This window comes from Morganella sp. TYF_1, from assembly GCF_043105645.1.
In the GTDB taxonomy this organism is placed as follows: Bacteria; Pseudomonadota; Gammaproteobacteria; order Enterobacterales; family Enterobacteriaceae; genus Morganella; species Morganella morganii_B.
This window is the reverse complement of record NZ_JBICLU010000015.1, coordinates 1-57,671: the sequence shown is the minus strand read 5'-3', so window position 1 is coordinate 57,671 and position 57,671 is coordinate 1. Positions and strand designations below refer to the sequence as shown.

Here is a 57,671-nt window from a genome sequence, read left to right as displayed (position 1 = left end):
GCCGGTACGGTGCTGAGCCGCCGCTGGCAGCCGGATGTCTCACCGCTGACCTTTACCACCTGGCAGCTTACCGCAGGCGGATTACTGCTGCTGCCGGTCTCTCTGCTGCTTGAACCGGCACTGCCGCCGCTGACGCTGCTCAATATCAGCGGACTGCTCTATCTGGGACTGATTGGCGCAGCCCTGACCTATCTGTTCTGGTTTCGCGGACTGGCGATCCTCGGGCCGAATTCCGTGGCATCACTCGGTTTTCTCAGCCCGCTGACGGCGGTACTGCTGGGCTGGTTTGTGCTGGATCAGCAACTGAGCCTGTTACAGTGTGCAGGGGTTATCGTGGTGATCGGCAGTGTCTGGCTCAGCCAGGTTGCTAACCGGCCCTGATATAAAAAAACCCGTTACCATGGTGAGTAACGGGTTTTCGTCACGGTAATGTCGAATTAAAATAACGGCTACGGTATAGCGTGTTACAACTTAAATCGAGACAACGTTTGCGGCAGACGGGCCTTTCGCACCATCAACGATTTCAAATTCTACTTTCTGGCCTTCTGCCAGTGTTTTGAAACCATCATTCAGAATTGCAGAGAAGTGAACAAACACATCTTTGCTGCCGTCTTCCGGAGTGATAAAACCGAAACCTTTTGCTTCGTTAAACCACTTCACGTTACCTTTGCGCTTTGACATTCAAAAAAACCTTTTTACAAGTGATAGTACTTCATCAGTACCCGGCCAGTCGTTCTCAGACTGTATTGATCCTGCCGGGCAATCTGGTTTGAGACTAAACTACCCGCCGGATAATGACATTGTGAGAGATATTCCGCTGATATACCAGAGGATTTGTCCTGGTTATTTCAACGGTCAGCAAGATTTGCCACCTTTTTATTCAGATAATCCCCTCATGGCGCAACAGCCACTGCTTGATATCCAACCCGCTGCTGTAGCCGCCCATTGAGCCGTCATGTGCAATCACGCGGTGACACGGAATAATCAGACAAATCGGGTTACGCCCGTTTGCCATACCGACCGCGCGGCAGTAATTGGCAGAACCCAGCTTCAGTGCCAGATCTTTATACGACCAGGTGATCGCAAACGGAATGGTTGATAACTGCGCCCACACCCTGGTCTGGAATTCCGTACCGTGCGGATTAAGTTTTACACTGAAATCCTGCCGTTTCCCGGCGAAATACTCATCCAGTTCCTGAATGCACTGTCTGATATGCGGGTTATCACTGTCCGTGTGTTCCGGTGCAGTATCATCAAATCCCAGTTCAGTGATCCCCTGCTCATCCGCGCTGATAATGATAAAACGGCGGGGAAATCCGGTTGGAGCCTTTATATAAGTCGTCGCCATACGTTTGCCCTTTGTGCTGGTTTTGCTATAGCAAAACCTAATTATGATAAAGAGACAAACATCATTTACGTCATTCATCTCACAACAGAGAAAATAACGAGGCAAATAAATTCATGCAAGTCAGTTCACCGGAAAATGATACCCCGGCGGACTGATTTTTGACGAATAATTAGACAGGTGATTATTTCAGCCAGTCGGCGACAGCCTCATAAGTGCCGCGAAAGAGGATACGATCGGCTTTTTTGCTCAGCTGATAGCGGTACATCGGGTCGTAATATTCTTCCAGCAGCGGACACAGCCACGAGAAGTGGGCTTCAGTATTACCGCTGCGCCACTGCTCCGTGAGTGCGCTGTCGAGCAGCGCGGTCAGCTCTGCTGCCCGCTGCGTGCCGAGCCGCCGCCGGATAGCGGACAACCCGTGATGCAGATACTCACTGTATGCCTCACGCCCCTTTTCTTCGCCGTATGCGGCGGTGAAATCATGAGTCATGCGGTCAAAATACTCTTCTTTCAGGCGTTCCAGACGGCGCTCAAACGGATCTTCCACCACCACCAGCGACGCCTGTGCCATTTGTGCCCGCAGTGGCTCCGGCAGGCCGTTGGCACCGATAGCACGGCCTTCATCCTCCAGCACCCAGCGGGCCCCGGCGTCTTCTTTTTTTATCATGGCGGCAGCGAGATGGTTTTCAAATGTCGCCTGGGCAAACTGCGCCTCCAGCGTGCGCCCGAAAGACGATCCGCGGTGATGCGCCAGTCCTTCCAAATCGATACCGTCCGCCTGTTCGCCCACCAGCGTGGTTTTACCGCTGCCGGTGCAGCCGCCGATCAGGATCACCGGACGTGCCACCAGCTCTTCAGTCACCTGAATCACCGCCTGACGCAGTGCTTTGTAACCACCGGTGATCAGCGGGTATTCCGTTCCCGCATCCCGCAGCCACTGCTGCACGATATGCGAACGCTGACCACCCCGGGCACAGCAGAGATAACCCTGCGGATAATCCGCACAGGCCGCCAGCCAGGCCGTCATCCGCTGCTCACGGCGTTCACCGCTGACCAGCTGATGCCCCAGTGCCAGTGCCTTTTCCGGGCCCTGCTGCTTATAACAGGTGCCGACAGCGGCCCGCTCCTCATCATTCATCAGCGGCAGATTGTGTGAGACCGGCATGGCTCCCTGGCTGAATTCAACCGGTGCGCGGACATCAATCAGCGGGGTATCAGAAGCAAGGAGTGTGCGGATAGTTCGGGAAGACGGGGTTAATTCCATAATAAATGTGTGATTTCAGTTCAGATGCCAATAAATTCAGCTGTCTGCAAAAGACAGTTCAGATTTTTTTATTGTACGCCTGCCGGGGACATTTGTCGCTGCGGATTTTCCCCCTCCTCATATTCACCGTACAGACAGTTCATCATGTGTTTACGCATATTCCGATTAATAATAGTGATAATCATTCAAAATACAAAAACACCATATATAGTGTGGTTGATATATTTAATATCTACATATAGTATTCAAAACACAGTTAACCCACGATATCTGCTCATAACGGGCAGTGATAACCACGGGAAACCACCATGACAGTGACTATCTACAGCAAACCCGATTGCGTGCAGTGCAATGCCACTTACCAGATGCTGACACGGAAAAACATTCCGTTCAGTGTCATTGATATCACTCAGGATGAGCAGGCGTATCAGCATGTCCGCACACTGGGATATCAGCAGGTGCCGGTGGTGATCGCCGGTCAGGATCACTGGGCCGGGTTCCGTCCCGACAAACTTGCCGCCCTCTGAACCGCACACACCGGAGGCACCATGACCACACAGGCACTGATTTATTTCTCCACCCGTTCAGAAACCTGTCACCGTTTCACGGAAAAACTGGGGATCCCGGCCACCCGCCTGCCGGAAGATGGTGACCTTACCGCCACACAACCCTTTGTGCTGCTGGTGCCGACCTACGGCGGCGGCCACCGCAGCGGCGCGGTGCCGCGTCCGGTGATCCGCTTCCTTAACCGGCCTGAGAACCGGGCTCTGCTGCGCGGTGTGATCGCCGCCGGAAATACCAACTTTGGCCGCGCTTATGCTATTGCCGGTGACATTATTGCCGCCAAATGTCAGGTGCCGTTTTTATACCGTTTTGAACTGCTCGGCACACAGGCGGATGTCGATAACGTCCGCCGCGGCTTACACCAATTCTGGCAGCAGCAGGCCGCTGAGACCGCCTGCTGAGTGCTGTTAACCTGATTCCGGAATAACACGATGACCACTGAATACACGGATTACCACGCCCTGAATGCCATGCTCAACCTGTATGATGCAGAGGGCCGGATCCAGTTTGATAAAGATGTGACGGCGGCACACCACTACTTCCGCCAGCATGTGAATCAGAACACCGTGTTTTTCCACAATCTGCGGGAAAAGCTCGATTTTCTGATTAATGAAAACTATTACGAAGCTGACGTTATCGCACAATATGATTTTGAATTTATTAAAAATCTGTTCCGGCAGGCGTACAGCAAAAAATTCCGCTTTGCGACCTTCCTCGGTGCCCTGAAATATTACACCGGTTATACCCTGAAAACCTTTGACGGCCAGCGCTATCTGGAGCGGTTTGAAGACCGTGTCTGTATGGTGGCACTGACACTGGCACAGGGAGATACCACACTGGCAGAGCATCTGCTGGAAGAAATCATCAGCGGACGTTTCCAGCCCGCCACCCCGACCTTCCTCAACTGCGGCAAAAAACAGCGCGGTGAGTTTGTCTCCTGCTTCCTGCTGCGTATTGAAGACAATATGGAATCCATCGGCCGCAGTGTGAACTCAGCGCTGCAACTCTCCAAACGCGGCGGCGGTGTGGCATTCCTGCTGACCAACCTGCGTGAATCCGGTGCGCCGATCAAACTGATTGAAAACCAGTCCAGCGGGGTAGTGCCGGTGATGAAGATGCTGGAAGATGCCTTTTCTTACGCCAATCAGCTGGGGGCACGCCAGGGTGCCGGGGCGGTATATCTGCATGCGCACCATCCGGATATCCTCACGTTTCTCGATACCAAGCGGGAAAACGCGGATGAAAAAATCCGTATCAAAACCTTGTCTCTTGGCGTGGTGATCCCGGATATCACCTTTGAACTGGCCAAAAATAACGAGCCGATGTACCTCTTCTCCCCGTACGATGTGGCGCGGATTTACGGCAAACCGATGTCAGAACTGAGCATCACAGAGCACTATGCGGACATGGTGAATAATAAAGCGATCCGCAAACGCAAAATCAATGCCCGTGAGTTTTTCCGTATCCTGGCGGAGATCCAGTTTGAATCCGGTTATCCCTACATTATGTTTGAGGATAATGTGAACCGGGCAAACCCGGTCGCCGGCTACATTAATATGAGCAATCTCTGCTCGGAGATCCTCCAGGTTAACAGTGCCAGCGAATACAACGACGATCTCAGTTACCGCCACACCGGGCGCGATATCAGCTGTAACCTCGGCTCGCTGAATATCGCGAAAATGATGGATTCCCCCGATTTCGCCCGCTCTGTTGAGATAGCTGTGCGCGGGCTGACTTCGGTGTCAGATATGAGTCAGATCCGCAGTGTGCCGTCCATCGATCACGGCAACCGGGGCTCTCATGCTATCGGGCTCGGGCAGATGAACCTGCACGGTTATCTGGCGCGGGAGCATATCCATTATGGTTCAGAAGAAGGTATTGATTTCACCAATATCTATTTCTTAACTATCGCCTATTATGCCCTGAAAGCCTCCAACCAGCTGGCGATTGAGCGGCAGCAGACATTCCGCAATTTTGAGCAGTCTGCCTATGCCAGCGGGGAATATTTCAGTAAATACATCACACAGAAATGGGAACCGGCGACAGAGAAAGTCCGCGCCCTGTTTGCTGATGCAGGCATTACTGTGCCGTCGCAGGCGGACTGGCAGCAGCTGAAAGAGAGTGTGATGGCGCACGGGCTGTACAACCAGAACTTACAGGCAGTCGCGCCAACCGGATCGATTTCCTATATCAATCACGCGACCTCCTCCATTCACCCGATTGTGGCCCGCATTGAGATCCGCAAAGAAGGCAAGCTCGGCCGTGTCTATTACCCGGCCGCCTTTATGACCAACGATAATCTTGAGTATTACCGGGATGCCTATGAAATCGGACCGGAAAAGATTATCGATACTTACGCCGCCGCCACGCAGCATGTTGATCAGGGCTTATCCCTCACCCTCTTTTTCAGTGATGAGGCATCCACCCGTGATATCAACCGCGCACAGATTTATGCCTGGCGCAAAGGGATAAAAACCCTCTATTACGTGCGTCTGCGCCAGTCCGCGCTGGAAGGCACCGAAGTGGCGGGCTGTGTTTCCTGCGCCGTATAAACCGTTTATTTCAGGATATTATCATGACCACATTAAGCCGCATTTCCGCGATTAACTGGAACCGGATTGAGGATGACAAAGACCTTGAGGTCTGGAACCGCCTGACCAGCAATTTTTGGCTGCCGGAAAAAGTGCCGCTCTCCAATGACATTCCGTCGTGGCAGACGCTGACCCCGGCAGAGAAACAGCTGACTATCCGCGTATTCACCGGGCTGACTCTGCTGGATACTATTCAGAACACCGTCGGCGCACCGGCGCTTATCCCGGATGCCCTGACGCCGCATGAAGAAGCGGTGCTCTCTAATATCAGCTTTATGGAGGCGGTACATGCCCGCTCTTACAGCTCGGTTTTCTCCACACTCTGCTCCACACAGGAAATTGATGACGCCTACCGCTGGAGTGAAGAGGAACCGACGCTGCAAAATAAAGCGGCGATTATCCTCAGCTATTACCGCGACCCGCACCCGCTGAAAAAGAAAGTCGCCAGTGTGTTTCTGGAATCCTTCTTATTCTATTCCGGATTTTATTTACCGATGTACTGGTCAAGCCGCGCCAAACTGACAAATACTGCCGATCTGATCCGGCTGATTATCCGGGATGAAGCAGTACACGGCTATTATATCGGTTATAAATTCCAGCGTTCATTACAGAATTATGACGAACAAACCCGCAAGGAAATAAAGGAATTTACGTTCAGTCTGTTATTTGATTTATACGAAAATGAAGTCAGTTATACACGGAAATTATATGACGGTGCCGGATGGTCTGAGGATGTGATTAAATTCCTGCATTACAACGCCAATAAGGCACTGATGAACTTAGGCTATGAAGCGCTGTTTCCGGAGAGTGTGACGGACGTCAGCCCGGCAATATTATCCGCGCTGTCACCGGATGCCAACGAGAATCACGATTTCTTTTCCGGTTCAGGTTCTTCTTATGTGATAGGTAAAGCGGTGAACACAGAAGATGAAGACTGGGATTTTTAAATCAATCATTTCCGTTTAAGTATCATGCTATAAATACCGGTTTTATTAATGCACTGATATTGCAGTATATTTGTATCAGTGCATTTTTCGCTCATAAAACAACCTGAATCATCTATTTTTTCGGGGGTATTTTCCGGATATCAGGATGTTTTTATCGAGTTGTTTTCAAACTTAACCTAAATATTCGTTATTACACCATTGATTACATATCATTATTAATAAATATATCTAATATGGCATGATTTTTTTTCCCTGTTTTCGCGGTGAATCTCACAACTTACTGACGCCGGGATTATCCGGCGAAATATCATCATATTCTCTTTTCAGTCATTCCGGATAAAAAGCGGTTAAAACAAGCGCCTGGTTAACTTTCCGGTGATCTCTCTTTCTTATTTTCCGCAAATTATTCATATATTAATGAAATGGGGTATTTACCGGATGCCGGTGATTTTACACCAAAAATATATCCGTTCTTTTTGATTAATTCTCATAAACAAGGGGTTGTCAGCATTATCTCGTATGCTAGGGTAAATAACGTTTTTTTTCAGGGAGAGGATCCACATTTACCCATTTCACATCCACGTTATTTTGAATGGATATACTGCATGGCAATAAAACTCGAAGTTAAAAATCTCTATAAAATATTCGGTGAGCACCCGAAACAGGCATTTGAATTATTAGAACAAGGCCTGGACAAAGAACATATCTTTGAAAAGACCGGTGCTACCGTCGGCGTACAGGACGCCAATCTGGCCATTGAAGAAGGCGAAATATTCGTCATCATGGGACTGAGCGGTTCAGGGAAATCCACCTTAGTTCGTCTTCTCAATCGCCTGATAGAACCGACCCGCGGCCAGGTACTGATCGACGGCGAAGATATCGCTGTGATTTCCGATCAGGCACTGCGCGAGGTACGGCGCAAAAAAATCAGCATGGTGTTTCAGTCCTTTGCGCTGATGCCACATATGTCGGTGATCGACAATACCGCATTCGGCCTGGAACTGGCCGGGATGAGCAAAGCGGAACGTCATGAACGCGCACTGGATGCACTGAAACAGGTCAACCTGGAGCAGTGGGCAAATTCCTATCCGGATGAGCTGTCCGGCGGGATGCGTCAGCGGATCGGGCTTGCCCGCGCGCTGGCGAATGACCCGGATATCCTGCTGATGGATGAGGCGTTCTCCGCCCTTGACCCGCTGATCCGCACCGAGATGCAGGATGAGCTGCTGAGTCTCCAGGGCGATAAACAGCGCACCATCGTCTTTATTTCCCATGACCTCGACGAGGCTATGCGTATCGGCGACCGTATCGCCATTATGCAGGGCGGCGTGGTGGTACAGGTCGGTACCCCGGATGAGATCCTCAATAATCCGGCGAATGATTATGTCCGTACCTTCTTCCGTGGTGTGGATATCAGTCATGTGTTCAGTGCCAAAGATATTGCCCGCCGCCGTGCGGATGCGCTGCTGCACGTGGCGCCTGGCTTCGGCCCGCGTTCGGCACTGAAAGTTCTCAATGATGATGACCGTGAATACGGTTACCTGATTGAACGCGGACAAAAATTTGCCGGTATTGTTTCTGTTGCCTCACTGGAGGCGGCACTGAAAGCGAAAAAACCTATCACAGACGCCATTCTGAGCGAGCCGCAGGCGGTCAGCGCCGATACGCCGCTCAATGAGCTGCTGACCGTTGTCGCGCAGTCACCGTGTGCTGTTCCGGTGGTCGGCAACAACAACCGCTATGCCGGGGTTATCTCAAAAGGGATGCTGCTGCAGGCTTTAGATAAGGAGACGCCGAATGAGCCGGAATAATCAACAGGATACAGAACTGGATCCGTGGGCGGCGACATCAGAGCCGGATCCTTCATCATCACAGACCGTCCCGGACGCCGCAGACAGCAGTGATCCGTGGGGAAGTGCCGCCGATACCGGCGGTGCGGATGCCGACCCGTGGGGCGGCGCAGCCGACAGCGGCAGTGACTGGCTGGATGCCGCACCGGCGGATACCGGCCCTGCTTTTGACTGGGCTAACCCGTTTGACCACTCGCTGATCCCGTTTGACAGCTGGGTGACCGATGCCATCAACTGGATTGTGCTGCACTTCCGTCCGGTCTTTCAGGGCATCCGTGTACCAATTGATTTTGTGCTCACGACCTTTGAACAGGGACTGACCGCCATTCCGGCGCCGATCGCCATTCTTATCTTTGCCCTGCTCGCCTGGCAGATGAGCGGCAAAGGACTGGGGCTTGCCACGGTGGTATCACTGACCTTTATCGGTGCCATCGGGGCATGGAATGAAGCAATGGTGACTCTGTCACTGGTTCTGACCGCCCTGATGTTCTGTATTATCATCGGGTTACCGACCGGTATTGCCCTGGCACGGCATGAACGCGCCGCGAAATTTATCCGTCCGCTGCTTGATGCCATGCAGACAACACCGGCCTTCGTCTATCTGGTGCCGATTGTCATGCTGTTCGGTATCGGTAACGTGCCGGGCGTGGTGGTGACCATTATCTTCGCCCTGCCGCCGGTGATCCGCCTGACAATCCTCGGGATCCGTCAGGTGCCCGCCGACCTGGTCGAAGCCGCAGAATCCTTTGGTGCCAATCCGCGTCAGATGCTGTTTAAAGTACAGCTGCCGCTGGCAATGCCGACCATCATGGCCGGGATCAACCAGACGCTGATGCTGGCACTGTCCATGGTGGTGATCGCTTCCATGATCGCCGTCGGCGGCCTGGGACAGATGGTATTGCGCGGTATCGGTCGTCTGGATATGGGGCTGGCATCTGTCGGCGGTGCGGGGATTGTCATTCTCGCCATTATTCTTGACCGCCTGACACAATCACTCGGGAAAGATTCCCGCAGCAAAGCCGGCCGCCGCTGGTATCACACCGGCCCTGCCGGGCTTATCACCCGTCCGTTCCGCCGCGCGCCGTAACACACGGCAGGGAGCCTCCGCTCCCGCTCATTATCACCCTGCCGCTGTTATCGCGGCGGCAGGCACAACAAGAGGGAAAACGATGCGTAAGACAGCAATCGCAGCAATCGCCTTATCGGCACTCATTGGTACTCAGGCTTTCGCGGACACCGCACAGCCGGGCAAAGGGGTCAAAGTGCTGCCTGTGCAAAGCACCATTACTGAAGAAACCTTTCAGACCCTTATCGTCAACAAAGCACTGGAAGAACTCGGCTATGACGTGCAGCCGATTCAGGAAGTGGATTACAACGTGGCCTATGCATCAATCGCCAACGGTGATGCCACCTTTATGGCAGTAAGCTGGGTGCCGCTGCACAACGCCCAGTACAAGGCTGCCGGAGGTGACGACAAATTCTACCGCAAAGGGGATTATGTCGTGAACGCCGCTCAGGGGTATCTGATTGATAAGAAAACCGCTGAGAAATACCACATCACCAATATTGAACAGCTGAAAGACCCGAAAATCGCCAAACTGTTTGACAGCAACGGCAACGGTAAAGCGGATCTGACCGGCTGTAACCCGGGCTGGGGCTGTGAGGCCGCGATCAACAACCATCTGAACGCCTATAAGCTGACAGACACGGTTGAGCACAACCAGGGGAACTATGCCGCAATGATGGCAGACACCATCACCCGTTACAAAGAAGGCAAACCGGTGCTTTACTATACCTGGACACCGTACTGGATCAGTGATGTGCTGAAACCGGGACGTGATGTGGTCTGGCTGGAAGTACCGTTCTCCTCCATGCCGGACGGCGAGAAAATTGACACCAAACTGCCGAACGGCAAAAACTACGGCTTCCCGCCGAGCACCATGCATATCGCTGCCAACAAAGCCTGGGCTGAACAAAACCCGGCTGCCGCTGAGCTGTTTGCTGTCATGAAACTGCCGGTCTCGGCTATCAACGCCCAGAACCTGCGCATGCATAACGGCGAAAACTCACAGGCAGATATTGAGCGCCACGCCAATGCCTGGATTAAAGCTAATCAGGCGAAATTCGACGGCTGGATTGAACAGGCGCGCAAAGCCGCTGATAAATAACCGGATCTGAAAAATCCTCCCGGCGGCCATCACCGTATGGCCGCTTTTTTCCCCTCAACGAAACGTGACAAACCTCACAAAACCGATACCCTTTCCGGTCTGCTTTCTATATAGTAACGCTCCGTAGTACCCGTAATCATTTCATACTCAATCAATCTTATAATAATCATGAAAAAGAAGACCATTGATGCGGTTCTGACACCTCAGCTTATCTGCCTGATGGCAATAGCAACCGGGTTGTTAGTCGCCAGTAACTATTATGCGCAGCCTTTACTCGAGACGATTGCCGTGCAATTCGGCGTCACCGCCGGTATGGCCGGATTTATCGTCACCACCGCACAGCTCAGTTATGCTGCCGGTCTGATGTTTCTGGTGCCGCTCGGGGATAAATTCGAGCGCCGCAACCTGATTGTCACCATGACACTGCTGTCCGCTATCGGGCTGGTCATCTCCGCCCTGTCACAGACGCTCTGGCAGTTACTGCTGGGTACCGCACTGGCCGGCATGTTTTCCGTGGTGGCGCAGATTCTTATCCCGCTGGCGGCGACTATCGCCAAACCGCAGCATCGCGGCAAGGCCGTCGGGATCATTATGAGCGGCCTGCTGCTCGGCATCCTGCTGGCACGGACCGTCGCCGGGGTGCTGGCAGAATTCGGCGGCTGGCGGACGGTCTACTGGGCAGCTTCCGGACTGCTGGTTCTGCTGGCACTGATCCTCTATCTGCGCCTGCCGCAATATAAGCAGGTGTCTGAACTGAAATACGGCCAGTTGCTGGCCTCCATTGTGGTGCTGTTTGTGCGCACCCCGGTTCTGCGTGTCCGCGCCGCACTCGGTGCCATTGTGTTTGCCGCGTTCGGCCTGCTCTGGACCTCAATGGCCTTTTTGCTGGCATCGGCTCCGTTTAATTACTCTGAGAGCACTATCGGACTGTTCGGCCTCGCCGGTGCTGCCGGTGCGCTGATGGCGGGTCCTGCCGGGCGTTTTGCTGATAAAGGCAAAGGCCGCCTGACCACCAGCGCCGGTCTGCTGCTCCTGCTGCTCTCATGGATCCCGCTGGCACTGAGCGGCTATTCTGTCGCCGCCTTTGTCGCCGGGGTGGTGGTTCTGGATCTGGCGGTGCAGGCAGTGCATGTCACCAATCAAAGTACCCTCTACCGGATGATGCCGGAGGCACGCAGCCGCCTGACAGCCGGTTATATGACCTGCTATTTCTGCGGTGGCGCATTCGGCTCACTGCTGTCCGGTTATGCCTACAGTCACTACGGCTGGGATGGCGTCTGCTGCAGCGGCGCAGCGGTCAGTGCCCTCGGGCTGGTGATCTGGCTTTCCGGGAAGAAGTATGATGTACCGCTGTCTGATGACGCACCAGCCCGTCAGCAGACATCACACACCTGATTCCTCCGGAAAAAGCACCCCGGGGTGTTTTTTCCACTCAAAAATCGAACAAATATCGCATAATAATCTACCACTTGTAGATTATCCCTTCATAAAAAGTTACAAATAACACTGTTAATCAAAGAAAATAATTTTTGACCACGTAAAATAGATACCACAGCGATAATCACTGCCATAACGGCAATGCCGATCATTTGATATTCTTCATTATCATGGTTCACTAATAAAAATTGACGTAATTTATGAAGCGAAAATTACGCATAATCAGAGTCAGCCACCCGGTAATGAAAATGTAAGTCATTTGCTAAATAATAAGTGATATTTGTGACTAACATTCATAAAATTTATGAATCAGTTGGCATTATCAAAAGAAATGTAGTGATATTAACCTGCTATAATTGTTAAATTAATCTTTTGACCGGCCATTTCGCGGGTCATAGCCGGGTTAACATACCAACAGAAACTAATAAGGTATCTCAATAATGGAAAGTTCATTTACACCGACAGAAGAGTTGCTTAACAGCCGGATCTCACAACAAAAGAGTCTGGGTGCGGATCTGCCGTATCAGGAAATTTTGCTGACCCGGCTTTCAATGCACGTTCAGAGTAAATTATTAGAAAAACGTAACAATATGCTGAAATCTCAGGGCATCAACGAAACATTGTTCATGGCACTGATGATTCTGGATACTAAAGAATCGCACAGCATTCAGCCTTCGGAACTCAGTGCCGCGCTCGGCTCTTCCCGCACCAATGCTACCCGTATTGCGGATGAACTCGAGAAAAACGGCTGGATTGAGCGCAAAGAGAGCCACAATGACCGCCGCTGTCTGCATCTGCACCTGACAGAAAAAGGCGCTGATTTTCTGCATGACCTTCTGCCGCCTCAGCATGATTCATTGCGTCATATCTGGTCAGCACTGGACAATGATGAACAGAAAAATCTGGAGAAACTGATGCGTAAACTGCTTATTCAGCTCGATAAGGGCGACAACTAAATAACCTTTTATTGTTTAAGGTTAATGAATAAGAGCTTTTCTCAATAAGCAGGTGTAAAAAAACCTTTTCTGTTGGCCCGGATCCTTTATCCTTCACAGGCTGACATTTCTGCCATCAATTGATGCGCTGACCATCCCGGCTTGCGGTTGTCGTTTATCACAGCAACGACAATAGCAAGCCTGTCTTTGTTGCGGTTATGTCATGCAACACCTTAAAAAAAGAACAATTTAAAAAAAGAATAATATCCGGAGATAACTGATGAGTGTCAGTGAGGAAACCCGGGCTGCCCAGCCCCCTGTCCGTAACAAAAAACGACAACGCCGTAATGCGCTGATGTTACTGACGTTACTGTTTGTATTACTGGGTGCGGCTTACACCGTCTACTGGTTTATGGTACTCCGCCACCATGAATCAACCGATAATGCCTATGTCACCGGTAACCAGGTGATTGTGATGTCACAGGTATCCGGCAGTGTAACGACGGTCAGTGTGGATAATACTGATTATGTGACCGCCGGAACGCTGCTGGTTCAGCTGGATAAACGGGATGCCGGTCTGGCGCTGGAAAAAGCACAGGTCGCGCTGGCAAACAGTGTCCGTCAGACACATCAGCAGATGATCAACAGCCGTCAGTTGCTGGCCGGTATCGACGTCCGCCGTTCAGAACTGACCCGCCTGCAGAATGACCTGCGCCGCCGTGAAGTGCTGGGCGCACAGAATGTGATCGGTAAAGAAGAACTTCAGCATGCCCGCGAAGCCGTGGTGAGCGCCAAAGCGCAGCTGGATGTCGCCACCGAGCAGTTTAATGCCAATAAAGCCGTGATCCTGGATACCCCGCTGAGCGAACAGCCGGCAGTGAAACAGGCCGCCACCGAAGTGCGCAACGCCTGGCTGGCCCTGGCGCGGACCGATATCCGCAGCCCGGTGGACGGTTATGTCTCCCGGCGCAGTGTACAGGTCGGTGCGCAAATTACCCCTGCCACGCCGCTGATGGCCGTGGTTCCCGCCACCGGCATGTGGATTGACGCCAACTTTAAAGAAACTCAGCTCAGCGCCATGCGTATCGGACAGCCAGCCAAAGTGATCACTGATTTCTACGGCGACAACGTGGTCTTCACCGGTACCGTTACCGGGCTGGATATGGGCACCGGCAGCGCCTTCTCCCTGCTGCCTGCGCAGAATGCCAGCGGTAACTGGATTAAGGTCGTACAGCGCCTGCCGGTGCGTATCGCACTGGATCCGGCACAACTGGAACAATACCCGCTGCGTATCGGCCTTTCCGGTGATGTCACGGTGGACACGCAGAATACTGACGGCCCGGTGCTGTCGAAAAGCGTACGCACCGATCCGGCCTATCATACCAGTGCCCTGAGCATTGATATGCAACCGGCGGATCAGATGATCGCTGAGATTATCAGCCGCAATGCCGGTCAGTAAGGGGTCAGAGTTATGCAGGCGCCACTGACCGGAGCAAGACTGGCCTGGATGACGATCGCCCTGTCACTGGCGACTTTCATGCAGGTGCTTGACTCCACTATCGCCAACGTGGCGATCCCGACAATCGCCGGTAACCTGGGTTCCTCTAACTCTCAGGGAACCTGGGTGATTACCTCATTCGGGGTGGCGAATGCCATCTCCATCCCGATCACCGGCTGGCTGGCCAAACGGGTCGGCGAAGTCCGTCTGTTTATGTGGTCAACAGCGCTGTTTGCCATCTCCTCCTGGTTATGCGGTATTTCCAACAGCCTCGGCATGCTGATTTTCTTCCGCGTGATCCAGGGTCTGGTGGCCGGACCGCTGATCCCGTTGTCACAGAGTCTGCTGCTCAATAACTATCCGCCGGCGAAACGTACCATGGCACTGGCACTCTGGTCAGTCACTATTGTTATCGCCCCGATCTGCGGGCCGATCCTCGGCGGTTATATCAGTGACAACTATCACTGGGGCTGGATTTTCTTTATCAACGTGCCGTTCGGGATTGTGATCATGATGCTGACCGCAAAAACCCTCGAAGGCCGGGAAACCAAAACGGAAATCCGCCCGATTGATACTGTCGGGCTGATCCTGCTGATCGTGGGGGTCGGCTGTTTACAGATCATGCTCGACCAGGGCAAGGAGCTGGACTGGTTTAACTCGACGGAGATTATTGTTCTGACGGTAGTTGCGGTGATTGCTCTCGCTTTCCTGATCGTCTGGGAACTGACGGACGACCACCCCGTGGTGGATTTATCCCTGTTTAAAAGCCGCAACTTTACGATAGGCTGTCTCAGTCTCAGTCTGGCCTATATGCTCTATTTCGGCACCATTGTTCTGCTGCCGCAGCTGTTACAGGGGGTATTCGGCTACACCGCCACCTGGGCGGGACTGGCTTCCGCACCGGTCGGTATTCTGCCGCTGCTGATCACCCCGCTTATCGGTAAATATGCCCATAAGGTGGATTACCGGATCATTGTGACATTCAGCTTTATTATGTATACCGTCTGTTTCTACTGGCGGGCCTATACGTTTGAACCGGGCATGGACTTTGCCGCTGCGGCCTGGCCGCAGTTTGTGCAGGGGCTGGCGATCGCCTGTTTCTTTATGCCGCTGACCACCATTACGCTTTCCGGACTGCCGCCGGAGAAAATGGCATCGGCATCCAGCCTGTCAAACTTTACGCGGACACTGGCCGGGGCTATCGGAACATCGATCACCACCACGCTGTGGACACAGCGGGAGTCCATGCATCACGCCAATTTTGCTGAACATATCAACCCGTTCAGCCCGGATACACAGCAGATGTACCATACGCTGGGTGAAATGGGGATGTCACAGCAGCAATCATCGGCCTATATCGCCAAAGTGATCACCGACCAGGGACTGATTATCTCTGCGAACGAGATTTTCTGGCTCTCTGCCGGTGTCTTCCTGGTACTGATGTTGCTGGTCTGGTTTGCCAAACCCCCGTTTACTGCCGGTGGCGGCGGCGGTGGAGCACATTAAGTTAAAGCATAAAGGCACTGCGGTGCCTTTATTTTTATTGGTATAATTAATATAAAAAACAAAATACATTCATAAGAAAATTAATTAAACAATAATAAAACATAACTTTATTAACAGAATAATCACTTGCTATTAAAATCATTAAATTGCTATTCTTATTTCACCGCAGGAAAATACACTTTCCGGTTGCGGCATTAATATCACGGATGATTATTAATATAATATTCACAAAGGAGTGTGACCATGATTTAGCATCATTAATACGGTTTGCCATAATTTTTATTTTTAATGCACATTTTTGCACCATGCTCCGGCATGGTTTTTTTTATAATATTACTATCTGATATTAATAGCAGCCATCCCCGCACAGCCGTTATGATTGGCACGCTGACAGACAGGTGAACAAACTGCAGGATATCCATGAGCGCATTGTTAGATAAATTCATAAATCTCTGTAATATTCCCAAGTGGGATATTCACAACTATCTCCCGGGTAATCAGAATAAACAGCATGATACGATTCTGACGGATTATCATCTGACAAAAATTTCTGAGCATTATTATTTTCGTCATAATATAACCAGAGATATTTATTTATGCCTGCGTGGTGATGTCTATTTCTATATTCTGGCTGAATATCTCGATCAGGTGAACTGTGTATTACCCTTATCACCGACAAGTAATCTTCAGCATCATATTTCAGAAAAAACATTCATGAACATCATTAATAATAAAGGTGATGTACTGATGGCCGGAAAACTGTCCGTGGATGACGGACGGATTACATGCTGGCGACCTTTTGACAGCTTTACCGGCGATCCCGGCAGATATCAGCGGGCTCTGGACTCAGACGCTATCAAAAACCTGCTGACACTCCACCTCATCAATTAAAAAACCCGGCAAAAGCCGGGTTTTATCAACGATAATCAATGGATATCAGCTGACTTTATTCTGCTGCCACCAGCGTGCCAGGATAATCCCGGTTGCGACGGACACGTTCAGGCTTTCGACATTACCGGTACCGCCGACCGACAGACGCATATCCCCGCCTTCCCAGACCGCGTCACTCAGACCGTCACTCTCTTCACCCAGAACCAGTACCATTTTTGCCGGCAGCGTGGCTTTCGCCAGATCGGTGCTGCCTTTATGGCTGGAGGTGGTAACGATGGCGTACCCTTTTTTGCGGAATAAATCCAGCGTATCCGTCAGGCCATCGGCATCAATCCCGACCAGATGCTCAGCACCGCCTTCCGCTGTGCGGACAGCCGCACCCGATTCCAGCACAGAGGCATCCTGAAGGATCACACCGTTGACACCGAAGTGAGCGCAGCTGCGCATAATACCGCCGAGATTATGCGGATTACCGACGTTTTCCAGCGCCAGCACGCAATCCTGCTCACCGGCGGTTTCCAGATAGGTTTCCGCACTCACACCGCCGCGTTTTTTAATCAGAAAACAGACACCGCCGTGGTGTTCGGTACCGGATGCTTTCGCCAGCTCTTCCTCATCCACCACATGATAAGCTTTGCGGTTTGCCGCCAGCCATTTCAGGGCATCACGGAAACGCGGTGTCACTGACTGGACAAACCAGGCGCGCACAATACGCTCCGGACGGCTGCGGAACATAGCCTGACAGGCATTTTCCCCGTAAATACGGGTTTCTTCCTGACGCTGACGGCGCAGCTGCGCCGGGTCGATCTGGCTTTTACCGCTGATACCGCCGTGATCCGGGATCAGCCCTTCTCCGTCTTCTGACGGCTGGCGGGACACCGTTTTCCACGGTGAACGATCGTCACCGGAATAGCTCCCCTGACCTCTGCGTTCACCGCGATCACTGCGGTCACTGCGTTCTCCGCGATTGCTGCGCTCATTGCGATCCCCGCGCGGGCCGCGGCTGTTGCGATCGCTGCGATCTGCTCCCCGGCCGCCGCGTCTGTCTGATTTTTTCTGATCGTCCTGTTTGTCCTCACTGCGGACATACATGACTTTCACTTTGCCGTTTTTACCATTTAAAGAGTCGTTCATGTGTTTCTCCCACGCCATTTCCGGGGGCGAAGATTACCCGATATCGTCCGGACCTGCCGGTTATGATCACCGGCCGCCCCCGCCGGAGGCACTGAACTCAGGCGCCCCCGCGAAAAATCATGCTATTGTGCAGCGTTAACAGTACAATGCATACTGTTTTTTGTGAAACCAGCCGATAAAAATGAAGACCAATTCTGTTTACCAGTTACGCCAGCGGCGTCTGGCGCAATCCACCCGCGTTTTCCGTGCCCGGGGATGCCGTGTAGTCCGTTGTCATTACTGCTTATTGCCCGAAAAAAACTGTTTGTGTGACACCATACAGACCCGGGATGCGCGCAGTCAGTTCTGCCTGCTGATGTATGATACCGAACCGCTCAAACCCAGCAATACCGGAAAGCTTATCGCCGATATCCTGCCGGATACTCAGGCCTTTCTGTGGTCGCGCACCGAACCGGACGAAGCCCTGCTCACGCTCCTGAAAGATGATTCCCGCCAGCCGTACCTGATTTTTCCGCAGGCGTATGCCACACCACCGCGTCAGGTGTTCAGTGATGTGCCGGAAAATACAAAGCCGCCGCTGTTTATTCTGCTCGACGGCACCTGGCCGGAAGCGCGCAAAATGTTCCGTAAAAGCCCGTATCTCGATAATATCCCGCTGCTCTCCATCAACGATCTGGCGCAGAAAGATTATCTGCTGCGGGTTGCGGCACGGGAAGATCAGCACTGTACCGCCGAAGTGGCCGCTGCGGCACTGATGATGGCGGGTGATACCGCTGCCGGAAAACAGCTTCTGGATCACTTCACCTGCTTCCGCCGTCAGTATTTGAAGGGTAAGTCACATCTTCCGGTGGCACAAATCAGAGCAGAGGAGCTGCTTTTAGGCTAAATTAAAGCACACGGGAATCCGGTCTGAGGAGAACACCATGAGTCAGCGCGGCCTTGAAGCATTACTCCGGCCTCAATCCATTGCGGTTATCGGTGCATCCGAAAAGCCCAACCGGGCGGGTTCCCGGATGATGAGCAATCTGCTCAGCGGCGGTTTTGCCGGGCCGGTTCTGCCGGTCACGCCGTCACGCCGCTCAGTGCAGGGGGTACTGGCGTATCCGTCTGTCGCCGATCTGCCCCTGGTGCCGGATCTGGCCATTATCTGCACCCACCCCAAACGCAATATTGCCCTGCTGAATGAACTCGGTGAACTCGGCTGCCGCGCGGTGATTATTCTCTCCGCCCCGGCATCACAGACGACTGAGCTGAAACAGACCTGTCAGCACTATAATATCCGCCTGCTCGGCCCGAACAGCCTGGGGTTACTTGCCCCCTGGCAGGGGCTGAATGCCAGTTTTTCCCCGGTACCGGTACTCAAAGGCAAACTGGCGTTTATTTCCCAGTCCGCCGCCGTTTCCAACACCATTCTGGACTGGGCGCAACAGCGGGAAACCGGTTTTTCCTACTTTATCGCACTCGGCAGCAGCGCGGATATTGATATCGACGATATGCTGGATTTCCTGGCCCGCGACAGCAAAACCAGTGCCATTCTGCTCTACCTTGAGCATATTCATGATGCACGGCGTTTTATGTCCGCCGCCCGCAGTGCCTCGCGCAATAAACCGATCCTGGTGGTCAAAAGCGGTCGCACTCAGCGTACGCAATTGCTGGTCGGTGAAACGCCGAGCCTGGATATCGCCTATGATGCGGCAATCCAGCGCGCCGGTCTGCTGCGGGTACAGGATACCCACGAAATGTTTTCCGCCGTGGAAACCCTGACCTTTATGAAGCCGCTGCGGGGTGAACGTCTCGCCATTATGAGCAACGGCGCGGCACCGGCGGCAATGGCACTGGATGAACTGTTTCGCCGCCGGGGGAAAATTGCCGGTCTCAGCGACGACAGCAGCGCCGCACTCGCGGCGGTACTACCGGATGATTTTGTGATCAATAATCCGCTGGATCTGCGCGATGATGCCACGGTGGACCGCTATATCGCCACCCTGAATATTTTACTCGACAGCCACGATCATGATGCCCTGCTGATCCTGCATTCCCCCAGTGCCATTGCACCGGGCAAAGAAACTGCCGCCCGGATTATTGCCGCGATTGCGCAGCATCCGCGCAGCCGCTGGCTGACGATTTTCACCAACTGGAGCGGCGAATACTCTTCTCAGGAAGCCCGCCGCCTGTTCGGCGAGGCGGGGATCCCCACTTACCGCACACCGGAAGGTGCTGTGACCGCCTTTATGCATATGGTGGAATTCCGCCGCAACCAGAAACAACTGGCAGAAACCCCCGCACTGTCCGAAGGACTGACCGCCAACCGGCAGCAGGCACATCATTGCATCGACAGCGCCCTGCGCCGTCAGCATACCGTGCTGGATACTTATGAAGTCGAGCCGGTGCTGGAGGCTTACGGGCTGAATATTCTGCCGACCTGGATTGCCCATTCTGCGGATGATGCCGTCACCATTGCCGAAACACTGGGTTACCCGGTGGCACTGAAACTGCGCTCACCGGATATCGCCCATAAATCGGATGTGCAGGGCGTGATGCTTTATCTGCGGGATAAACAGGAAGTTGCCACGTCGGCAGCGGCGATTATTGATCGTGTGACACAAAATTTCCCCGATGCACAGATAGACGGGCTGATTGTCCAGTCGATGGCGAACCGCGCCGGGGCACAGGAACTGCGGATTGCCGTGACCCAGGATGCGGTTTTCGGCCCGGTGATTATGCTGGGGGATGCCAGCCGTCCGTGGGATGATGAATCCCCTGCCGCCGTTGCCCTGCCGCCGCTCAATATGGCACTTGCCCGTTATCTGGTCATTCACGCCATTAAAAATAACAAACTGGCGGCCGGCAGTGCCCTGAATCCGCTGGATATTGCGGGTCTGAGCCGGGTGCTGGTACAGGTGTCCAACCTGATTATTGACTGCCCGCAGGTGGTGACACTCGATTTGCACCCGCTGCTCGCCTCCGGCACGGAATTCACGGTTCTGGATGCCACCATGACGTTGGCACCGGCAGCCGGTGACGGTCGTCAGCGTCTGGCCATCCGCCCGTATCCGGCTGAACTGGAAGAGAATTTTCAGTTAAAAGACGGCGCGGTTGTGCATGTCCGCCCTATCCTGCCGGAAGACGAACCCCTCCTGAAAGCCTTTATCGACCGCGTGACCAAAGAAGATCTTTATTACCGCTATTTCAGTGAGATCAGTGAATTTACCCATGACGACCTGGCAAAAATGACCCAGATTGATTATGACCGTGAAATGGCCTTTGTGGCGGTGGACAGCGGCGGTCAGATTATCGGGGTTGCCCGTGCGATGTCGGATCCGGATAACCGCGAAGCGGAGTTTGCGGTGCTGGTGCGATCAGATATGAAAGGCAATACCCTGGGTTATCAGCTGATGTGCAAACTGCTCACCTACACCAAATCACGCGGTATCCTCCTGCTGACCGCCATCACCATGCCGGAGAACCGCAATATGATCCGACTGGCGAAAAAGCTCGGGTTTACTGTCGAAACGCAGTTTGAGGACGGTATCGTCAACCTGACACTTCACCTGAATTCTGAAATTTCCGCAGTGCAATAGTCAAAAACGGACAACGTGATATATGGCACAGACTTAACCGTCACTTAAGCAGAAAGTGAATTGCTGCGCACAATCAGACAAACTGGTGATATAATCCGTTGATCTGTTCATCTTTTCATTACCGGCCCGGTACCTGTTTATTCCGTCACCGCCGCCTATAACTAAAGAGATAATTCGCACTGTGATGTTGTCAAAATTCAAATCCGCGAAACACCAACAGCACCTTGCACAACTGCCGAAGTTAGCCCAGTCTGCGGATGATGTTGAAACGCTGTTCCATACCCGCGACTTTAAAGGTCGTCTGCTGGCAGAAATCGCCGGTGCAAAGAAAACCATTTATATTTCTGCGTTATATATTGAGCATGATGATGCAGGCCGGGATTTCCTTGACGCGCTGTATGCTGCCAAAAAAGCCAATCCGGAACTGGATATCAAAGTCTTTGTTGACTGGCACCGCGCACAGCGCGGGCGTATCGGTGCAGAAGCGAATGCCACCAATGCCGACTGGTATCATTCCGTCGCGGCATCTCACCCTGACCTGCTGATCCCTGTCTCCGGTGTGCCGGTAAATACCCGCGAAGCGCTGGGTGTTCTGCATCTGAAAGGTTTTATTATTGACGATACCGTTATTTACAGCGGTGCCAGCATCAATAATGTCTATCTGTATCAGCATGATAAATACCGCTATGACCGTTACCACTTCCTGCGCAATCCGGAACTGGCGGCGGCAATGAAACTGTTTATTGATGAAACGCTGCTGCCGGAACCGGCGGTACAGAAACTCGATACCGAAACCCGGGTGAAAACACCGGAGATCAAAAACCTGATCCGCGATTTCCGCCTGAAACTGCGCCATGCCGCATACCACTTCACCCCGCAGGCACTGCCTGATGATCAGCTGGCTGTTACGCCGCTGATTGGTCTCGGGAAAAAGAATATGCTCAATAACACCATTGAGCACCTGATGTGTTCCGCACAGGAAAAAGTGGTGATCTGCACACCGTATTTCAATCTGCCGTCAACGCTGGTACGTATTATCAGCCGCCTGCTGCGGGACGGAAAAAAAGTTGAAATTATTATTGGTGATAAAACCGCCAATGATTTCTATATTCCGCCGGAAGAGCCGTTCAAAATCATCGGCGGACTGCCTTATCTGTATGAAATCAATCTGCGCCGCTTTATGCAGCGTCTGCAGCGGTTCTCTGACAATGAGCAACTCACCATCCGTCTGTGGAAGGATGACGACAACACCTATCACCTGAAAGGAATGTGGGTGGATAATCAGTGGCAGCTGATCACCGGTAATAACCTGAATCCGCGTGCCTGGGGGCTGGATCTGGAAAATGCGATCCTTATCCGTGACCCGAAACAGGAGCTGCATGCACAGCGTCAGGAAGAGCTGGCAACTATCCGCACCAATACCACGATTATCCGCAGCTACACTGAACTGGATAATATCCGCGACTATCCGGTCAAGATCAAAAAACTGCTGCGCCGTCTGCGCCGTGTCCGTCTTGATCGCCTGATAAGCCGGATCCTCTGATATAAACGTCCCGGCACCCGCCGGGATTTTTTATCTGTTTCCCGGAGAACCTTTATGCCCGCTACATTATGTCCCCGTCTGACAGTTTCTTTCTGCCTGCTGCTGAGTTCAGGCTGTTCGATGCACCTTGCCAATGACAGCTGGACCGGACGCGATAAAGCCCAGCATTTTGCCTTTTCAGCCGCAACCGCGATTGCAGCTAATGCTTACGGCGATCACCAGAACTGGCAGCACCGGCACAGTGTACAATTCGGTATCGGTTTTTCTGTTGCGCTGGGGGCGGCAAAGGAATTTTATGACAGCCGCCCGGGCGGTACCGGCTGGAGTGTGAAAGATTTTGTCTGGGATATCGCGGGTGCCGTTGCCGGTTACAGTCTGTACCAATCGGTGAAATAAAAATCCAGTGACCGGACAGTGTTAATTTTGTGAACAACATCACATACAAAAATAATTTGTTACATTTAACTGTCCGGCGATAATATTTTTACCGGAAATTTAAACTATGAATAACCTTTCGATTAAAATATCGTCGTTACTCTTTATGCTTTTCTTAAATAACAAAACTTAAAATTAATATTACTTAAAATACATTGCCATGAAAATATTATTTTCATTGTCACTTTGATAATAAAAACACCCAGGAATCAAGATAAGTAAAAATGAAAATAATATGTCTAAGTGCAAATACCCACACATAAAATAAAAAAATAACACATTCATGCCATTAGATACCCGCAATAGGAATCCCCTTATTTCCGGCGTAGTAAATACACTATAATTGCCTGATAATAATAGATATTAGGATTTTATCCCTTTTACCTTTATTCCGAATACAGGCCATTATTATGAAATTTAAACTTTCACAAATTACCGTATTGGTAGTTAGTGCGCTTTCCGCGTCAGCCGCAATTTCTGCAACTGTTAATGAAACTGTTAATATCAACAATAACACTCCCGGTCCGGTTATCACCGGACATAACAATTCCAACGATACCATTAAATATACGGGTACCGTCAGTAACAGCCCGAACACAACCACATTTGTTGGCCGGGAATCAGCAACAGAAAGCAGCGTATATTACACCAATGTAACAGATGGCAGCGGTAATGTTATCGGTACCAGAGCCAACTATGACTACAAATATTATTATTCTCCGGTTGAAGTGGATGGGCTGACTATTACCGATTCCAGCGTCCGCATCAATGGTAAGGCAGATAATTTAACCGTTAATGGTGATTCCGTAGTGACTATCACCGGCAATGATGCCTATGACCAATACCAGGGCGCCAATTATCAAAATCCATCTGATGCAAGCTCACAATATACACCCGCCCGTCACGGTTTCACTAACAACCGCCAAGATGAGGTTATTATCAGCACCGGGAACGGTACATATAATGATAATTCCAAACAGTATCTGGACGGACAGCATATTGGTGATGTAAAAACTAATAACAGCAATGGTTCAAGCTTAACCATTAAAGGTACTGTTGTTAACGATCCCCGTTTAGGTGCCGATAATGGTGAATATCTGGTTGCCACCGGTGATACCTTCAACGGTAAAGCCGAACAGCATGTCGGTGAACGCTCACTGTCACAAGGTGCAACGTTTAACGGCCAGAGCTCGCAGCACCTCAAAGGTAAAGACGGCCAAAAAGCCATATCCCTTGATGCAACCTTTACCGGCACAGCCGGTGTAAAACATACCGGTCAGACTGTCGGCAGTAATGGCCTGGCAATCGACTCCACCTTTGATTACGCGGATCAGGATATCTCTTCCGGCGGTGTTGCCAAAAATAATACACTCCGTAACAGCGATCAATTTGTCAAAGGTGAAGCGATTAATACCAGCATCACCAACGGTAATCAGGTTATCAGCGGCAAAGCCACCACAAACAGCATCGATAACACCACCGGAACACATGGCCTTCAGTTAATCAGCGGCGAAGCCACTGACAACACACTGAAAAATGCCGATCAGGTTATTGAAAAAACCGGCGTTGCCGTTAAAAACGTTATCGATAATACCGGTGCTGAGCACGGTGTCCAGGTTGTGCGCGGTAAAGCGGAAGATAACACCCTGAGCAACACTGATCAGCACGTTGAAAAAGAGGGTATCGCCTCCGTTAAAAACGATATTACTGACGGCAGCCAGTATGTTGATGGTTATGCAGAAAATAATACCATCACTAACAAAGCCGCTAACCGTGGTAAGCAGGTTATCAACGGCACCGCCAATAATAACAAACTGACCGAAACCGATCAGTTTGTCGGCAAAAACGGCACTGCCGGTATTAAAAACGACATTACCAACGGCAGTCAGTATGTGGATGGTTTTGCCGAAAACAATACTATCACCAATAGTGCCGATAAACGTGGTGAGCAGGTTATCAGCGGCACCGCCGACAATAACACACTGATTAATACCAATCAGATTGTTAAGAAAGACGGCATGGCCGGGGTTAAAAATGACATCACCGATGGTGATCAGTATGTTGACGGTACCGCTGTTAACAACACCATTAATAATACCGATGCCAAAAAACCGGGAGTGCAGATTGTCAGCGGCACAGCAACCACCAACGAGCTGAACAACGTTAACCAGGTGATTAAAAAAGGCGGTCTGGCCACCGATAACACTCTGACCGGTAATTCTCACTTAACCGTTGAAAATGGCGGTGAAGCAAAAAATAACACCCTCAATGGCGATATCGATATGATCGTTGAGGCTAATGGTAAAGCGACCGGCAAAACCACCTTTAACGGTAAAAACCATCTGGATCTGTATGCTGCCACCACCAATGGTGCGTATGTGGAAGATCTTGCTCTTAGCCAGACCAAAGGCAAAAGCACGGTCACTGTTTATGAAGGTACTCAGGAGCACGATGCCGTCACTATCGGTACTTTAAACGGCAAAGCAGCGGTGAATTTTGACCACCGGACCAACCCGGCCGGTCATACTCAGATGAATATCAATAACCTGGGTAACAATGATCCGGCTCAGTATGATAACACCACGTTAGATTTCACCATGAACAGCAATATCCTCAATGGTAATTCTGACTTTATCAACACTGAAAATGCGTATGGCCAGCACTATGTCACCATCATTGAGCGGGACACCGGTAAAGAAGCAGTTCTGAACCGCCCTCAGTCTGCTGATTTCGCGTATGTGCAAAACGTGAACGGTGACAGCAATGCGGTATTTGGTATGAAGGATGCGGACGGCAAAATTCTCGATCTGATGGATGCCGGTACCTACATCCATAATATTCAGACCCGTACCGGTGCCGGCAATGACACCACCTGGTCATTCACCGCGACCGATCGCCTGACACCAAGTGCCCGTGCGGTACTCGCACTGTCCAGTGCGCCGCAGCTGATGTACAACAACGAAGTGGATCACCTGCGTGCCCGTCTGCAGATGCTGCGTACCAGTGACAGTATTGAAAACGGCCTCTGGATGCAGGGCATCGGCAGCAATACCAAAGTGGATAAAGATCAGATCCAGTACAAACTCAAGCACGCCGGTCTGGAACTGGGGGCGGATTATCAGTTAGCGTTAAACAGTGACAGCAAGCTGGTTATGGGCGGATTCACCGGATTTGATAAAGGTGACGTCAAAAACAGCTGGTCCGGCACCAGTGATATCGACAGCTATACCTTCGGTGCCTATGCCACGTATCTTAACACTAATGGCTGGTATGCCGATGCATTACTGAAATATAACCACTTTAATAATAAACTGAAGACAACATCCACCAACGGCTATGATGTCAGCAGTGACAAATACTCCACCTCCGTCTGGGGGATGGCACTGGAAACCGGTTATACTTTTACCTTCAGTAATCAGATCTTTATCACTCCGTATGGTCAGTTAGCGTATAACCAGATGGGCAGCAAAAACATCACACTGAGCAATGAAATGGAAGCTGAAATCAAAAATCAGCGTTCATTCACCAGCGAACTGGGTGTCAATGCCGGTAAAGACTTCAGCTTTAATAATGGCCTGGTGTTCTCCCCGTATGTGAAAGCGGCGTGGAATCACCAGTACGAAGACGGTAACGAAGTTGAGTTCAACCGTTATAACACGATTAACCTGGATTTATCCGGCAGTACCGGTAAATTCGGTGCCGGTTTCAATGCCCGCTATAACAACGTGAATATGTTCATGGAATTACAGCACATTGCCGGTGATGCGGTTTATTCACCAATCAACGGACAGATTGGTATCCGCTATAACTTCTGATACCTCATCCGTTCCCGGAAAAGCTGCCTGACGGCAGCTTGAGATTGCTGACAAAGCAGGATAAAACGTGGTTTTTCCTGCTTTGTGTTATCAGCCGAAAATCAATAAATTGATTTTCCTGGTTTATTTTTACAACCTCTGTCGGTCGCCGCCAACCCCTGCGGGTTTGTCAACGGCCTGAAGCTGCCTGACGGCAGCTTTTTTTGCCGCGTTCAGTGTATATTTATTATACAAAAAAATTACAGACGAAATTACATGACGTTCAGCACAGGTATATCAATCATTCAAAAAATAATGTGAACGAATATAATCAGATATAATTGAGATAACCCTGACTAATAATGTCATTCACCTTTTTTATGCGATAGCGAATATTTGAACGAAGCCAGCTATCCTGAGTCCATTCATTATCAACCATCTCCTGCCCGAACAAATGTGATGCAATCTCCCGCTGGGAGTAGCCTTTATTCAGACTATCCATAATTCTTAGTAAGAATTGGTTATCCTCAGACAGTGATGAACATTTCGATTTATTATTAAGAACATCATTAATGATGTCGGTGTTTTGCTTTTTTCCGTTTAACTCAAGCGATATATAAATATATCTGTTAAAAATATTTTCAGTATCACTTCCGGGATTAACAAAAAACTGAAAATAACTATAATTATTAAATACTTTAATACAGTATATTCCATTTTTTAAAATGATCGTTCTGTAATCAATGTTCTCTTTCTTTAAGATATTCTCTATCGATAAATTTCCTTCGTGACTCAGCAATACCCTGAATGAGCGTTTGCTGAGCCCTTCCGCCCAGAAAACATTATCTGCTGTACACTCAGGATCGACATACCTTAACAACCCCCATTTTTTTTCCGCATTTATATCGGATGCCGTTTGTCTTTGCGGGTTGTGACAGTGATCTGTCCCGGATGTGTTGCAGTGTAATTTCCAGTCTTCCTCATACTCGGGAATTCGGCGCAAAAACTCCCATGCGATGTCGATACACCCTTTGATACCCATAACAATACCTCTGCTGAGCTGATACTATTTGAATATAAAGATAATTATATTTTTTTAACTAAATTGTAAGGTATAACATGATTATAACAGAGTAAATATATATAACTACATCAGGTAACCCGTAATGACAATATGATATTTCCGTGTAGACAGCATGTCACAATACAAGAGCATAAAATGACAACCAACATTAAAACACTTAATAAACTCATGAAAAAAAATGGATTATCGACAATATTACGGTGATTTTTTTATACTTACACGACATAAATTTAAGACAAATCCTTATATTTAACATTCCCTGTGAAATTAAATCACATTAAGATTCGTCCTCGTAAAATCTACAAGGTGATAATCATTATTTTAAATTTGTCCCTTTATTAAAAGCAGACTCCGATATTAGAGTAAAACGAAACAGGACGTTAATAGCGCGGGATGTGATAATGAATACAAGTGATCACGATATTTACGGTGTGGAATTCGACCCGATTTTCAGCGAGGTTGAGGCTATTTTGACTCAGTCTGAAGAATCAGCCAATCCGTTATCCGGAGAAGATGAACTTCCGCAGATTAACTGGATCACCATCTCAGAAAAAACCAGTGAATTATTATATCAGTATAAAGATCTGCGTGTCCTGCTGTGGTCATTACGGGCAAATCTGTATATTGACGGAATTTCATCATTATTCAGCGGAATAAAAACCCTGAATGAACTGATTGAAAATAACAGTGAATTACTCTATCCGAAATCAGAGGATGGTGATATCCGCAGCGGTCATGCTGCCGCACTGGGATGGTTATCCGCATCACAATGCATTTCAGAACTGAAGCTGACCAAAATCACCGCTGATCATCATTATACCCTGAATGATATCGCCTCCATCGACAGCGGCGAAATACGGGACAATTATGCCACATCACTGAGTGCTCTATTAACATCACTCACCAACAGTGATGATATCAATATCAGTAATATTTCCGGACATTTTTCATCGGTTATACAGTCACTTGATAAAATCGAAGAGTATGCCAACCACTATACTGACGGTTATATTCTCGACTGCAGCGCGTTAAAACAATTTCTGACACGCTGTATCAGCACTCTTAATCAGCTGGCCTCATTTTCGGATACTGATACCCATTCAGAACCACAGGAATCACTCTCTGACGGCAGTAATCCGGAAACACCGGTAACGGCATCATTAAGCGGACCGGTCAGAATGACTGATATTACCTTACGCTCCCGTCAGGAAGTCTTAATTATGCTGGACTGCATACTTGATTATTTTCAGCGTTATGAACCCAGCCACCCGGTTCCGATATTTATCCAGCGATCCAAACAAATGATTGGAATGGATTTCGCCTCAATCGTTGAAAAACTCCTTCCGGAGTCAGTCAGCACATTACAACAATTTACCGGAAAGTAATATTTCCTTTATTGCAATGAGGATTGTGAGATGGCCAAAGATATCAGCTCTCAGAAATTTATCGGCAGAAATAATGCACCCCGTGTGCAGATTGAGTATGACGTCGAGATTTACGGCTCGCAAAAGAAAGTTGAACTTCCGTTTGTCACCGGCGTTATGACCGATTTATCAGGACATCGCGCCGTTCCTCTGCCATCAGTGGAAGAGCGTCAGTTCCTCACTTTTGATCAGGATAATTTTGATTCCCGGATGCGGGCAATCCGCCCCCGTCTTGCCTTCTATGTTGAAAACATGCTCAGTGAAAATCCGGAAGAGCTGCTGGATATTGAACTGGAATTTGAGTCGATGGAAGACTTCGAGCCGGGCGCGATTGCCGCACGGGTCCCGCAGATGCAGAAACTGCTGGAAGCACGGGCACATCTGACGGATCTGATCACCTATATGGACGGAAAGTCCAGTGCGGAGGATGTGATCCGGCAGTTACTGGAACAGCCCGATTTCTTAGTCCGCCTGGCGAATGATGCGAAAGCCACTGTTGCCGCTGCCGGACCGGATATGACTGACGCGAACGGGGAGAACGACGAGTGAGCGAACAATTAACCCAAAGTACGAACGCTGCGGATAAGGCGGTATTAACCGCCCCCGCTGAACAGAGTGAGTTAGATATTCTGTTACAGCGTTCATTCAGACCCAGCACCACGGAAGCCTCTGTCGCCGTCCGCAGTGCCATCAATACCCTGGCGGAATATGCCAATTTCGGCAAAGTAAAAGTCAGCCGGGATGTGGTACTGACCATTGAATCCATGGTCGCGGAAATTGACGATAAATTATCCGCCCAGATGAACCGGATACTGCACAACAAAGAGTATCAGAAACTGGAATCCTCCTGGCGGGGACTCAGCTATCTTGTTGATAATACGGATGTCAGTGAAACCCTGAAAATCCGTGTATTAAATATCAGCAAAGATGAACTGTCCAAAACACTCCGCCGCTACCGGGGATCCGCCTGGGATCAGAGCCCGATCTTCAAAGCGGTCTATGAACAGGAATACGGCCAGTTTGGTGGTGAGCCGTTCGGTTGCATGATAGGTGACTTTGAATTTGATCACAGTAATAAAAGTGTCTCCCTGCTGACGGAAATTTCCAAAATTGCCGCAGCGGCACACTGCCCGTTTATTACCTCCGCCGCACCGTCCATCATGCAGATGAATAACTGGCAGGAACTGGGGAACCCGCGTGATATCGGCAAGATTTTCACCACACCGGAATATGCGACATGGCGGCGTCTGCGTGACAGCAACGACTCCCGCTATCTGGTGATGACCATGCCGCGTTTTCTCTCCCGTCTGCCGTATGGCGAGAAAACCAACCCGATTGAGGATTTCGCTTTTGAAGAAGTCGTGAATCCGTATGATGTCAATGACTTCAGCTGGACAAACGCGGCCTATGCAATGGGTGTGAATATCAACCGGGCGTTTGCGGAGTATGGCTGGTGCTCACGTATCCGCGGGATTGAATCCGGCGGGTCGGTGGAAGAATTACCGGCTTATGCATTCCCGTCAGACGAAGGCGGTTATGAGCTGACCTGTCCGACTGAAATTGCGATTTCCGATCGCCGTGAAAATGAATTATCCAATGCCGGATTTTTACCCCTGGTCTACCGCAAACATTCTGACTTCGCGGCCTTTATCGGCTCCTGCACACTGCACAAACCGGTCATTTATGAAGATCCGGACGCCACGGCGAATGCGAAATTATCCGCCCGTCTGCCGTATATTTTTGCCACCTGCCGGTTTGCGCATTACCTCAAATGTATTGTGCGCGACAAAATCGGTTCTTTCCGTTCACGGGATGATATGCAGGTCTGGCTGAATGACTGGCTGATGAAATATGTTGACGGTGACCCGACTATTTCCACGGAAGCCACAAAAGCAAAACGGCCGTTAGCCGCTGCTGAAGTTCATGTGGAAGATGTCGAAGATGATCCGGGTTTTTATAAAGCACATTTTTATTTACGCCCGCATTATCAATTGGAAGGTATGACGGTGTCATTACGCCTGGTCTCTAAATTACCTTCAAGTAAAGAAAATAATAAATAAAAGATTTATTGCTGAGCACGAATGAGTATCTGTTTTTCCATCAGGAGATACATTCTCAGGGACGAGAACATGATGTTTATATTTTATATCCTAAATATATTTAATTGTCGTAATATCAATGCAGGAGTGAATTAAATGACAGCATTAGTCGATTATTTTTTAAAAATTGAAGGTGTTGAAGGCGAATCTCCGGATCAGCAATATGGCGGCTGGATCCAGCTTCAGGCCTGGCAATGGTCAGAAGAGAACGCCGGACGCTGGGGTTTCGGCAGTGGCGGCGGCTCCGGGAAAGTGGAAATGAAAGACTTTGAATTCCGCATGGTCAGTAACAAAGCATCACCAAAACTGTTTCTGATGTGTGCGACCGGGGAACATATTCCGCAGGCAAAACTGGTGTGCCGTAAATCCGGCAACGGTCAGCAGGATTTTATGACCGTCACATTCAGTAACTGCCTGGTCTCAACCTTTAAAACTGTCGGTAATATGCCGCTTGATCCGCAAACTAAAGTGGATGCGGATACGGTACTGCCGACCGATGTTATCAGTCTGAACTTTGCCCGCATCGAAGTGGAATATAAAGAACAGAAAAATGATGGTTCTATGGGTGCCGTTATTAAAGCAGGCTATGACCTGAAGGCAAACGCCCGTATTTAACCGGCTGTAATACAGGAAAACTATGTCACGATTATTATTTGTCTGTAAGACGGATAAATAATGTATCGGGGTATGGTTTTCCCTTTACGGAAACTGAAATATGAAATCATCAGCGCCAATGTTATTTGATAAATTAAGTCTGAACAGACGAAGAATACATTTACCGCAATGGCGTGATGTTTTATTACGCGATATTGAGTTGTTATTAAATGATGCTGCACACAGCGCCTCATTAGCATTAGATAAAAAAACCTACTGTATGAATTCCGTGATTAATTACGGACTGCCGACACTCAGTGCGAAAGTGCCTGTCAATACTGATCCGATAGTGCTGGCAAAAAAAATACAGCAAATCATTGCCACATTTGAACCGAGACTGGATCCGCGCTCAATCCGGGTCACACCGTTTGTGAATAAAAATGAAACCTGGACCCTGGCACTGCTTTTCGACATTTATGCCAAAACCAATTTACCGGATGACGATCTGTCCGTGAATTTACGTATCGCCCTGGATTATTCATACGGCAGTGTCCGTGTCATCTGATCCGGCACACTAATCTGAACGACAGGATACCCTTATGCTGAGTGACCGTTTTCTGACATTATACAACGAGGAATTGCGTTTCCTGCGGGAGGAGGGGCTGCTGTTTGCCAAAGCCAATCCCCAGGTGGCACAGCATCTCGGCATGATGCCGGACGGCGTGCTTGATCCTTTTGTCGAACGTCTGCTGGAAGGCACCGCGTTTCTCAGCGCCCGCGTGCATGAGCGGCTCAATAATGAACAGCCGGAAGTGGCTATTCAGATGATCAACCGCCTCGCGCCATACTGGTTCACCCCGCTGCCCTCCATCGCCACCATCGCAGTGGAGCCGGATCTGACGTCCCCGCAGTGGCATTCGGATGTCACCCTGCCCCGCGGCAGTAAGCTGACACTTCACGATACCTCGCCGGGATTCCGCAATGCCACCTTTACCACCGGCCGTGATCTGAATATCCAGCCGCTGGTGATCGCGCATGCCGAATGCGCCACCACCCCGTCAGCACAACTGCCGCAGTCCGTTCTGCAATGCATGCAGGACGGCAGAGCGCACATCTCGCTGACGATGAACACACAGGGCGTTGTTTCATTATCTGAACTGAATTTCTCGCCGATGACACTGACGTTTGCGGGCGATGTCGTACACGCCAACCACCTGCTGACCGCTATCCAGAGTGATACGCTGAGGGTGATCCTGTGGTGCCGGGAGGATAATAAAACGCCGCACATGCATCTGCTGAACCCGGGACAGATCCGCCAGGCCGGATTACAGGCAGAAGATGCATTATTACCGGCTGTCAGCGGGGAATTGCCCGGCAGCCGCCTGCTGCGGGAATATTTTGCCGCCCCGTCCCGCTTTTTCAGTATTGAACTGCACGGCCTGATGCCGTTTTTACAGGCGGGCGATAAGTGCACGGAATTCAACATAATTTTTGTGCTGGATAAAACACCGGTCAAGTTAACCGGTAATGTCAGCAAGGACGATTTCCGTCTGTTTTCCACCCCGGTGATTAATTTATCGCGCCGCCGGTGCAGCCCGGTGCTGGTCAATGGCGAGCATACCGAATATCCGGTTATCGTCGATAAACTCAACCCCGGTCTTTATGAAATCCATCATCTGTTACAGGTGGACGGCCTGCTGGCAGATAAAGGCTATGTGCCGTTTTCCCCGCTGCACGGCTATGCACGCTTTGACGAACCGCCGGTTTCCGCCGGTTACAGCCTGCGCCGTGTCCGCCGGGTGACAGAAGACAAATATGACAGCGCACCGGCTATGCCGAAAGACAGCCTGTTTATCTCACTCTCCGCCGGTCCCGATAATTTTTCGCCGGACAGTGTCCGTTCCCTGAGCATTGAAGCACTGGTGTGTGATCGCCATCTGGATCCTGCCCGCCTGCAACAGCCGGTGTTCCGGCCGGATACCGCCCTGCCGGTAGGCCCGGTGGAAATCCTGCGCACGCCGTCCCGTCCGCAGGGCGTACCGTGCAGCACACAGGCGTGGAAAGTACTCCAGTTGCTCTCTGTCAATCCGCTGCGCTACGCCCTGCCGGATTTTCCGGATAACAGCCAGCTGCTCAGAGAATGGCTTTCCCTGTTCTGTCCGCCGGATGACAGCCGTCAGCAGCGCAGGATAGATAGTCTGCGGCACGCCGTTATTTCACACCGTTTTGAATGCAACCCGCTGCCCGGACCGCTCGCCTGGAGCCGCGGGGCTGAAATCAGCATCGATTTGCGCGGTAATCATCACAGTGACCGCGGTGCGTGGCTGTTTGCCCGTATCCTTCACCATGCGCTCGCAGAGTATTGCGAACTGGGGCAGACGCTGCGTATGCAGCTTAACGTTGATGGTGAACCGCTTGCACAATGGGAGCCGATTGATGGCAGATAAAACACCGCTCCGCATCAACGGCCTCAGCGCCAGGCAGGATTTTGCCGAAGTCATGCGCCGCATTGAACGGGTCAGCCCGGCGCTCGCGGCAAACGGCGTGGTACGCGGAAGCACCCCCGCCCGGCTGCGGATAATCCAGACGGCTGATACCGGATTCGCCCCGCGCGAAGTGGCGGATATCCGCCAGTCCGCCGATCCGGTCACCAGCGCCGCTGAAATTACCGTCTGGTGCCGCCATTTCGGGATGTTCGCCCCGTATGGTCCGCTGCCGATTCACATTACCGAGCATGCCCGTACCGAATTGCTGGCGCGCCGCAGTCATGCTTTCCAGGATTTCTCAGCGCTTATCAGCCATCGCCTGGCGCTGTTTTCCTACCGCGCACAGACACAACTGCATGTCGCGGCCGGCCATGACAAAAACAACAAGAATGCCTTTCAGCAACGGATGAATCAGGTCACCGGGATTTCACCGCAACTCTCTGCCGGTGACCACATTCACCGGCTCCGGCAGGCATTTCCCGGCTGCTACCTGCCCGGACGGAGCATCCTGAAAAACTTACAGTCACTGCTGACACACTATTTTGCCGTGCCGGTTACCGTTCAGGCGCGGCGGGGAATGTGGATTGATGATCCGCAGAATACCGCCAGCCAGAGAATGGGACGTCTCGGCAAAACCCGCGCCGGAAAACGGTTTTTTGATGTTGAACACAGCCTGTATGTGCAGATAGGCCCGGTGGGCAGTCAGCACTATCACCTGTTCCAGCGCGGCAGTGAACGTCTGAACGTTCTGGTGGCTATCTGCAACGATTTTGTCTCACACCGCCGGGTACTGGACGTGAAGCTGCTTATCCGGACTTCCCCTGATATGGCCGGTCACACCGGCAGCGGAAAACTGGGCCGCAGCGGCTGGCTGAAACCGGACGGGACAATCCGGATTCAGTCCCTGTATACCACCGCAGCCTGATGCAATTAACCCGATATGCAATGAAAGGATGAGTGTTATGCCCCTGATTGAAATTGATAATGAGAAGCTCAACGGGATCGATGCCTTCCCGCTCAGCTTTACCGCGCAGGAACATCTTTCGCAGGACCCGGTTTACCGCCTGACGTTTCAGGTACCGGATCCTGATCTGGATATCGGGGAACTGCTCGGTGAAAAGGCGCTTATTTCTGTTGAACAACCGGATCAGAGCCGCCGCACATTCACTGCCCGGGTGGTGGCCGGGGGTGATGAGGGGCAGCATCAGGATCAGTATGTTTATCATCTGGAACTGCGCAGTTGGTTATGGTTTCTGATGCAGAACCGCAACTGCCGTATCTTCCAGCACCGCAATGTACTCACCATTATTGAAGAGATATTTACCCGTTACAATGTGGCGGATTACCGCATTGAAACAGAAGGCACGTATCCGGATAAAGAGTACTGCGTCCAGTTCGGTGAAAGCGATTTCAGTTTTGTCAGCCGTCTGATGGAAGATGCCGGGCTCTGGTATTACATCGACCACAGTGACAACCGGGATGTCATGGTGATCACCGACCACCAGCAATTCAAACCGCTGAGTGACGGTTATGACTCACTGAGTTTCCTGCCGGACAGCGAAGAGCACCGGGCTATCCGCGAAGGTATCCAGCGCATCCGGCGTAACCGCCGGATACACGCCAGTGAAGTGGTATTGCGCGATTTCGATTTTCTCAAACCACGTCACTCCCTTCAGACGCAGGCGGAAGAAAAACGCCCGCATTTACAGGGTATTCCGCTGGAATGGTATGACTATGCCGCCGGTTATGATGATGTGCAGCAGGGCGAAGTGATTGCCCGCAAACGCCTAGAGGCATTCCGCTGTGAAAACCAGATTTTACAGGGTGAGAGTAATGCCACCGGCCTGAAACCGGGCCACACGTTTGAGCTGAATCAGCACCCGGATTCAACCCGTAACCGGGGATTTAAAGTGCTCGGCTGTGATTATACGTTTATCCAGGACGGGCCGGACAGCAGCAGTACCGGACGCAGAGTCTCCTGCCGGTTCCGCGCGCTGAATGATGATGAGGTTTACCGTCCGCTCTGCCGGACACCGCGTCCGCAGATCCCGGGAATTCAGAGCGCGACCGTGGTCGGTGCGCCGGATTCTGAGGTTCATACCGATAAATATGCCCGTATCCGTGTGCATTTCCATTGGGATCGCTACAAAACCACCGAAGAGGACAGTTCCTGCTGGATTCGGGTGATACAGGCCTGGGCCGGTAAAGGCTGGGGTGTGCTGGCGATGCCCCGAGTCGGCCAGGAAGTGCTGGTAACCTATATTGACGGTGATCTGGACAGACCGATGGTGACCGGTATTGTCTATAACGGCGAGAATCCGCCGCCGTATCAGTTACCGGAGCATATCAACTATTCCGGCCTGGTCTCCCGTTCTCTGCGTCACGGTATGCCGCAGCATGCCAGCCAGATCACCTTTGATGATAAACGCTACAATGAGCGGGTGATGATCCACGCCGAACGCGATATGCAGTATACCGTTGAGCGTAACGCCTCCTCCACCACCGGCCAGGATCGCTATGAGGTGGTGAAGCGCACCGCGACAGACTGGTTTAAAAATCATGTCTCTTATAAAGAGGTCAATTTCTCATTCACCGGTTTTAATTTCAGTGCCACCGGTATCAATGTCGGTCTGACCGGCCTGAGCATCAGTATGACCGGTGCCAGTATCGGCCTTACCGGTGTCAGCACCTCCTTTACCGGGGTGAGCACATCGTTTACCGGGGTGAGCACGTCCTTTACCGGGCAATCCATATCTTTCACCGGCAGCAGTGATTCCTCAACCGGCATCAGCAACTCCCGGACCGGGTGCAGCACCAGTATGACCGGTACCAGCAGTTCCATGACCGGCAGTTCACACAGCCTCACCGGTTTCAGCACCAGTATGACCGGCTGCTCCGCCTCCAAAACCGGCCAAAGCTACAGTGCCACCGGATCGAGTCTTTCCCATACCGGTACCAGTGTCAGCACCACCGGCAGCAGCACCTCCAGCACCGGTGTCAGTGTCAGTACCACCGGCAGCAGTACCAGTGTCACCGGGGTCAGTGTCAGCACCACCGGCAGCAGCACCAGTGTCACCGGAAACAGTGTCTCTGCGGTCGGCTCTTCCGTTTCCGCGACAGGAAGCAGCGTCGGGGTGAAAGGCAGCGATGTATCAGCCACCGGCAGTTCTGTCAGTGTGACCGGCAGTGATATTTCAGCGAAAGGCTCCGGTATCTCCGTCACCGGATTCTCTTTCAGTTATACCGGCGCCAGTTATTCCGATACCGGCATTGACCTGAAAACGGTCGGCATGCAGAGCAAAAATTAAAGGGAAGTATGATGCGTATTATTCGTCCTCAGCAACTTGCTGTACTCAGAAACAGCTACCAGATTGGCAGGGAGTGCCGATCTGGTATCAGTGTGATTGCGGGCAGTTATTTATCCGCCCCTGATCACTTTGTCACTGAAGCACAGATTTGGCAGGCATGGAAGTCTGCCCCCCTTTCCTTCCGTATGTTAGATACTGCTGAGCCGAAACCGCATGCCGAATATATCCTTGCCGGTCATGCCGGCACCGGGCAGACACTGACGGCGCTGGATGTTGCCGTCCGGGTCGGGTCGCTCAGCCGGGCGTGGCGTCTTGAGGGAGACCCGTTTACCCGCGTTGCAATGGATCACACCGAAGCGCCGGGCGGCAGCGACTGCAAAGAAAACCCGCTGGGTAAAAATGCCCGCCGCGGTACACGCCCGGTGCTGAGAGAAGCCCGTGCCGACGGAGCCGCAGACCCTTATATTCACCTGGCGGCACCGTCGCCGGTGCCGCCGGATTTTTATGTCCGCCGCAGACACCTTGATGCCGTGGCTCACGTGATGACAGACAAACAGTATATGGAAAGCTGGTTTCCCGGTCTGCCGCCTGCCATTGACCGCCGTTATTTTCAGATGGCGCCGCCGCAGCAGCAGCTTTCCGCCGCTCAGTGGCCGCGCAGCGTGCCGTTTGAACTGCACGGCTTCCGGCCGGATGACGCGGTAATTTCCGGTACATTCCCGGCAGTGCGTGCCAGAGCATTGGTATTTGGTAAAGACGCGGCAACCGCAGAAGAGATCACGCTGGAGAAAAAGACCCTGTGGCTGCTGCCGGATGATGACCTTTGCCTGATGGTCTTTACCGGCAGTATTCCGTTGCCACATCTGTTTGCCGCTCCTGCGGTCACACTGCTGGCCGCACTGGATAATGACGGTACGGAACGACCGCTGACACATTATCAGGATGTGTATCAGCGCCGCAGCCGGACGGATACCGCTAATTTTGAATTTCTCCGCGACCGCGAACTGATGCCGGAAAACAGTCATTTTAATGTGATCCGCGATATGGCGGAACACCCGGATTCTCAGCGCTACACTGCCCGTCCTCTGACAAAACAGGATACCGATACGTTCTATCAGGATGTGGAAAACGCGATTGCGCTTCATGAAGAGAACCAGAAGCAATACTTCGCCCTGCCGCCGGAGCAGGAAACCGCCGTACCGGTCAGCGATACGCTGCACCGGAAAACAGTGCAGCCCGCGCCGGATTGCGATGCGGTAACCGAAAGCCGGGACTTTATCTCGCTCTCATTTGCCAACACAACATTGCAGGGAAAAACCTTCAAGCACTGCCATTTTAATCAGTGTGATTTCAGTGAATCACAACTGACACAGTGCAGCTTTGAACACTGCCGGTTTACCTCCTGCCTGTTTGCCGGGGCGGTGATAACCGGTTCACAGCTGACCGGCGGCCGCTTTCAGCTCAGTAATCTGAGCGGAAGTACATTTACCGGCACCGGCTGGGAAAATCTGACGCTGGATGACTGCCTGCTGGAAAAAACAGTCTTCACCCGCAGCACCTGGACGAAATGCCTGATTAATGACACACAGATAACCCGCTGCGAATTCACGGCGTGTGACATCAGCGGCGCAATGCTGTCACATGCCGGGCTGACGCATTCAGACTTCCGGCAATGCACGCTGACATCCCTGATAGCCGATAAGACCGGGGCCGCCGGTGTGCGCTTCACCGGGTGCAGTCTGACAAAAAGCTCCCTGATTGGCGGGAACTGGACAGCGTGTTCATTTACGGACTCCGTTCTGGAGAGTGTGACATCCGGTCAGTACAGCGATTTTTCCGGCAGCAGCTTTACCGGCTGCCGCCTGAATAAAACCGGTTTCAGCAATGCCGGGTTAAACCAGTGCCGCTTTACCGGATGCGAACTGATCGAAACCTGTGCCGACGGCAGCAATCTGACCGGTGCCGTGTTCAGTCACTGTGATATGGCCGGGATGCGCCTGAAAGATGCGGTAATGATCCACGCCTCTTTTATCAAAAGCAGTCTCCAGCAGGCCATGCTCTATAACGCCGATCTCCGTGACAGTACGTTTCGTCAGTGCAATTTCGCCGGGGCAAATCTGGCCATGATGTACGGCAATTCCGGCACCCACTTTGATTTATGTCTGATGGACGGCGTCCATCTGTTACCGCGCCGCTTCCGGCTCAATGTCTGACAGGAGGTCTGAATGAACGAAACCGCAAAACAGATTATGGATTTGCAGCCGGTGAAACTGATCCGCGATAAGCATTTCAGTCAGTTACAACTGAAAGATGACACCCTGTCACATCTGCATTTTACAGACTGCCGCTTTGAGCATCTCAGCACGGATAATGTGCAGGCGCATCAGCTCTGTTTTCTGCGCTGTAAATTCGCCGCCGTTTCACTGAGTAAAAGCCTGTTAAATTCCTGCACGTTTATTGAGTGTGAGATAGACACCATCACGCTGGCAGAATGCGGTCTGCTCAGTGTCTCTTTTCAGCAGACCACCATACAGTCGCTGAGTGCGGACAAGTGCCTGTCGGAGCGCTGCATGATGTCCGGCGGCAGGCTCAGTGAGAGTACCTGGAAAGAGGTCAGTCTGAGCTACTGGTCGGCGAATGACTGTGAGATCAGTCACTGGCATACCGAAGGCGGCCTCGTACAGGACAGCAATTGGTTCGGCTGCACCCTGACACAATTCCGCTGTACCGGTGCGCAGATTACCCGGCTGGTTTCCGGTAACAGCACACTGACCGATTGTCAGTTTACCGGCAATGAATGCGACATCCTGGTCTGGCAGAACTGTCATCTGGTACGTGCCGACCTGCGGAAACTGAATCTCACCTCCGCCGGGTTTGCCAAATCCCGGCTGGAACAGTGCCGTTTCGACAACAGTAATCTGCATTACGCCCAGTTCAATGAGGGATCATTGCACGACTGCACACTGACCGGCACGCAACTGACCTGCGCCCAGTTTACGGATACTGAGCTGTATGAGTGTGACCTGAGCGGCGCACAACTGATTTCCGCCGTTCTGGTGCGCGCGGTGCTCACACTCTGCATTCTGGATGACACCACATTAACCCGCACCGATATGCGTTTTTGTCAGCTTAAACAAACGCCGCTGCACAGTGCGGTGATACAGAAAGTCCGCCTGCACGGTGCGGAAACCGGGCTGACCGATCGCGGACAGAAATCGGATGAGCCTCTGCTGGCATCCGTTGATTTATGGTACGCCCGGCATCAGCCCGGCGTGAAAGATGACACCGGGTCCCCCCGTTTACCCCCAGGAGCCAGCCGTTATGTTTGACACAATACATCATACTGATACACCGGTTTTATCCGGCAGACCGCTTTTTTCCGCGCCGGAAACCCCGGTGATCGCCGCAACACGGCTTATTGCCGGCGATAACGGCGGACTGCTGTTGCAGTCACATCCGTATTCCGTCGTGACTGTCGCGGCCGGGTGCCTGATTGTCCCGGAAAAAGGCGATCTGGTCTGTGCCATGGTTCAGGGTGACAGCGCCTATGTGCTGTCGGTTCTGGAACGGCACGCCGCCTCCGCCCCGCTGACACTCAGCACTCAGGATACCCCGCTGCATATCCGCGCGCCGTCACTGGCACTGGAAGGAACGGAGAGTATCACCATGAAAACCGCCCGTTTTTCCCTGGTATCACACACCTCAAAATGGGTTGCACAGACACTGCGCCAGATTGCCGGCTCTCTGTTTGTCAGTGCAGAGAATGCGCACAAAAAGGTTGAGAATCTTGATACCACCGAAGCCGGTCACATTGCCCAGCATGCTGAAAAAAGCATGGTTCTGGACAATGAAATCGGCGCTATCACATCACGTGCCGTCCTTCGTATTGATGGCGGCCAGGTACATATGGGGTGATCACATGACAGCAGCAAACACACGGGCAGGCGGTATCAGCTTTTCAGGGTGCGAACCGATGATCCCGATCCCGGGACCCAATATCGCACCGAACACCACCGGGATACCGAATGTCGCCAACTATTTCTGCTGCGGCGGTAACGAGCAGAACCTGATGAGCATCCGGGTATCAACCATTTCCACCGGCATTATTCTCGGTGCCACCGGAGCACATTCGGCACAGATGACGCCGGTTCAGGGATCAGGCAAATACTTTATTCAGGGCAGCCCCGCGACCCGGCTGGGCGATATGAGTATGACGAATAACTGTAACGCTCCCGGCACCCAGATTGCCCCGAGCCAGACGAAGTATTTTATCAATGCCTGATTACCGCAGATGGATACGCAGCCTGCTGGTGGTGCCGGGTATTGTACTTCTCAGCAGTTGCAGCCTGATCTGGCCGGACGCACCGGAACCGCTGCCGGCGGACAGAACCGTCAGCCTGCGGATTGACGCCGCCGCCGGGGTGAATACCGACAGCAGAGGGAATTCATTACCGATCCGGGTCTGTGTATTTGAAATCAGCAGGGATGACTGGATACCGCCGGGGCTCTACCGGAATGCCCCCTGCGATGAGACGGCACCGGACCCGGTCATGATCCGTCAGATGCAGCATATTTTAAGCCCCGGTGAATCCCGCCGGTATTCGTTTGAGATCCCGCGGGAAACGGCACGCTGGCTGCTGGTGGCCGCGGAGTTTCAGATCCCCGGAAAAAATAAAAACACTGTACTGATTAATACGGAAGTTAATAAAAATTCAAATGTTGTTGTCGTGGTACGGGAACGCAGTCTGACACAGATGAAGATACCTGTTTCAGATAAGCCCTGACACCACGCCTGAGGACGGAACTGAGGACATAATTATGTTGTTAAAACAGCGTGTAGCCTGGGTTGAAGGGATGCTGATGGAACCTCAGCATTTTCAGCAGCAGGAGCGGTATTTCGAACATTTTACGGATATGCGTATCCGCAGCACAGATGCTCTTGCCTGGGGTTTTCGTCAGATACATCTCGACACCGGATTACTCGATCAGGGAAAAATCGCCCTGACCCGTGCCCGTGGTGTTTTTCCTGACGGCACCCCGTTTGATCCCGGCGGTGACGACCCGCTGCCGCCGCCGTTTGATCCGGGTCCGGACTGCCAGGGACAAATTATCTGTCTCTCCGTCCTGATGGATATGCCGGGGAATACCTTTATCGACCTGTCACAAAGCAAGAGACAGAGCCGCTTCAGTGTGATTAATGCCGATATCCGCGACCGCAACGCCGGTCTGGCCTCCGAAGGCACGCCGCAGATGGCGACACTCCAGCTCGGGGATCTCTGTACACGGCTGAATGTCCGGAGTGCGATCAGCGATGCGGAATCCCTGCTGCCCGTGGCGCGGATCACCGAAAGAACCCGTGACGGCCGCCTGATACTGGATGATAAATTCCTGCCGCCGATGCTCGATTTCCGTGCCTGCGGCTGGCTGAAAAGTGCCGTCACCGAACTGCTCGGTCTGATGGTACAGCGGCTGGAGAGTGTTTACCGCCCGGATGTGCCGCTGACCACCGGCGGACTGACTGAATTACTGGAACTCCTGCTGTTACAGACACTGAGTGAGTACCATCTGCGCCTGGCTCACTTGCTGGCGCAGCCTCAGGTTCATCCGGAGCGGCTGTTTTTTACCTTGCTGGGCCTGCTGGGACGCCTGAGCATTATCCCGGGTAAAGAGAATACTTCGCTGCACCAGGATTTCCACTATTCACACAATGAGCCGCAGAACGCGTATTTCAGTCTGTTTGCCGCGCTGCGCCGTGCCCTGTCACTGGTCATTGAGGCACCGGCTATCGCCCTGCCGTTTATCGAGCGCGGCGACAATATCTATCTGTACCAGAATGATCCGCAGTTACGTCTGGAAAAACTGGTCTTTATCGTCAGTGCAGAGCTGCCGGGCGATACCATGAGAAGTTATTTCCCTGCCCAGACCAAACTGGCGCCGGTGGAAAAAATTGTCCAGCTTATCGACCTGCAGTTACCGGGTGTGCGTATCACCCCGATGTCATCACCGCCGCGTCACATCCCGTATTACCCGAACAGTGTTTATTTTGAGGTGGATAACGCGGACCCGATGTACAGGGATATGCTGTCCGGCAGTGCCGCAGCACTGAGTATTGTCGGTGATTTCCCCGGATTACGTTTTGAGGCGTGGGGCTTGCGTCAGGGGAGAGTAGGATGAATGAGTTTGAACGCCAGATCAGGAGTGCCATATCTGCGGCCCGTACAGGCATGAAACAGGCCGAACACTCGTTAACCAACCCGATATGGCAGGCCAAAAGCACCGCCGCATCCATCGGCGGTATCATTCCGGCCGGTATGCGGGGGATGGGCAGCACACAACCGCAGGATGACGATCTGCCGGAATTCACGGCGGCCAATGAAGATCCCCCGCAGTCATCTGCGAACCCGGCTCAGAGAAAACAGAATCCGCTTCCGCCGATGCGCCCCGCACAACACCGGGAACGTCAGCAGAGCGCCCGTACCACCGGACAAAACACATCGCTGTTCGGTCTCTGGCATAACCCCTATATTTCAGCCGGGATGCCGCTGCTGTTGCAGATTGAGTGGTTCCGTAATGAGCCGCAGACCGATTTTGTCTGCGCCCGCCTCCAGATCGTCCGGAAACTGGAATTTTTCCGCAAAGATCTGCGCAGACAAGGATTCCCGCCGGAGGAGATCAACCACCTCTCTTATCTTATCTGTACCTATACCGACGGTATTTTTAACGACATGGTAAAAGAGGAGATGACGGGACTGAGCCTGCTGGTGGAATTCCATAAAGATGCCTGGGGCGGCGAAAACTGTTTTGAGCATCTGAAAGAATACATCAGCAATCCGCAGGATAACCATGATGTGCTGGAGTTCTATTATCTGATCCTGTCCATGGGATTTGAAGGTAAATACCGGATGCTCGATCGCGGGGCCGTATTGCTGATGGATCTGCGCAACCACCTCAGCGGCCTGCTCTATGCACAAAATACCACGCTGTTCTTATCCGATGTCCGTGCGGAAAACGTCAAACCACCGAAACGCCGGTTTATCACCGCACTGCGTATCCTCATTACCGGGCTTATCCTGGCCGTTATCGCCTACGGTATTTCCGCCTGGTATCTCCATGAACAGGCGCGCCAGATCCGCAATGACATTCTGGCATGGGTTCCGCCGGAGCCGCGCAAAATCAATATTATGGAAACGCTGCCGAACCCGCTGACCCAAATCTTAAGCGAAGGCTGGCTGGAAGTCCGTAAAGATCCGCGCGGCTGGCTGCTGATCTTCACCTCTGACGGTGCGTTCCTGACCGGTAAATCCGAACTGACGGAAGACTTCCTCAGCAAACGTAATATCGAGCGTCTGGGGGCCGCCCTCGCGCCGTGGCCGGGTGATCTGGAAGTCATCGGCCATACCGATGCCACCCCGTTCCGCAAAACCTCCGCCAATAATAACCTGAAGCTGTCAGAGGCCCGTGCGGTGGTGGTCGCCGATATTCTGCGGACCAATACCATGATTAATCAGACTCACAACCGCGAAATCACCGCGACAGGCCGGGGGGAAAGCGATCCGATCGCGGATAACACCACCGATGAAGGCCGCAAACGTAACCGCCGTGTCGATATCTTATGGAAAATCGGTAAACGCGACGCGGAACAGGCCATGCAGGGCTATCAGGACGGCGATGTTCCGGCGGTACTGAACGGGACCCCGGCACTGTCAGCGGGTAATCATAATGACAACACTTCAGCGGAACCGCCTGTGCTCCCGGCATGGATGAAGTAACGGTATACAAGGACGTATTATGATCAGACGATTTATCATCCTTATCATTGCATTGGTTCTCAGCTACATCATCTGGTGGGTCGGGCCGATGGTTGCCATCGGCAATTTTTACCCGCTGGCCCGCGTGCTGGTACGCCAGATTATTATCGGCGTTATTCTTTTCTGGGCGTTGTGGCCGTTTGTGGCTTTCCTGTTCAGCCGTCTGTTCCGGTTTCTGCGGACACCGCTGCCGAAGCCGAGAAAGAAGATTATCCAGCTTGACCGGGTCACTGCCCGTTTTACCGATGCTATCCGGACACTGCAGTTTATTGCGCTGGCGGGCAAAAAAACCCGCAGCGAACGGATGAAAATCCATCTCAGCCGTGAATACATCAACAACAAGCCCTGGTTTGTGGTGATGGGTCCCGCCGGATGCGGCAAAACCTCCGTCATTTATAACAGCGGCGAGCAGTTCCTGCTGTCCGAGCAGTACGGGTTATCCCGCACAACCGATATCGGCCCGACGGTTGACTGTAACTGGTGGCTGACAGAGCGCGCCGTGTATATTGATACCGCCGGAGAATGGGTACAGATGCACGGACAGAGTGACGATGCCGGTAATGCACGGCAGAAATTGTACGCTCTTATCCGCAAGCACCGCCGTTATCCCGGTATCGACGGGATTATTTTGTGTGCGGATATCGGTACACTGCTGTATGCCCCGCTGACCGAGCGGAAATCGCTGGCTGACACATTACGTATCCGTATTCTGGAAATGGCGGCACTTTTTCAGTCCGATATTCCGGTTTACCTGCTGCTGAATAATATTGACCACCTGCCCGGCGGTGAGGCATTCCTGAATATCGCCGATGACGATCTGCTCGCCGGCGGTCTGGGGATCAAACTGCAATGCACAGACGATCACCGCAATAATTTTATTCATGATGAAAATACCTATCACCAGCTTCAGATCCGGGTCAGCAACTATATTCTGGAAACCCTGCACAATGTGCCGGATGACGGATTACGCCACCAGCTTCTGTTGTTTATTGAATCGCTCGGCGCGCTGCAAAAACCGTTGTTTTCCTTCCTCGAACAGATTTTTCCGGCTTCTGCGACAGGCTATACCGGCTGTCTGCGTCAGTTGTGGATGGGCAGTACTATCCCGCTGATCGCACGTGAGAGCCTGTATAACGCAGACAGCGACGGGTTGTTTGATGAGCGTCAGTCCGGCGGCATGTACTTCCCGGCGCTGATGCAGGCCATCACCGAGCGCGGTGTGCTGCACAGTGCCCGCTACCGCCCGCTGCGCAACAAGCTGATGTCCGCCGCCCGTTATTCCGCAGTAACGGCAGGACTGCTGGCAACGGTGATGCTGCTCTCCTCCCGCTACTTCTGGGAGTCGGATTTTATTTCTTATGCCAGCGCCCGCTTTGAGGAAACCAAACGGATTGTCCGCGATATCCCGGTCACCAGTCAGTTTAATGATGACCTGATTGCCGCTTATGAACAGCTCGGCTATATCAACACGCAGTTTCTGGAAAGCTCTCCGCCGCTGCTGACACCGTATTTCGAGCATAAACTGCTGAGTAATGCGATGGAGCAGACTTACCGGCGCCATCTGTACAAGATCTTCTGGCCTGCCGTGGAAAATTATATCGCCAATGAACTGAAACAGAGTGCGCTCAACGGCAATACCGATGCATATGATACACTTAAGGTCTATCTGATGATGGTTTACCCGTCATACAGAGAGCCGGAGGCGCTGGAAAACTGGTTTATGATCCGCTGGGATAACTACGCGGTACAGGGCTATACCGAAACTGACCGCCGCCTGTTCCGCTATCACCTGCACGAATTGTTCAGCGACACCTCATCCACCGCCCCGGCGGCCAAAATGAATGCGGAACTGGTGCGTATCGCCCGCGTTAATGCCATGAAAACCCCGATCCATCTGCGGGTGGTTAACCGTATCAAAGATAAACCGCTGCCCGCAGGTATTCAGAATATCTCACTGGCAGACGCCGCAGGCCCCAGTGTATCGCTGATGCTGCGCCGCAAGAGCACCAATACGGTAACCGATTCCGCCGTTTCCGGTTTCTACACCAAAGCCGGTTATAAGGATGTTTTCCTGCCACAGTTACAGGATGCAGCCACAGATATGATCAGCGAAGAAAACTGGGTACTCAGTGACAACGCCGAAAAACGTGGTGATATCGGTACACAGGAGGCGATTCAGACATTATCCAATGAAGCGCTGAAAGCCTACCTGTCTGAATATGCCAATCAGTGGGACAGTTTTCTGAAAGACATCCGTGTCCGTCCAATCAGTGATCTTGACGATGCGGCGCAACTCGCCCGTCAGTTTACCGAACCGTCTTCACCGCTGACTGCGCTGGTACAGTTTGCCATTGATCAAACCACTCTGAGCCGCGAAAACCAGCAGGATGCCACCGGATGGTTTGCCCGTCAGGAAAACAAGCTGACTCAGACCCGCCGCTCGCTGCTGGACGGGGTCAGCAATGATCGGTCTGCGGGCAGCACGCCGGAAAAAAGTCTGGAGGCTCGTTTTGAGGCGCTGCACCGCCTGCGTCAGGCCGAAACGACCGGCGCCAATGATCCGCTGTTCACGGTTTTTGACCAGGTTTACAACAAACTGGCCACCCTCTCCGCCTCGCTGCGCGCCGGTCAGATCCTGCCGCAAAACAGTGAAATCAACCGGTTACGTGATGATATGCTTCGTCAGCCGGAGCCTGTACGCAGTGTCATGATAGATCTGCTTTCCACGGGCGAACAACAGAGCCTGCAAAAAAGTAAAGAGAATCTCAGCCGTGGTGCTTCATCCATTGCCTCTGATTCCTGCCGGACAACCATCAGCGGCCGTTACCCGTTTAACCGCAGCGCGAGAGAGGAAGTCGGTATCGGGGATTTCACCCGCATGTTCGCACGCGGCGGCGCAATCCAGAGCTTCTTTGATTCAAATCTGGCTGCCTATGTGAATACCGGGGCAACCCCCTGGCAGATCCACCCCGGCAGCCGCGGCGTGGTATCAGCCAAAACGGTGGCGTCATTCGAAAACGCGGCCCGCATCCGGGATTCCTTCTTTGATCCGGCCGGCACAATGTCGATGTCCATGATTATCCGACCGATCTCATTATCGCCTTCGGTTCTGGAAGCCGTACTGGATATAGACGGTCAGATAATCCGCTACAGTCACGGCTATCAGGAGCCGGTCAAAATTAACTGGCCGGGGCCCAAAGGTGGCATTTATACACGTCTGACATTCAAAACACAGGACGGACAGGTGGAAACGGTCAGCTTTGACGGGCCGTGGGCACTTTTCCGGATGTATGACGCCGGTAACCCGGTACAACTGAGCAGCAACAGCCGCCAGCTCACTATGGCAATGGGTCAGGTGAAAGGGTTCTTTATTGTCGAGCTTAATTCAACAATGAAGGATTATCCGTTGTGGTCACGGGCATTAAAACAATTTTCCTGCCCGGGTAATATCTGATAAACGAAAAGGACAGTTATTATGTTAGATCCGAAAAATGTACAGTCAGTACTGAAATTCAGTACTGAATCAGGAAACAACTCGGCTTCAGAATTACAGAAACCCTTTATGGAAGGGGTTGAAAATATGAGTATGTCCGGTTCGGATGCCTCGCGTTCAATACTGAAGAACGTTAATCAATCCTGTGACCAGATGATGAAGGAAATGGGAAAAATGTTCGATGGTCTTCAGGATAATCTGGATGCTCATCAGAAAATGCAGCAGGCCGAGCGTCCGAAAGATTTCGATACCGCCATGAAAGATTTGCGGACAACGCTTTCCTCCGGTTTCCCGGAAGAGATGAAAAGTATGTTTGATAAAATGCCGAAGATATAATACGAACATAAAAAATACCGGGAAAATCCCGGTATTTTTTTGTTCTGAAAAGAGGAAATCAGAATAAGTATTTAAAACGGACACGCGCCCCGTAACGGTCGTTATCTTTACTGTCAACCATCGTCATATCCCCTTTCCCGTTAATATGGGAATAATACGCACCGAGATAGGTTTTAAAATTATCCATGCCCAATATATCCGGTAACTCATACGACGTGAATACGGTATGAATATTATACCGGCCCGGATTTAACGTATCATACTGACTGTCATCAAGTGCATTCACAACCTGATAGGATTTAATATCATTATGTGCATAGATATAACCCAGCTGGAACTTGCGCCATAAGATATTCGTTCCGGCTGAGAAGTCATTTTCATTCTTCGCATCCAGATAAGCCGTGCTGAGATTAACCACCACCCCGTTCTCCGGGTCATCCTTCAGGGTATCCCATTTCATGGTCAGGCCATAACCGGTACGGCGCGACTGATCCGTAAATTTGCCGTCAGCATTATCAAAACCGTAGGCATTACTGATGACGTTGGCATCCACAGCACCCGCAATCGTGACATTATCATAATTCCATGCCACCACAGGACGAACGTAAATCACATTCTTTTTATTCTGTAATTTACGTCCATGATATTCCTGATCTTTAAAGACACGACTGCCATCCTCAACCAGCGTATTCACCTCAAAATACCAGTTATCATATTGGCTGCTGAGGTTCATTCCGCCACCATGGTTACTCCGCCCGCGCCCTTCTTTCATCATATAGATATAGCCGAACCCGTCAGCATAGAGATCATTGGCACTGTTACCCGAATGTTCAACAAACGTATCCTGGTTCAGCGGGAACATATCATAGGCTTCATAGCGGCCGATTTTATATTTCCATTTATTTTCTTTACCAAAATAGAATACGGCATCATCCAGCCCGATATTACCGGTCATATTCGCTAACGGCTGAACACTAAAGCCGGCATAGTTGCCGTTATCCAGTTTCCGCTGCCCGTCAAGACCAATCAGTATCCGTCCGTTAATATCCCAGCGCTCTTTATCACCGAAATCATCGGCCCCGTGCCCGGTCTGTGTATGCATTGAGGTAATCTGCCCTTTCCGGCTGGCAGCATCTATATTGAACTCCACATCACCGTATAATTTCAGTGACCCTTTACCGTTATCTGCGCTGACGATATTACTGAAACCCGATGTATTTCCCTTATCGGTATTGCCGGCCGGCGCCGTATTCTGAGCCATTAAACTTTCCAGACGTTCTGCTTTTTTCTCTGCCGCCACAGCTCTGGCTTCTGCTTCAGCCGCTCTTTTTTCAAGACTGTTCAGACGCGCCTCAATATCACTTAATGATGTTTCAGCACCGGCAGAAAAAGGGAACACAGAAACAGCAAACCCTGTTATCAATGCTAATTGCGTTAATTTCATTATATTTACCTTTGTTCGCGACGATCAGATGGCTGCGGCATATGAATATGCCGGGCCTTCATCAGAAAAATTTATTATCAGAAATTTAATTATTGTTTTATTTTTAATACATATTCAGGCGTGATTTCTTCAAACGACGAAATAATAAGATCAGCACCACGTAATAATGCATGATCTCCGGTGACACCGACTGAAAAAACACCCGCCCTGTTCAGCGCAGTAATACCTGACTGTGCATCCTCAAAGCCTATTGCATCCTGCGGCAGGACATTAACAGATAACGCTGCCTTCAGAAATATTTCAGGGTCCGGTTTACCTTTACTCAACAATGCAGGATCGACAATTGATTTAAAATAATTATCAATATTGAGTTTTTTTAAAATAAAAGGTGCATTACGGGATGCCGATGCAACGGCACACGGTATATTAAGCATATTCGCCCGGACAATAAAATCATGAACCCCGGGTAAAATATCCTTTTCGGATAACTCCCCGAGTAATTTCACATAATAATCATTTTTTTCATCCGACAGTAATCTCTTTTCCTCATGACTGTACATATCCGACTGACGACCATACTCTAATATTTTTTCTAATGATTCCATCCGGCTGATGCCTTTGAGGTTTTCATTAAATTCCTCACTGATATCAAAGCCTGCCTTATTGGCAATATATCGCCATGCAATATAATGATACTTTGCCGTATCAACAATCACACCGTCCAGATCGAATAAAAATCCTGATTTCATGATGTGTATTCCTTTACATAATGATATGAAAACGGCGTGCCTGCTGTAATCTGATGTGTTTCATTATCAATATCGATATAGGCTTCTTTGTCCGCCGTGACGGATACCGATGCCGGTGAGATTAAAAAGTAATAATGAACACCACGATGCTGTAAATTAAAACGGATACGTTTCCATTCCGCCGGTAATGATGGTGAAACAGATAAACGATCACCACGAATATCCACTCCGGCATAGGACATTACCGCCGTATTGATTGTCGCGGCCATAACCCCGGTGTGAATACCTTCAGCGGTGGTTCCGCCCTGAATATCACCATAATCCGATCGCAGCGCCTGCTGATACAATTCCCGGGACAAATCGTGCAACCCGGTATCACAGGCCAGTTGTGCATGCACCACTCTGGATAATGTGGAGCCGTGAGAGGTCCGTTTTAAATAATAATGAAGGTTCGTCTGTGCGTAATCACGGCCTAAGTGATAGCCCATGTTATTCAATATCCCGGTGACATCATCACGGGAAAAATTATTGAATATCATCAGCGTATCGGCCTGTTTGGCTACCTTATAATTATCCGCACTTTTACCTTCCGCACGCAATATTCTGTCCATCCGGTAAATATTGCCGTACTTATTCTTATAGTGTTCCCAGTCAATCTCTTTCAGGGAAAAATACCCGTCAAACTGAGCAATGACATCATCATCAATGACCAGCGCTAAATGCTGACCGGCATGACGGATATCCCGGATAAACGCAGTGTCTTCCCCGCCGGTATGAAACTGCGGATACAGTTCAGCCAGGACGGAAAACAACCAGGAGATCATCATATTGGTATAGGCATTATCTTTGAGCCCGGCGCTGCTGCTGCCGCTGATATGCTCATGAAATTCATCCGGCCCCATCACGCCGCTGACAGAGTAACGCCCGGTAACCTCATCATATTCCGCTTTACTCAGCCAGAAGCGGGCAATATCTGTCAGCATTTCCATACCGTACAGCCGCATGAATTCCGCATCACCGGTATTTTTCCAGTACAGCCAGATATTATAAGCAACGGCAAGAGATACATGGCGCTGAAGATGACTGTAATCCGGATCCCAGTGACCGTTCAGCGGATTCAGATGCACCGATTGTGTCTGCTCACTGCCGTCCAGACCTGACTGCCACGGATACACCGCGCCCTGACAACCGCTGTCCTGTGCAATTTTCCTCGCTCCCGGTAACCGGTTATAACGGTACATCAGCAACTGACGGGCCGTTTGCGGGAAATGCATAATATAAAAAGGCAGGATAAAGATTTCATCCCAGAAAATATGCCCCCGGTAAGCCTCTCCGTGTAATCCCCGGGCCGTCACCGACACATCGAGCTTATATTTTCCGTTACTGTATGGTGAACACGATGACAGCAGATGACAGATATGCAAACGTAATAACTTCTGAGACATTAAATCGCCGTCAATAACAATATCGGCCTTATCCCATAAGTTTTTCCATGCCTGCTCAGACGCTTCTGCCTGAACAGCAAAATCAGCCAGCGTTGTTTTATCCGCATCAGCCCAGTTATCCGGAAAAACAGACGAAAGACGGATGTTAATACTTTTTGCAAGACGGTATGTTTTTCCCTTTTTCGCATGACAGGTAATAAGCTGCTGTACTTTATCAGGGCTCTCTTTTATCTGAATATCGCTGTCAGTAAAAAAATCCCCGCTTATTTTTGCGGTCACACCGATACCGATACCTGATTGCAGTGTCCGTGCATTTAATTGTGTATAACGGCCTTCCGCCCCGCGGGACAATACCCGGTAATGGTCTGATGTCAGGCTGCGGTAACGTTCCACACCATAATTACGGGTCGTGCCGTCAATACAGGTGGCAACGGTAATCTCCGCATCAACATTCAGGGGAGTGAAGCTGTATTCAACCGCAAACCGTTCCGGACAGGACATATCCGCCAGCATCCGGCTGTTAATCTGAATCAGGTGTTTACGGGAATCTTCTGCAACCCAGGTCTGCGTCAGAATACCGGTTTTTAAACACAGGTTCCGGTACAGGACTTTATTGCGGCAATTTTCCGGCGATAACCACTCACCATCGCCGATTTTTATCCGGACGGAACGGGCATCAGGAACATTCACAAAATCTTCATTCGATACCGTATTCCCGGCGACATCTGACTCCGCACGGTTATAACAACCGGCCAGATAGGTTGCCGGATACGCCGCATCACCTGCCCGCATATCCGGCAGTGCTCCGCGCACCCCGAGATATCCGTTTGCGGTGGTTAATAATGATTCTGCGGCATATTCTTCTTTGCCCGCCGTAAATCCGGAATAATCGATATTCCAGCAAAGTTGTTCATATTTCTGTTTTAGTGCCTGCGCCAGATCGCTTTCTGTTAATACGATCGTTCCCTGCTGTGCAATAAAAGGCACATTGAAGATTTCCGAAAATGATTTCTCCAGATCAATAATGGCATTCCCGGCAAGTTCAGCACAAAATGCAGGATAATCCGGCACCCGCTCCCCCTTAATGACACCACCTTTAATACCGGGAAAATCACGGCTGATTTCGGTTAAAATATCCAGACATGTTTTAACGGATATCTCACGCCAGCAAAAAGCATAGTCATATTTATCGCTGCCGGAAAAAATATCAGCACCACTTTCTTTTACAGACACAGTCAAATAGCACATATTAAATTCACTTTATTAATTTACAGGGAAGTTACCAGGGTGCCTTTGCGCTGCTGATAACGATACATCATCATTGTTAATAAGATCGGAACAACAATGGCGACTATCATGGCAACAAGATAAATACCCCAGAAAGCAGGCTGAATAGACAAAATTCCCGGAATACCGCCGACACCAATACCATTGGATAACACATGCGCAAAACCACAAATTAACCCTGCCAATGCAGCACCAATCATGGCGCACAGCATCGGGAAGCGGTAACGCAGGTTTACACCGTACATCGCCGGTTCAGTCACACCTAAATAGGCAGATATTGCCGCCGGAATCGTTATTTCGCGTTCGTCCTTTTTGCGGCTCATAATAATGATGCCGACAACCGCTGAGGCCTGAGCAATATTTGATAATGCAATGATAGGCCAGATAGGTGTTCCGCCGATGCTTTGCGTCAACTGCATATCAATGGCCAGCGTGGTGTGATGCAACCCGGTAATGACCAGTGGCGAGTAGAAAAAACCAAATATCATTGAGCCGATTAAGGCATAATCACCCAGCATTAAATAGCGGACACCATCCGAAATAAGATTACCGACAGCACGTCCGAACGGCCCCAGCATGGCGTGAGCCACTACCACCGAAACCAGAATGCTGATGATCGGTACAACCACCAGTGTTAAATATTCAGGAATACGGCGGCGTAATTTCACTTCAAACCAGCCAAGGAATAAACCGGCCAGAATAGACGGGATCACCTGAGCCTGATACCCCACTTTCTGAATGGTAAATACGCCGAAATCCCAGACATCCGGCGTCTGACTGCCGATACCATAAGCATTCATCAATTGAGGTGATACTAATGTAATGCCCAGCACAATACCCAGGATCGGAGAACCGCCCATTTTTTTGGTTGCTGACCAGCAGATAGCCACCGGCAGGAAATGGAATATTGCTTCACACGGTAACCACAGGAAATCATATATTGGCTTTAGCCAGTCATAATACGCCGTCAGCGGTTTATCATCGCGGATCGGCATTTCACCGATAACATTCCGGAGCCCCAGTAATAAACCACCACAAATTAATGCCGGCAGCAAAGGAACAAAAATTTCGGCCAGATTGGCAATAAGCCGCTCCCAGAATTTCATATTTTTTCTGGCAGCAACCTTGGTTTTTTCTTTATCTGATTCAGATATATTGAGTTTTTCAATTAAGCCGCGGTAGTAGTCACCGACATTCATGCCGATGATAACCTGGAATTGACCTGCGTTATTAAAACACCCCTTAACCCCGGGTATTTGCTTAATAGACTCAATATCTGCCAGTTCAGGATTATTTAACACAAAGCGTAATCGTGTCAGACAGTGAGATACCGTACTGATATTTTCCTTTCCACCGGTAAATCTGATGATCTGATCCAGTTCATCACTATGAACATTAATCTCCATATCCCCATCCCCGTATAAAACGTCTCTTTTTTAAAATACGTTCAGTATGGGAATGACTCAATGGGAACGATCCCATTGCGGGACAGACATCACACAAAAATTTATTTAACCCAATAAAATCAATAAGTAAAAGAAGGTGACGGGACTAAGTGTATTTTGGGTGAAAAATTGCCATTAACCATATCAATCAATAAGTTGACAGATTTCTGACCGGTTTTACTCATACCCAGACGGCATGTTTTTACATCCGGAAAGAGGAAGGTTAATAAGTCATTTCGTCCGATACAGGCAACAAAAATAGTATTAATCTGATGATGAAGAAGATATTTTTTGACACCAAATGCCAATGATTCAGTTGCACATAATATGGCCTGAGGGCGTTTCAGTACGATATTTTCGGCGAGAAGATAACCGCTTTCATAATTTAATTCACCTAATGCCGCATCCGATACTATGTTATATTTTTCGCAGTAATGCTTATAAGACTGATAACGTAATAGCCCTGTTGTTTCATCGTGTTCATTAACACCGATATAACTGATGGCTGTAAAATTCTTCTCCTGATGAAGATAATTCATCAAATGATTTACGGTTCCGGAATCATCATTACAGACACAGGTATACCCTTCAAACGGACGGGCAATAACAACGATATTTTTTTGCCAGGAGGATAATTGCTCTCGGTCCAGACCGGTAAATGCAAATAAAATAACCCCATCCACCTTTCGTCTTTCAAGCATAGACAGATGCTCATCAACCTTTGCAGGGTCAAACTGGCTTTCCAGAATAATAGGATCAATATTATTTTTATATAAGACCGGCAGCATCGCGCGAATTGCCTGATTCTCAGAATAGGAATCAAGCCGGGTAACAATAATACCAAATGTCCGGCACGTTAATCCTCTCATCGCCCGTGCTGATTTTGATGGCGCAAAGTTATTCTGCTCAATGACTGCCAGGACTTTACGACGGGTCTCTTCATTGACGTTCTGCTCGTTATTTATCACGCGGGAGACAGTGGATTTACCGACATTACAGATAGCTGCAATATCTTTAATGGTGAGTTTTTTCACTGTGTATGCTCCCGTTGATTCATTTTGATCTGGTTATCAGAACAGATGCCAGGTGAGTCCTGCAATCCGGTGCAGGGTATTATACGCATTTAACGATGAGAATTGCCGGTTGTTAATTCATTATCCTAAAAATGAGCACATATTTCGCC

Annotated in this window: 45 protein-coding genes (1 of these 45 running past the window's edge); 35 read left to right on the top strand and 10 right to left on the bottom strand. The window is 50.9% G+C overall.

Going from position 1 to position 57,671, the window contains the following annotated elements:
• Positions 1 to 381: the final stretch of an EamA family transporter gene (locus tag ACF8OF_RS05565; protein ID WP_392495974.1), read on the top strand. Its footprint begins 468 nt before the window's first position; only the last 381 of its 849 coding nucleotides appear in the window; its start codon lies beyond the left edge, outside the window; the stop codon is at positions 379 to 381.
• Between the two features lie 90 nt (positions 382 to 471).
• Here the strand turns inward: ACF8OF_RS05565 and cspE are convergent, their stop codons facing one another.
• The 3 genes from cspE to mnmH form a co-directional block, all read right to left on the bottom strand.
• The gene (gene cspE, locus ACF8OF_RS05560; protein ID WP_004235583.1) at positions 472 to 681 is read right to left on the bottom strand and encodes a transcription antiterminator/RNA stability regulator CspE; all 210 of its coding nucleotides are present in this window, start codon (positions 679 to 681) and stop codon (positions 472 to 474) included.
• Between the two features lie 199 nt (positions 682 to 880).
• Positions 881 to 1,348, bottom strand: coding sequence for a methylated-DNA--[protein]-cysteine S-methyltransferase (locus ACF8OF_RS05555; RefSeq protein ID WP_392495972.1), 468 nt, complete (start codon positions 1,346 to 1,348; stop codon positions 881 to 883).
• Positions 1,349 to 1,529: 181 nt separating this feature from the next.
• Entirely contained in the window at positions 1,530 to 2,612 is a 1,083-nt protein-coding gene (mnmH, locus tag ACF8OF_RS05550) for a tRNA 2-selenouridine(34) synthase MnmH (RefSeq protein WP_392495971.1), read from the bottom strand.
• 308 nt (positions 2,613 to 2,920) lie between these two features.
• Here mnmH and nrdH point away from each other — a divergent pair, with 308 nt between their 5' ends.
• The 12 genes from nrdH (at position 2,921) to ACF8OF_RS05490 (ending at position 16,999) form a co-directional block, all read left to right on the top strand.
• Positions 2,921 to 3,139, top strand: coding sequence for a glutaredoxin-like protein NrdH (gene nrdH, locus ACF8OF_RS05545; RefSeq protein ID WP_024474189.1), 219 nt, complete (start codon positions 2,921 to 2,923; stop codon positions 3,137 to 3,139).
• Positions 3,140 to 3,160: 21 nt separating this feature from the next.
• Positions 3,161 to 3,577 (top strand): class Ib ribonucleoside-diphosphate reductase assembly flavoprotein NrdI, encoded by a 417-nt coding sequence (nrdI, locus tag ACF8OF_RS05540; protein WP_392495969.1) that lies wholly within the window; start codon positions 3,161 to 3,163, stop codon positions 3,575 to 3,577.
• Positions 3,578 to 3,607: 30 nt separating this feature from the next.
• Complete coding sequence (gene nrdE, locus ACF8OF_RS05535; RefSeq protein WP_392495968.1) at positions 3,608 to 5,728, top strand: class 1b ribonucleoside-diphosphate reductase subunit alpha; 2,121 nt, start codon at positions 3,608 to 3,610, stop codon at positions 5,726 to 5,728.
• Positions 5,729 to 5,751: 23 nt separating this feature from the next.
• Positions 5,752 to 6,714 carry a class 1b ribonucleoside-diphosphate reductase subunit beta gene (gene nrdF / locus ACF8OF_RS05530; protein WP_392495967.1) on the top strand — a complete coding sequence of 321 codons (963 nt, stop codon included), beginning with the start codon at positions 5,752 to 5,754 and terminating at the stop codon, positions 6,712 to 6,714.
• A 605-nt stretch (positions 6,715 to 7,319) separates the two neighbouring features.
• Positions 7,320 to 8,525, top strand: a complete 1,206-nt coding sequence (proV, locus tag ACF8OF_RS05525; RefSeq protein ID WP_024474192.1) for a glycine betaine/L-proline ABC transporter ATP-binding protein ProV — start codon at positions 7,320 to 7,322, stop codon at positions 8,523 to 8,525.
• Entirely contained in the window at positions 8,512 to 9,651 is a 1,140-nt protein-coding gene (gene proW, locus ACF8OF_RS05520) for a glycine betaine/L-proline ABC transporter permease ProW (protein WP_108655205.1), read from the top strand. The genes proV and proW overlap by 14 nt, the downstream gene beginning before the upstream one ends.
• Before the next feature lie 82 nt (positions 9,652 to 9,733).
• Positions 9,734 to 10,732: a glycine betaine/L-proline ABC transporter substrate-binding protein ProX gene (gene proX, locus ACF8OF_RS05515; RefSeq protein WP_262859983.1), complete on the top strand. Its 999-nt coding sequence runs from the start codon at positions 9,734 to 9,736 to the stop codon at positions 10,730 to 10,732.
• Between the two features lie 168 nt (positions 10,733 to 10,900).
• The gene (locus ACF8OF_RS05510; RefSeq protein WP_392495964.1) at positions 10,901 to 12,127 is read left to right on the top strand and encodes an MFS transporter; all 1,227 of its coding nucleotides are present in this window, start codon (positions 10,901 to 10,903) and stop codon (positions 12,125 to 12,127) included.
• Between the two features lie 482 nt (positions 12,128 to 12,609).
• Positions 12,610 to 13,125, top strand: coding sequence for a transcriptional repressor MprA (gene mprA, locus ACF8OF_RS05505; protein ID WP_262859985.1), 516 nt, complete (start codon positions 12,610 to 12,612; stop codon positions 13,123 to 13,125).
• 259 nt (positions 13,126 to 13,384) lie between these two features.
• Entirely contained in the window at positions 13,385 to 14,563 is a 1,179-nt protein-coding gene (emrA, locus tag ACF8OF_RS05500; protein ID WP_262864456.1) for a multidrug efflux MFS transporter periplasmic adaptor subunit EmrA, read from the top strand.
• 12 nt (positions 14,564 to 14,575) lie between these two features.
• Positions 14,576 to 16,108 carry a multidrug efflux MFS transporter permease subunit EmrB gene (gene emrB, locus ACF8OF_RS05495; protein WP_392495963.1) on the top strand — a complete coding sequence of 511 codons (1,533 nt, stop codon included), beginning with the start codon at positions 14,576 to 14,578 and terminating at the stop codon, positions 16,106 to 16,108.
• 420 nt (positions 16,109 to 16,528) lie between these two features.
• Positions 16,529 to 16,999: a hypothetical protein gene (locus ACF8OF_RS05490; RefSeq protein ID WP_279797558.1), complete on the top strand. Its 471-nt coding sequence runs from the start codon at positions 16,529 to 16,531 to the stop codon at positions 16,997 to 16,999.
• A 45-nt stretch (positions 17,000 to 17,044) separates the two neighbouring features.
• Here ACF8OF_RS05490 and ACF8OF_RS05485 read toward each other — a convergent pair whose 3' ends face one another.
• Positions 17,045 to 18,133, bottom strand: a complete 1,089-nt coding sequence (locus ACF8OF_RS05485; protein WP_274370933.1) for a tRNA/rRNA methyltransferase — start codon at positions 18,131 to 18,133, stop codon at positions 17,045 to 17,047.
• A 181-nt stretch (positions 18,134 to 18,314) separates the two neighbouring features.
• On the opposite strand from ACF8OF_RS05485, the gene ACF8OF_RS05480 reads away from it, so the two are divergent.
• From ACF8OF_RS05480 to ACF8OF_RS05460, 5 genes are all read left to right on the top strand, one after another.
• Positions 18,315 to 19,019: a DTW domain-containing protein gene (locus ACF8OF_RS05480; protein ID WP_279797554.1), complete on the top strand. Its 705-nt coding sequence runs from the start codon at positions 18,315 to 18,317 to the stop codon at positions 19,017 to 19,019.
• 37 nt (positions 19,020 to 19,056) lie between these two features.
• A complete protein-coding gene (locus ACF8OF_RS05475) occupies positions 19,057 to 21,714 on the top strand; it encodes a bifunctional acetate--CoA ligase family protein/GNAT family N-acetyltransferase (RefSeq protein ID WP_392495962.1) in 2,658 nt (885 codons plus the stop codon).
• A gap of 184 nt (positions 21,715 to 21,898) precedes the next feature.
• Positions 21,899 to 23,257, top strand: a complete 1,359-nt coding sequence (pssA, locus tag ACF8OF_RS05470) for a CDP-diacylglycerol--serine O-phosphatidyltransferase (RefSeq protein WP_262860015.1) — start codon at positions 21,899 to 21,901, stop codon at positions 23,255 to 23,257.
• Between the two features lie 54 nt (positions 23,258 to 23,311).
• Positions 23,312 to 23,653, top strand: coding sequence for a YfiM family lipoprotein (locus tag ACF8OF_RS05465; protein WP_262882126.1), 342 nt, complete (start codon positions 23,312 to 23,314; stop codon positions 23,651 to 23,653).
• 449 nt (positions 23,654 to 24,102) lie between these two features.
• Positions 24,103 to 27,507, top strand: coding sequence for an autotransporter outer membrane beta-barrel domain-containing protein (locus ACF8OF_RS05460; RefSeq protein ID WP_392495961.1), 3,405 nt, complete (start codon positions 24,103 to 24,105; stop codon positions 27,505 to 27,507).
• A gap of 310 nt (positions 27,508 to 27,817) precedes the next feature.
• On the opposite strand, the gene ACF8OF_RS05455 is transcribed toward ACF8OF_RS05460, so the two are convergent.
• Positions 27,818 to 28,528, bottom strand: a complete 711-nt coding sequence (locus tag ACF8OF_RS05455; protein WP_262859994.1) for a DNA -binding domain-containing protein — start codon at positions 28,526 to 28,528, stop codon at positions 27,818 to 27,820.
• Between the two features lie 443 nt (positions 28,529 to 28,971).
• Between ACF8OF_RS05455 and ACF8OF_RS05450 the strand changes: the two genes are divergently transcribed.
• The 17 genes from ACF8OF_RS05450 (at position 28,972) to ACF8OF_RS05370 (ending at position 50,118) form a co-directional block, all read left to right on the top strand.
• Complete coding sequence (locus tag ACF8OF_RS05450) at positions 28,972 to 29,955, top strand: ImpA family type VI secretion system protein (RefSeq protein ID WP_262859995.1); 984 nt, start codon at positions 28,972 to 28,974, stop codon at positions 29,953 to 29,955.
• A gap of 30 nt (positions 29,956 to 29,985) precedes the next feature.
• Positions 29,986 to 30,543, top strand: a complete 558-nt coding sequence (tssB, locus tag ACF8OF_RS05445) for a type VI secretion system contractile sheath small subunit (protein WP_025153560.1) — start codon at positions 29,986 to 29,988, stop codon at positions 30,541 to 30,543.
• Positions 30,540 to 32,054 (top strand): type VI secretion system contractile sheath large subunit, encoded by a 1,515-nt coding sequence (gene tssC / locus ACF8OF_RS05440; RefSeq protein ID WP_262859996.1) that lies wholly within the window; start codon positions 30,540 to 30,542, stop codon positions 32,052 to 32,054. Before tssB ends, tssC begins: the two co-directional genes overlap by 4 nt.
• A gap of 135 nt (positions 32,055 to 32,189) precedes the next feature.
• Complete coding sequence (locus tag ACF8OF_RS05435) at positions 32,190 to 32,708, top strand: Hcp family type VI secretion system effector (RefSeq protein ID WP_025153562.1); 519 nt, start codon at positions 32,190 to 32,192, stop codon at positions 32,706 to 32,708.
• Between the two features lie 100 nt (positions 32,709 to 32,808).
• Positions 32,809 to 33,252: a type VI secretion system baseplate subunit TssE gene (locus ACF8OF_RS05430; protein WP_025153563.1), complete on the top strand. Its 444-nt coding sequence runs from the start codon at positions 32,809 to 32,811 to the stop codon at positions 33,250 to 33,252.
• Between the two features lie 34 nt (positions 33,253 to 33,286).
• The gene (gene tssF, locus ACF8OF_RS05425; RefSeq protein ID WP_392495960.1) at positions 33,287 to 35,134 is read left to right on the top strand and encodes a type VI secretion system baseplate subunit TssF; all 1,848 of its coding nucleotides are present in this window, start codon (positions 33,287 to 33,289) and stop codon (positions 35,132 to 35,134) included.
• Complete coding sequence (gene tssG, locus ACF8OF_RS05420) at positions 35,124 to 36,098, top strand: type VI secretion system baseplate subunit TssG (RefSeq protein ID WP_262882121.1); 975 nt, start codon at positions 35,124 to 35,126, stop codon at positions 36,096 to 36,098. The genes tssF and tssG overlap by 11 nt, the downstream gene beginning before the upstream one ends.
• A 37-nt stretch (positions 36,099 to 36,135) precedes the next feature.
• Positions 36,136 to 38,481 (top strand): type VI secretion system tip protein VgrG, encoded by a 2,346-nt coding sequence (gene vgrG / locus ACF8OF_RS05415; protein WP_025153566.1) that lies wholly within the window; start codon positions 36,136 to 36,138, stop codon positions 38,479 to 38,481.
• Between the two features lie 8 nt (positions 38,482 to 38,489).
• The gene (locus tag ACF8OF_RS05410) at positions 38,490 to 40,694 is read left to right on the top strand and encodes a pentapeptide repeat-containing protein (protein ID WP_392495958.1); all 2,205 of its coding nucleotides are present in this window, start codon (positions 38,490 to 38,492) and stop codon (positions 40,692 to 40,694) included.
• A 12-nt stretch (positions 40,695 to 40,706) separates the two neighbouring features.
• Positions 40,707 to 41,810 carry a pentapeptide repeat-containing protein gene (locus tag ACF8OF_RS05405; RefSeq protein ID WP_262860001.1) on the top strand — a complete coding sequence of 368 codons (1,104 nt, stop codon included), beginning with the start codon at positions 40,707 to 40,709 and terminating at the stop codon, positions 41,808 to 41,810.
• Positions 41,803 to 42,396: a DUF3540 domain-containing protein gene (locus tag ACF8OF_RS05400; RefSeq protein WP_392495957.1), complete on the top strand. Its 594-nt coding sequence runs from the start codon at positions 41,803 to 41,805 to the stop codon at positions 42,394 to 42,396. Before ACF8OF_RS05405 ends, ACF8OF_RS05400 begins: the two co-directional genes overlap by 8 nt.
• Positions 42,397 to 42,400: 4 nt before the next feature.
• Positions 42,401 to 42,763 carry a DUF4150 domain-containing protein gene (locus ACF8OF_RS05395; RefSeq protein ID WP_262860003.1) on the top strand — a complete coding sequence of 121 codons (363 nt, stop codon included), beginning with the start codon at positions 42,401 to 42,403 and terminating at the stop codon, positions 42,761 to 42,763.
• Positions 42,756 to 43,265, top strand: a complete 510-nt coding sequence (gene tssJ, locus ACF8OF_RS05390) for a type VI secretion system lipoprotein TssJ (protein ID WP_262882118.1) — start codon at positions 42,756 to 42,758, stop codon at positions 43,263 to 43,265. Before ACF8OF_RS05395 ends, tssJ begins: the two co-directional genes overlap by 8 nt.
• Before the next feature lie 34 nt (positions 43,266 to 43,299).
• Entirely contained in the window at positions 43,300 to 44,655 is a 1,356-nt protein-coding gene (gene tssK, locus ACF8OF_RS05385; protein WP_262860005.1) for a type VI secretion system baseplate subunit TssK, read from the top strand.
• The gene (gene icmH / locus ACF8OF_RS05380; protein WP_392495955.1) at positions 44,652 to 46,250 is read left to right on the top strand and encodes a type IVB secretion system protein IcmH/DotU; all 1,599 of its coding nucleotides are present in this window, start codon (positions 44,652 to 44,654) and stop codon (positions 46,248 to 46,250) included. Before tssK ends, icmH begins: the two co-directional genes overlap by 4 nt.
• A gap of 88 nt (positions 46,251 to 46,338) precedes the next feature.
• Positions 46,339 to 49,743: a type VI secretion system membrane subunit TssM gene (gene tssM, locus ACF8OF_RS05375; RefSeq protein ID WP_392496274.1), complete on the top strand. Its 3,405-nt coding sequence runs from the start codon at positions 46,339 to 46,341 to the stop codon at positions 49,741 to 49,743.
• A gap of 21 nt (positions 49,744 to 49,764) precedes the next feature.
• Positions 49,765 to 50,118, top strand: coding sequence for a DUF6277 family protein (locus ACF8OF_RS05370; protein ID WP_025153574.1), 354 nt, complete (start codon positions 49,765 to 49,767; stop codon positions 50,116 to 50,118).
• A 58-nt stretch (positions 50,119 to 50,176) separates the two neighbouring features.
• On the opposite strand, the gene ACF8OF_RS05365 is transcribed toward ACF8OF_RS05370, so the two are convergent.
• The 5 genes from ACF8OF_RS05365 to treR form a co-directional block, all read right to left on the bottom strand.
• Complete coding sequence (locus tag ACF8OF_RS05365) at positions 50,177 to 51,562, bottom strand: carbohydrate porin (protein WP_262862680.1); 1,386 nt, start codon at positions 51,560 to 51,562, stop codon at positions 50,177 to 50,179.
• An 89-nt stretch (positions 51,563 to 51,651) separates the two neighbouring features.
• The gene (gene pgmB / locus ACF8OF_RS05360; RefSeq protein WP_349466984.1) at positions 51,652 to 52,311 is read right to left on the bottom strand and encodes a beta-phosphoglucomutase; all 660 of its coding nucleotides are present in this window, start codon (positions 52,309 to 52,311) and stop codon (positions 51,652 to 51,654) included.
• Positions 52,308 to 55,004 carry a glycoside hydrolase family 65 protein gene (locus tag ACF8OF_RS05355; protein ID WP_392495953.1) on the bottom strand — a complete coding sequence of 899 codons (2,697 nt, stop codon included), beginning with the start codon at positions 55,002 to 55,004 and terminating at the stop codon, positions 52,308 to 52,310. The genes pgmB and ACF8OF_RS05355 overlap by 4 nt, the downstream gene beginning before the upstream one ends.
• Positions 55,005 to 55,024: 20 nt before the next feature.
• Positions 55,025 to 56,449 carry a PTS trehalose transporter subunit IIBC gene (gene treB, locus ACF8OF_RS05350; protein ID WP_262864699.1) on the bottom strand — a complete coding sequence of 475 codons (1,425 nt, stop codon included), beginning with the start codon at positions 56,447 to 56,449 and terminating at the stop codon, positions 55,025 to 55,027.
• 119 nt (positions 56,450 to 56,568) lie between these two features.
• Positions 56,569 to 57,522 carry a trehalose operon repressor TreR gene (gene treR, locus ACF8OF_RS05345; RefSeq protein WP_392495952.1) on the bottom strand — a complete coding sequence of 318 codons (954 nt, stop codon included), beginning with the start codon at positions 57,520 to 57,522 and terminating at the stop codon, positions 56,569 to 56,571.
• Positions 57,523 to 57,671: the final 149 nt, after the last annotated feature.

What these genes read in the sequence shown, in the direction of transcription:
- pgmB (WP_349466984.1), bottom strand. Translation starts at nt 52,311, where the DNA reads ATGAAATCAGGATTTTTATTCGATCTGGACGGTGTGATTGTTGATACG.
- ACF8OF_RS05485 (WP_274370933.1), bottom strand. Translation starts at nt 18,133, where the DNA reads ATGAACGACTCTTTAAATGGTAAAAACGGCAAAGTGAAAGTCATGTAT.
- ACF8OF_RS05355 (WP_392495953.1), bottom strand. Translation starts at nt 55,004, where the DNA reads ATGTGCTATTTGACTGTGTCTGTAAAAGAAAGTGGTGCTGATATTTTT.
- ACF8OF_RS05480 (WP_279797554.1), top strand. Translation starts at nt 18,315, where the DNA reads ATGAAGACCAATTCTGTTTACCAGTTACGCCAGCGGCGTCTGGCGCAA.
- ACF8OF_RS05395 (WP_262860003.1), top strand. Translation starts at nt 42,401, where the DNA reads ATGACAGCAGCAAACACACGGGCAGGCGGTATCAGCTTTTCAGGGTGC.
- tssK (WP_262860005.1), top strand. Translation starts at nt 43,300, where the DNA reads ATGTTGTTAAAACAGCGTGTAGCCTGGGTTGAAGGGATGCTGATGGAA.
- pssA (WP_262860015.1), top strand. Translation starts at nt 21,899, where the DNA reads ATGTTGTCAAAATTCAAATCCGCGAAACACCAACAGCACCTTGCACAA.
- proX (WP_262859983.1), top strand. Translation starts at nt 9,734, where the DNA reads ATGCGTAAGACAGCAATCGCAGCAATCGCCTTATCGGCACTCATTGGT.
- nrdH (WP_024474189.1), top strand. Translation starts at nt 2,921, where the DNA reads ATGACAGTGACTATCTACAGCAAACCCGATTGCGTGCAGTGCAATGCC.
- ACF8OF_RS05555 (WP_392495972.1), bottom strand. Translation starts at nt 1,348, where the DNA reads ATGGCGACGACTTATATAAAGGCTCCAACCGGATTTCCCCGCCGTTTT.
- emrA (WP_262864456.1), top strand. Translation starts at nt 13,385, where the DNA reads ATGAGTGTCAGTGAGGAAACCCGGGCTGCCCAGCCCCCTGTCCGTAAC.
- ACF8OF_RS05460 (WP_392495961.1), top strand. Translation starts at nt 24,103, where the DNA reads ATGAAATTTAAACTTTCACAAATTACCGTATTGGTAGTTAGTGCGCTT.
- ACF8OF_RS05430 (WP_025153563.1), top strand. Translation starts at nt 32,809, where the DNA reads ATGAAATCATCAGCGCCAATGTTATTTGATAAATTAAGTCTGAACAGA.
- cspE (WP_004235583.1), bottom strand. Translation starts at nt 681, where the DNA reads ATGTCAAAGCGCAAAGGTAACGTGAAGTGGTTTAACGAAGCAAAAGGT.
- ACF8OF_RS05465 (WP_262882126.1), top strand. Translation starts at nt 23,312, where the DNA reads ATGCCCGCTACATTATGTCCCCGTCTGACAGTTTCTTTCTGCCTGCTG.
- proV (WP_024474192.1), top strand. Translation starts at nt 7,320, where the DNA reads ATGGCAATAAAACTCGAAGTTAAAAATCTCTATAAAATATTCGGTGAG.
- treB (WP_262864699.1), bottom strand. Translation starts at nt 56,449, where the DNA reads ATGGAGATTAATGTTCATAGTGATGAACTGGATCAGATCATCAGATTT.
- nrdF (WP_392495967.1), top strand. Translation starts at nt 5,752, where the DNA reads ATGACCACATTAAGCCGCATTTCCGCGATTAACTGGAACCGGATTGAG.
- emrB (WP_392495963.1), top strand. Translation starts at nt 14,576, where the DNA reads ATGCAGGCGCCACTGACCGGAGCAAGACTGGCCTGGATGACGATCGCC.
- ACF8OF_RS05400 (WP_392495957.1), top strand. Translation starts at nt 41,803, where the DNA reads ATGTTTGACACAATACATCATACTGATACACCGGTTTTATCCGGCAGA.
- ACF8OF_RS05475 (WP_392495962.1), top strand. Translation starts at nt 19,057, where the DNA reads ATGAGTCAGCGCGGCCTTGAAGCATTACTCCGGCCTCAATCCATTGCG.
- tssJ (WP_262882118.1), top strand. Translation starts at nt 42,756, where the DNA reads ATGCCTGATTACCGCAGATGGATACGCAGCCTGCTGGTGGTGCCGGGT.
- tssB (WP_025153560.1), top strand. Translation starts at nt 29,986, where the DNA reads ATGGCCAAAGATATCAGCTCTCAGAAATTTATCGGCAGAAATAATGCA.
- tssG (WP_262882121.1), top strand. Translation starts at nt 35,124, where the DNA reads ATGGCAGATAAAACACCGCTCCGCATCAACGGCCTCAGCGCCAGGCAG.
- ACF8OF_RS05405 (WP_262860001.1), top strand. Translation starts at nt 40,707, where the DNA reads ATGAACGAAACCGCAAAACAGATTATGGATTTGCAGCCGGTGAAACTG.
- ACF8OF_RS05450 (WP_262859995.1), top strand. Translation starts at nt 28,972, where the DNA reads ATGAATACAAGTGATCACGATATTTACGGTGTGGAATTCGACCCGATT.
- mprA (WP_262859985.1), top strand. Translation starts at nt 12,610, where the DNA reads ATGGAAAGTTCATTTACACCGACAGAAGAGTTGCTTAACAGCCGGATC.
- tssF (WP_392495960.1), top strand. Translation starts at nt 33,287, where the DNA reads ATGCTGAGTGACCGTTTTCTGACATTATACAACGAGGAATTGCGTTTC.
- mnmH (WP_392495971.1), bottom strand. Translation starts at nt 2,612, where the DNA reads ATGGAATTAACCCCGTCTTCCCGAACTATCCGCACACTCCTTGCTTCT.
- icmH (WP_392495955.1), top strand. Translation starts at nt 44,652, where the DNA reads ATGAATGAGTTTGAACGCCAGATCAGGAGTGCCATATCTGCGGCCCGT.
- ACF8OF_RS05410 (WP_392495958.1), top strand. Translation starts at nt 38,490, where the DNA reads ATGATGCGTATTATTCGTCCTCAGCAACTTGCTGTACTCAGAAACAGC.
- tssM (WP_392496274.1), top strand. Translation starts at nt 46,339, where the DNA reads ATGGTTGCCATCGGCAATTTTTACCCGCTGGCCCGCGTGCTGGTACGC.
- ACF8OF_RS05435 (WP_025153562.1), top strand. Translation starts at nt 32,190, where the DNA reads ATGACAGCATTAGTCGATTATTTTTTAAAAATTGAAGGTGTTGAAGGC.
- nrdE (WP_392495968.1), top strand. Translation starts at nt 3,608, where the DNA reads ATGACCACTGAATACACGGATTACCACGCCCTGAATGCCATGCTCAAC.
- nrdI (WP_392495969.1), top strand. Translation starts at nt 3,161, where the DNA reads ATGACCACACAGGCACTGATTTATTTCTCCACCCGTTCAGAAACCTGT.
- ACF8OF_RS05510 (WP_392495964.1), top strand. Translation starts at nt 10,901, where the DNA reads ATGAAAAAGAAGACCATTGATGCGGTTCTGACACCTCAGCTTATCTGC.
- vgrG (WP_025153566.1), top strand. Translation starts at nt 36,136, where the DNA reads ATGCCCCTGATTGAAATTGATAATGAGAAGCTCAACGGGATCGATGCC.
- ACF8OF_RS05455 (WP_262859994.1), bottom strand. Translation starts at nt 28,528, where the DNA reads ATGGGTATCAAAGGGTGTATCGACATCGCATGGGAGTTTTTGCGCCGA.
- proW (WP_108655205.1), top strand. Translation starts at nt 8,512, where the DNA reads ATGAGCCGGAATAATCAACAGGATACAGAACTGGATCCGTGGGCGGCG.
- ACF8OF_RS05365 (WP_262862680.1), bottom strand. Translation starts at nt 51,562, where the DNA reads ATGAAATTAACGCAATTAGCATTGATAACAGGGTTTGCTGTTTCTGTG.
- ACF8OF_RS05370 (WP_025153574.1), top strand. Translation starts at nt 49,765, where the DNA reads ATGTTAGATCCGAAAAATGTACAGTCAGTACTGAAATTCAGTACTGAA.
- ACF8OF_RS05490 (WP_279797558.1), top strand. Translation starts at nt 16,529, where the DNA reads ATGAGCGCATTGTTAGATAAATTCATAAATCTCTGTAATATTCCCAAG.